Here is a 57,671-nt window from a genome sequence, read left to right on the forward strand (position 1 = left end):
TTACAAATAGCATTTAAGCCGCATCCATTATTAAGAATTAAATTAGAAAATGATCTAAATTGGGGTAAAGAAAAAACGGATAGCTATTATAAAGAATGGATAAATTTACAAAATGGTCAGTTTGAAAATTCGGATTATGCAGATCTGTTCTTAACATCAGATGCGCTTATTCATGATTGTGGCTCATTTATGGCAGAATATCTCATTACAGGGAAACCATCTCTTTTTATGATAAGAAATGAGGCAGTAATGAAAGAATGGAGTGAGTTTGGTAAAAAAGCTGTTGATGCGCATTATCAATCCAGAACAAAAGAAGAGTTAATTGATTTTATTGAAAATATAGTATTGAATGAAAATGACTGGATGAAAGAAAGACGAAATAATTTTGTTCATCAAAATTTAATACAAAAGAATAATTTAACTGCTTCGCAGAATATAATGGATTATTTAGAAAATCAGGTTTTTAAATAATTTTAGTCTTTTTATATTAAAAGAATTGTAAATGAATATAGCTGTCATTTTAGCTGGAGGTATTGGAATTAGATTAGAAAAAACATTGCCTAAGCAATTTTTTAAAGTTGCAGGGAAAATGGTTATAGAACATGCCGTTGATGCATTTGAGAAGAATCAATTCATTGATGAAATTGTTATCGTTATTAATAATCATTATCTTTTTATGGTAGAAGATATGATTATTAAAAATGAATGGAAGAAAGTTAAAAGAACTTTAATAGGAGGTAAAGAACGTTATCAGTCAAGTCTCATTGCGATTAATGCTTACCATGAATTAAAAGATGCTAATTTGATTTTTCACGATGCTGCACGACCTTTAATAAGCCAGCGAATTATTAATGATGTTGTAAAAGCTCTAAAACATTATAAAGCAGTTGATGTTGCTATAAATTCAGCAGATACAATTATTGAAGTTGAAAATGATATCATAACTGATATTCCTGAGAGAATAAAAATGCGGAGAGGACAAACTCCTCAGGGTTTTAGACAGGATATTATCGCTAAAGCATACGAGTTAGCATTAAAAGATGAAAATTTTAAAGCGACTGATGATTGTGGAGTGGTTAAAAAATACTTACCTGGAGAAGACATTTATGTAGTAAATGGAGAAGAGGTTAACATGAAATTAACTTATCCTGAAGATACTTATCTATTAGATAAATTATTTCAATTACGTTCTGTTGAAATTCAAGATATTGAGCTATCGATAAAAACTTTGTCGGATAAAGTTATGGTTGTTTTTGGAGGGGCTTATGGAATAGGAAAAAGCATTGTAGATTTAGGTAAGCAAAACGGAATTCGTGTTTATAGTTTTTCCAGAAGCGAAAATGATATTGATGTTTCTAATATAGATTCAGTTAAGAAAGCTTTAGAAAAGGTATTTAAGGTAGAACATAAAATCGATTTTATTATCAATACAGCTGGAATATTGTATAAAGAACCATTAGAGACAATGAAATATGATGATATTCTGAATTCAATAAGTGTTAATTATACCGGAATGGTTAATATTGCTCTTGCTTCATTACCTTATTTAAAAGAATCAAAAGGACATATTTTGTTTTTTGCTTCTAGTTCATATACCAGAGGTAGAGCATTTTATAGTATTTATTCTTCCAGTAAAGCAGCTACTGTTAATTTTGTGCAGGCAATTTCACAAGAATGGGAAACATTGAAAATTAAGGTAAATTGCATTAATCCAGAGCGTACACAAACACCAATGCGAGTAAAAAACTTTGGAAACGAACCTGAAAATACTTTATTAAAACCCGAAGTGGTCGCTTTAAGATGTATTCAGACTTTGTTATCAGATTATACAGGGCAAGTAATTGATGTACGACTTTAAAGTAAAAAATAAATGCAAGGTACTTCATTAAAAGGAATTGCAACAAAAGGAATTTTCTGGTCTGCGGTTGATAAATTTGCTGTTCAGATTGGACAATTTGTTGTAAGTATTATACTTGCAAGAATTTTGCTGCCAGAAGATTTTGGACTAATAGGAATGTTAGCCATCTTTATTGCCTTGTCACAAACTTTCATTGAAAGTGGTTTAGGAGTAGGTTTAATTCAGCGTCAAGACAGAATTGATACTGATTTTTCGACTGTATTTGTATTTAATTTAGCAGTAAGCAGTTTTTTTTATTTAGTGCTGTTTCTCTCGGCACCCTTAATATCTGTTTTTTTTAATCAGCCACAATTAACAAATCTGATACGAGTATTAAGCTTAAGTTTGTTTTTTAACGCTGCTGCAATAGTTCAGAAAACGAAATTGACAATTGCTGTCGATTTTAAATCTATTGCCAAAAGTAATGTAATGTCGGTATTTGTAGGCGGACTATTCGGCGTTGTTGCAGCGATAAATAACTATGGAGTTTGGTCACTGGTTATTCAAAGCCTTGTTGGAGCTTTTGTGTCATCAGTTTGTTTATGGTTTTTAAGTAGTTGGAATCCTTCGATATTATTTTCAAAAACATCTTTTGATTCATTGTTTAAATATGGATCAAAACTTTTAGTGGCAGGTTTGTATGCTCAGTTGTTAAATAATGTTTATAATATTTGTTTAGGTAAATTTTACCCAACAGCTTCGTTAGGCTATTATACAAGAGCAAAGAGTTTTGCCGATTTATCAGCTGGAACTATAGTTAGCATTCTACAACAGGCCACATTTCCTATTCTTACATCATTACAAAACGATAAAGTAAAATTAGTTTCAGTTTATAGTCGTATGATTAGAATGTCGGCATTTCTAATTATTCCAATCATGACCCTGATTGCTTTGCTGGCAAAACCTATTGTTATATTATTGTTTACAGAGAAATGGAGTTCTTTAATTCCACTCTTACAATGGATGGTTTTTGCACGTATATTTCTTCCTATGAGTGCAATCAATATGAATTTATTAAATGCAGTAGGTCGGTCAGATTTATTCTTAAAAGTAGATTTGTCTAAACTGCCTCTTACCATACTGGCATTGATAATCACAATACCATTAGGGTTAAAAGCAATTATAATTGGTCATGTTATTACATCTGCTCTATCATTTCTCATAAATGCATATTTACCAGGGAAATTTTATGGTTATGGTGCAATTGAGCAATTAAAAGATATGATTCCGGTTTTTATTGCTACAATAGGAATGACTATTCCTGTTTTTGTTACGTTGTTTTTTATTAACAATTTGGTAATTCAGTTGTTTCTAGGATGTATAATTGGAGGTGTTACTTATTTATCTATTTGCAGGGTATTAAAATTAGAGGAACTAGAAGAGGGCTGGAAATTGTTTTTGATTTTAAAAAGAAAGATTCTAAAAAATACAAAATAAATAGCAAAATTTTTTTAGAGTTGAGATCTAAGATTTAAGTAAATCTTAATACTTTTTAAAATTTGTTCTCCAAAATAACCAAATTCTCAAACCTATATTTTTGAATAATAATTTATAAGCCTTTACTTTTAACGTGTGTACTATTTCATGATGTACTCTTTTTTGAATAGAAAAATCTTCTATTCTTGTTAGATTTAGTCTAATAGTTTTTTTTAGAATTAAATAAGTTGATAAATTAATTTTTTTAAAAAAGGTTTTATGACTGTCATAGAAATTAGAAGTTAGAGAATTATCAGATAGTCTTTTTTTAATTAATATTTTATCTATATAGTTAAATTCGTATAAACGGGATGAACGTATCCAAAAATCTAAATCTTCATATGCCAGTGTTTCATCGTAACCATTTAAGGAATCATAAACTTTTTTTTTAGCCATTGAAGAAACAGAACAAATACTATTTCCACCAGATATGACACTCAAATAAATATCACCAATTGGTCTTTTTTCTATAGTTTTGAGATCATGATCAACTGGAAAGAAATAAGAATTAAATTTGCCATTTTCGTTAATCAATTCAGCATTTCCATAAACAACCCCTAGATTTTTAAAAGAGTTTTCTGTAAATTTTTTTATTTGTAATGAAATACAATTAGAAATTAAAATATCATCTGCAGCAAGATCTAATATGTAATCTCCTTTTGCTGATTTAAGAGCCTTGTTAAACGATTTAGTATTTCCTAAATTGGTTTCGTTAAAGATAAATTGAGCTTGAGGATAGTTTAAAAGCCATTTTTCAATTATTTTTTTAGAATTATCAGTACTGCAGTCATCTACAATTATTAATTCAATATTTGGATAGTCCTGATTGATAACCGAAAATAAACTCTCAATGACAAATTTTTCATGATTAAAACATAGACAGATAACTGTAACTAATAATTTATTTTGCATATTGTTTTTAAAGAGTTATATATTTGATACGAAAATAGCAAATCAATAATTATAGTGTCTAATAAAAAAACGTAAAATTTAAATAAGCTTATGAATATAATTATGATTGATTTTCCAAAAATTGAAAATGTATTAGGAAATATTGCAGTAATTGAAAATGGTACTGTTCCTTTTGAAATAAAAAGAATCTACTATTTATACGACATTCCAAGTTCTTCTAAAAGAGGGGGGCATTCTCATAAAAAGCTACAACAGATTTTAATTGCAATTTCAGGAAGTTTTGATGTGGTTTTAAAAGATGGTAAAACTGAAAAAATAGTCACTTTAAACAAACCGGATAAAGGCTTATTGATTAAAAGCAATATATGGCGTGAACTTGAAAATTTTTCATCAGGAGCAGTTTGTCTCGTTTTAGCTTCGGATGTTTTTGATGAGGGGGATTATTTACGAGATTATAATGATTTTTTGAAATCAAAAAAATGAAATTACTCTATATAACGCAAAGAGCAAATGAAGAAGGAGGAGTACAGAGAGTACTTTCAATAAAAACCAATTATTTAATCGAAAAATTTAATTATGAGGTTTGTATTATTACTCAAAATAGAGGAGATGAAAATCTTTTTTTTGAGTTTAATAAGCAAATTAAATTTTATGATATCTCATTAGAAAAAAATAAAATATTTAATCTGTTATTATACAAAAGAGAGCTGGAAGAATATATTAATACAATAAAACCAGACTGTATAATTGTTTGTGATTTTGCTCTAAAATCATTTTCGATTCCCATGCTAGTAAAGACAAATATACCTATAATTTTTGAGGCACACGGCTCTAGATTTAATGAATATAGAGAATCTCTTTTTTTAGGATTTTATAGTAAATTCAAGTATCAATTTAGAAATTATTGCGCTTCAAAATTCTCAATTTTTGTAGCATTATCGAATGAAAGTTTAGATGAATGGTCTGTTAAAAATGGATTTGTAATTTCTAACCCTTTATGGATGGAAACAAAATCCATTTCTGATTTGGAATCAAAAAAAATTATTGCGGTTGCAAGACATTCTTATGAAAAAGGAATTGACAGATTATTGCAAATTTGGAAATTAATTGTAGAAAAACATCCTGACTGGTTGTTGGAAATTTATGGTAAGCAAAACGACGACTTACAATTATTAAACTTAGTAAAAAAGTTAAAAATTGAAAAAAGTATCACTTTTTTAAACCCAGTTAAAGATATTCATCATAAATATAAAACTGCATCAATATTGGTAATGACTTCCAGAAATGAAGCACAACCAATGGTCTTAATTGAAGGTATGGCCTGCGGTTTACCTTCAGTAGCTTATGATTGTCCAGTTGGACCAAGAACAATTATACAAGATAATAAAAACGGATTTTTAATTGAAGATGGAGATAAAGATTCTTTTGTTGCAAAATTAACTCTTTTGATAGAGGATCGTAATTTGAGAATGAAAATGGGGGAGGAAGCAAAAAAAAGTGTTCAAAAATATAATATGGAATTGATAATGCAGCAATGGAAATCATTATTCGAATCTATTATAAAATATTAGTTTGAACTGCAATAATAACCTAACCGATAAATATCAAAAAGAAAAAGAGAGGGATTTTTACTTAATAATTGCTTTACAAGCAGAGGTTTAAAAACTTTGAAAACAAGGGCAGTTAATGTAATAAGATAGCATTTTTTTAGGATTTGAAAATAATGCGAAAGTCTTACATAATCCTGAGAAATTAAATTTGAATTAACCAGATTTTTTAAACCTAAAACAGATTCTTCAGATTTTTTTAAAAAAGTTTTGCTGTCTTCAATTCCTAAATGATAAACAGGGTTTTCAATATGAATAACTTCAATTTTACTTTTCATTAATTCATATGAAAATAAAGTATCTTCATGTCTGAGATTTGGAATTTTATCATTGAATTTTACCTTCGAAAAAACACTTTTTTTGATCAGGAAATTTAAAGTTAAAAACGAAATATAAGGATTTTTGGTTCGTTGTTCAGTAGTTAAAGCTTCGCGTTGTTTACCGTAAACCCAACGTAAAATCTGTTCTGGTTGAGGTTTTGAATTTTCATATAAAATACCTCCATATACTATTTTTTCGTTGTTGTTAATTTGTGAAAGGTATTCAGAAAGAAAATTTCCATGAACAGGGAATGTATCAGCATCCAGAAAAAGTAAATTCTCATAAGATGCTTTTTGAGCTAATAAATTTCGAATAGCACTTCTACCAATATTTTTGTCTAAAATAGTATATGAACTATTTTTGAATTGATTTATTTTTTGATTTTCCCGTAAAAATTTCTGAGAGCCATCATCCAAACAAATAATTTCAAACTCAATATTACATTTCAAAGATTGTCTATGTAAAGTTTCAACTAGCGGAAAAACATTATAATTATAAACCGGAATAAGGATCGAAAGCATTACAAGTTTTTTTATAATATATTTGTAAAGGAAATGTTTTTATTCTAAAAATCGTTACCAAATTAGAATTGATTCCAAATTTCTAAAAAATAAAGTATATACCAAAAACCAAAATGAATTTAAGATCTATTTATTATGCAATTTCTCCAAAATCAAGGTTTTTGGTTAGAAAGATATACTATTTTCCAGTTGATTTTTTAAATTATAGAAATAGATCTAAAAATAGACTTGTCCCTAATAAAGGGGATATTTTTATTGGAGGTGGTGATTTTGCTGAACAAGGAAAACATCTTTTTTCACTTTTAGAACAATATGCTTTTATAAAGCCAGAGCACGCTGTTTTGGATATAGGTTGTGGGATCGGGAGAGTTGCTGTTCCATTAACGCAATATCTGACAAGATCAGGAAAGTACGAAGGTTTTGATGTTGTCAAGAAAGGAATTAGTTGGTGTGAGGAACATATTGCAAAAGATTTTCCAAATTTTAAGTTTCAATACATACCATTAAATAATGATTTGTATCATTTAACGGATGAAAAAGCTGAAAATTTTAAGTTCCCTTACCCGGATAATTCATTTGATACTGTTTTTCTATTTTCGGTTTTTACTCATATGCAACCGCTTGAAGTGCAAAATTATTTCAATGAAATTTACAGAGTCCTAAAACCAAATGGGAAATGTCTTTCTACTTTTTTTCTGTACGATGATGAGATTGAAAGCGAAATTTCAAAAGAAAACAGATCGTTTCGTTTTCCTTTCAATAAAGAAAATTATAGATTGATGAATGAAAAAGTTCCTTCGGCAAACATAGCTTTTCATGAAACTTATCTTAGTCAAATGATTCAAAGAAGCAAACTGACATTAAAAAATAAAATATACGGAAGCTGGGCCAATAGAGGAACTGGCAGTTTATTTGATTTTCAGGATATCTTAGTTTTTGAAAAAAATTAAAATAGAAATCTTTATACACTACGTTGCACCACTTCAAAAATTCTCTCATCTTCACATTTTAATGTTTTAGAAGGGAATTTCATCAATAAAGCATAATCGTGAGTAGCCATGATAATTGTTTTACCATTGGCATTGATTTTTTTCAGTACTTCTAATACCTCAGAACTTGTTTGCGGATCAAGGTTTCCGGTTGGCTCATCGGCAAGGATAAATTCAGGATCGTTTAATAAAGCTCTTGCAATGGCAACACGTTGTTGTTCACCACCGGAAAGCTGATGTGGCATTTTGTTTAAAAAATCTTTCATACCCACTTTGTCCAGAACTTCATCAATTTTATGTTCCATTGCTTCTTTTTCAGACCATCCGGTTGCTTTAAGAACAAAAAGCATATTGTCTTTTACTGAACGATCCGGAAGCAATTTGAAATCCTGAAATACAATTCCGATTTTACGTCTCAAAAACGGAATCTCATTTTCTTTAAGCGTAGCTAAATCAAATTCAACAATATGACCTTCACCTTCAGTTAAAGGTAAATCACCGTACAATGTTTTCATGAAACTACTTTTTCCGGAACCTGTTTTCCCAATTATATAGATAAATTCGCCATGCTGAACATCTAAATTAATATGAGATAAAATTTTTCTTCCTTCCTGATATATAGTTACTTCTTTAAGAGACAGTACGATTTGTGACATAATAAAATTGATTTGATTGGTAAAAGTAATAAGATAACGCTTGGATTCAAAATAAATTTGAATCATTTCTGTGAGAAATTTTTAAAAGTTGCCAGAGATTAAAAAGGATCACATTGATTTTTTATGTTTTTGCAAAAAAAATCTAAAATTACAATTTGGCCAAATATCTGAAATCTGACAGAATATAATGAAACTGATTTTTTATCTTAATAAAAGAATATAACCCGGAAAGTTTGAGAACCAATATTTTGGAGCCTAATATGCTGTTTAATAATACTCATTAAAATATTTGTTCATAATAAATTCAGGAAACGTTTCGTTATAAACGGTATAAAATGATACATTTGAATACTAAATATAATTAAAATGCGTAAACTTTCCTGGTTCTTTTTATTACCAATTATCCTTTTCTCGACCATAGTTTCGGCACAAAAATCAGCTATTTACACTTACGATTTAAAGGATTTTGACAAAGCACTGGCTTTATATAATGACAAACAATATGCTTCGGCACAACTTATTTTCGAACATGTAAAAAACAATGCAACGACCGAAGAAGTTCAGTCAGATTGTGCCTATTACATCGCCAATTGTGCCATTAGAACCAACAAAGCCAATGCAGATGCTTTGATGGAAAAATTCGTAAACGATTATCCAACAAGTACCAAGCAAAATCAGGCTTATATCGAAGTTGCCCAGTTTTTCTTTGAACAGGGAAATTATCCAAAAGCATTGCAATGGTTTGATAAAGTAGATGAAAGCTATATGAGCAAATCCGATTCGGATAAATTTAATTTCCAAAAAGGATACAGTTACTTCAATGCCAAAAAGAAAAAAGAAGCCGTAACTTATTTTAATAAAGTGGTAAATTCTCCAGAATTTGGTTCTCAGGCAAAGTATTATTTAGGATTTATGGCTTACGAAGGTGATGATTACAAAGAAGCAACCAAATATTTTGATGAGGTTTCGGGCGAAGAAAAATACAAGGAAAAGCTTTCGTACTATCAGGCTGATATGAATTTCAAACTTGGAAATTTCCAAAAAGCAATCGATTTGGGGCAAACAGCAATGGCTAAATCAAATGCGCTTGAAAAATCAGAACTAAATAAAATTATTGGAGAAAGCTATTTCAACTTAAAACAATACGGTAAAGCGATTCCGTTTTTAGAGCAATATGCCGGTAAAAAAGGAAAATGGAACAATACTGACTTTTATCAGCTAGGTTATGCGTATTACGAACAAAAAGACTTCGAAAAAGCAATTTCCCAATTTAATAAAATTATTGAAGGAAAAGATTTTGTAGCTCAAAATGCTTATTATCATTTAGGTTTAAGTTATTTAAATACAGGAAAAAAACAAGAAGCTTTGAATGCTTTTAAAAATGCTTCTGAAATGGATTTTAACGCACAGATTCAGGAAGATGCAGCTTTAAATTATGCCAAAGTAAGTTATGATATTGGTAACGCCTATCAAACTGTTCCCGGAGTTTTACTTGATTTCTTAAAAAAATACCCAAATAATTCAAGCCGTTCTGAAATAGAAAAGTTATTGGTTGATTCTTATATTTCAACCAAAAACTACAAAGAAGCACTTTCATTATTAGAAAAAAACAGATCGGCAGAAAACAAAGCAGCATACCAAAAAGTGCTTTTTTACAGAGGAGTTGAATTGTTCAACGAATCGAATTATACAGAAGCGGGAAAAATGTTTAAAAACGCTATAAGCGAACAAAAAACGCCTGAGTTTACAGCACGTGCTACTTTCTGGAAAGCCGAAACAGAATATGTTTCTGATGATTTCTCAAATGCATTATTGACCTACAAGCAATTTGCAGGATTAGCTGCTGCAAAAACAACTGATGAATATAAAAATATCAATTATAATATTGGGTACACTTATTTTAAATTGAAAGAATACGATCAGGCAGGAAATTCTTTTCAGGCGCAAATTGATAATTCGAAAGAAGATAAAGTGCGTTTAAACGATTCATATTTACGTTTGGGAGATTGTCGTTTTGTAAATGCAAAATATAGTGCGGCAAACGAAGCTTATGCTAAAGCAATTGAAGCAAAAGGTGTAGATGCTGATTACGCTCAGTTTCAAAAAGCAATTTCTTATGGTTTCATGTCTAAAAACGACAAGAAAGTAGACGAGTTGAATAATTTCCTTCAGATGTATAAAAAATCATCTTATCGTGATGATGCTTTGTATGAATTAGGAAATACATATGTAGCAGAGAAAAAGAACGATCAGGCAATTAAAACTTACGATCAGTTAATTTCTGAATATAAAAACGGGTCATTTACTTCGAAAGCAATTTTAAAACAAGGTTTGATCTATTACAATTCAGATCGTGATGATCAGGCACTAGTTAAATTTAAAAAGGTAGCGGCAGAATTTCCAAAAACTCCCGAAGCTTTAGAAGCAGTTTCTACTGCAAGATTAATTTATGTTGATTCAGGAAAAGTAGATGAATATGCAACCTGGGTTCGTACATTAGACTTCGTAGCGGTTACAGATGCAGAATTAGATAATGATACTTATGATGCAGCTTACAAACAATACAGTCAAAATAACAGCAAACAAGCCATTACTGGTTTTACAGGTTATATAAATAAATTTCCAAAAGGAATGCATGCACTTGAGGCTAATTTTTATCTGGCACAATTGTCTTATGCAGAAGGTTCAGAAACCAAATCAGTAGCAAATTACCAATATGTAACTGATCAGCCAAGAAATGAGTTTACAGAACAATCTTTAACCAGATTAGGGCAGATTTATTTGAAAGCAAAAGATTGCGATAAGTCGATTCCGGTTTTAACACGTTTAGAAAACGAAGCCGATTTTCCGCAGAACAAAAGTTTTGCACAGGCAAATTTGATGAAATGTTATTATGACAAAAAAGATTATGATAACTCAGTAATTTTTGCAGACAAAGTATTGCAGAACCCAAAAGCAGATGCAAATGTAAAAGCTGATGCCCAAATTATCGTGGCACGTGCAGCAATGCAAACCGGAGATGAAGATAAAGCCAAAGCGGCATACGCCAAATTATCTGCAACATCAAAAGGAGAATTAGCAGCAGAAGCCTTGTATTATGATGCTTATTTTAAAACAAAAGAAGGCAAATTTGATGCATCAAACGTTTCTGTTCAAAAGCTGGCTAAAAATTATTCGGCTTATAAATATTACGGAGCAAAAAGTTTGGTTCTAATGGCTAAAAACTTCTACGGATTAAAAGACAGTTATCAGGCAACTTATATTTTAGATAATGTAATCAACAATTTCACAGATTATCAGGATGTTGTAGAAGAAGCTAAAAAAGAGCTAAGTGCAATAAAATTAGAAGAATCTAAAACGAACTCCTCAATTACAAAATAGTTATAAGTTATAAGTAAGAAGTAAAATGCTTTTGCATTTTACTTCTCACAAAACACATTTTACAAAATATGAATTTACCTTTTTATATAGTTGATGTTTTTGCTGATAAAAAATATGCCGGAAATCAGTTGGCTGTTTTTTTAGAAGCACAAAATTTAAGTTCAGAAGAAATGCAGCAGATTGCGAGAGAGATAAACTTCGCAGAAAGCACATTTATAACAAAACTAGACAGAGAAAACAATAAGGCAGAAATTAGAATATTTACTCCGGCTCATGAAATGCAGTTTGCAGGACATCCAATAATTGGAACTTCGTGGGTTTTGATCAATAAAATATTTGATAATTCACCTGATGAAATTAAACTAGAGGTTCCAATTGGACCAATTCCAATTCATCAGTCAGAAGATTTAATCTGGTTAAAAGCAGCACAACCGAAATTCTGGGATATTTTTTCGAAAGAAGATTTTACAGTATTCAGTAATCTGAAAAAAGAAGATTTCGAAAACCAATTTCCAATTCAGGAAGTCACAACCGGAAGTGCATTTGTAATGGTTGGACTAAGTAACAAAAGAGCTTTAGAAAATCTGGTTTTAGACAAAGATAAAGCAGACGAATGGATGAAAAATAATTGTAAAACCGATCATAGAGGCCTATACTTTTATTATTTAGAAGGTTCAGAATTATTTAGCCGAATGTTGTGTATCGAATACAATCAATTGGTCGAAGATGCAGCAACAGGAAGCGCAAGTACATGTTTACAGGCCTTTCTTTTAAAATATCATTTACCACAATTTGAAATGATTAATTATCAGGGAGATTATATCAATCGTCCGTCCCAAATTTATTTTAAAGGAAAATTAACCGAAAATCAATTTGATATTAAAATAGGGGGAAAAGCTCAGTTTGTAGCAAAAGGAGAGTGGGAAGCTTAGTAATTAGAAAATTGAGAGAATTAAAAAATTAGATAATTGTGAAATGTAAAAAGTAAAATGTGAGATCTATATTGTGCATGCTTTTCACAACTTACATTTGACAGAAGACATTTTACAAAACAAAAGAAATATGAAAATTAATTGCCAGAATAAAATCATTATTTTACTACTATTGTTTGTGGTTCAGCTTTCGTTTTCGCAGAAGAAAAACGAAACAATAGGAACAGAAACCGTAAATGTTGTAAAACCCTATTCGCCAACAATTTCTGATGCGTTTAAAGTAAAAGAAACACCATCACTTGACGATACCGGAAATCAGCCCAAAGAAACCATAAAATATAGTATTTTATCAGTTCCTGTGGCTTCTACTTTTACACCTTCAAAAGGAAAAGCTGAAGGTGTGGAAAAATCAAAAAAAGAAAAATTGTTTAATAATTATGCTACTTTAGGAGTGGGAAATTATGGAACATTAAATGCTGAATTGTTCGTAAATCAGGATTTAGGAAACAATGATTATGTAGCAGGAATGTTTCGTCATCACTCTTCTCAGGGCGGAGTAAAAGGTGTAGAGTTAAACGATGAATTTTACGATACAGCATTCGATGTAGGTTATGGTGTAAACAATCGTGATATGGCGTGGAATGTTGGTTTAGGATATCAAAACCAACTTTACAACTGGTATGGTTTGCCTGCTGATTTTGGAGCAACTCTGGCAGGACAAACCCGTGATGATTTGATTAGAGGCATCAATCCAAATCATTCATACAACACTATTTCATTAGGAGGAAATATTGAATTCAACGAAGGGATTTTCAGTAAAATCTCAACTAAATTCACTCATTTTTCAGATAGTTTCTCCTCTTCAGAAAATCGTTTCTATGTAAAACCTTCTTTCAAAGTAGATGTAATGGGACAATCGATCAATACAAATATTATTGTAGACCATGTTAGCGGATCTTTCGAACATAATTATGAGCGAAATAATACACAGCCGTTAAAATACAGTTTGACTAATTTTGGAATTGAACCAAGTTTTGTGGTTCTTGAAAACGACTGGACATTAGAATTAGGAGCCGGATTATTTTATGGATTAGATTCAGAAAACAGCGGAAACAAATTTTATGTTTATCCAAAAATAAACGCATCTTATAAATTAGTAGGTGATTTAATGATTTTTTATACAGGAGCAAAAGGAGGTTTGGAGCAAAACTCATATGCTGATTTTGTAACAGTTAATCCTTTCTTGTCTCCAACACTAAATATGAGACCAACCAGTAATCAATATACTGTTTTTGCAGGTTTAAAAGGTAAACTGGCAAACAATATTAATTATAACCTGACAGGATCTTATCTAAACGAAAAAAATAAAGCATTATACGTAGCCAATAGTTATACAGAAGATTTCTCAAATCAGAATTATGCTTTTGGGAACTCTTTTGGAGTTGTTTATGATGATGTGAGAACATTTCGTTTCTATGGAGAATTAAAAGCTGATTTTTCAAGAAATGTTTCTTTTGGAATCAACGGGACATTTAACAGTTACAAAACAGATGGATTAGAAGCATGGAATTTACCTTCTATGAAACTGAGTTCTACTCTGGATGTAAATATTACAAAACAATGGTATGCCGGTTTAAATGTTTTCTTTGTAGGTGAACGTAAAGACTCACAAATGAATCCTGATTTAGGTCCGGAACTTAAAATTTATACTTTAAAAAGTTATTTTGATGCCAATGCACATTTAGGATACAAATACAATGAACGTTTAACCTGTTTCTTAAAATTAAATAATATTGGAAATCAAGCCTATGAAAAATGGCTGAATTATCCTGTACAAGGATTTCAGGTATTAGTAGGAGCTAATTATAAATTCGATTTTTAAGTTTTTTAACCGCGAAGCACGCTAAGATTTTACCTAAAGTTACGTTTATAAACACTAAGTCCGCAAAGCTGGTTTAATACACAGCTTTGCGGATTTTGCATTTTATAATTGGTGAAAATTTGTGTAATTCATGGTGAAAAAAATGGCGATCTTTGCATAAAACTTTACTTCCTTTGTGTTGAATCAGGTTTTATTATAAAAATAGTCAAGATGGAAATCAAACTCAGACAAGAAAATGAAAACGATCACAAAAAGGTTTTTCAATTAATCGAAAAGGCTTTTGAAAAAGAAGAATATAGCGATCACAAAGAGCAATTTCTGGTAGAAAGATTAAGAAAATCAGAAGCTTTTATTCCGGAGTTGTCAATTGTTGCAGAAATAGATAATGAGATTGTAGGGCATATTTTATTAACCAGGTTAGAGATCAAAAATAATACAACATCATTTCAGTCTTTAGCCCTGGCGCCTGTTTCAGTATTGCCGGAATTTCAGGGAAAAGGAATCGGGGCAAAACTAATTTTATACAGTCATAAAATTGCAAAAGAACTGGGTTATAAATCGATTATCCTATTAGGGCATCAGCATTATTATCCAAGATTTGGTTATGAGCTTTGTAAAAAATACAATATCGAAATGCCTTTTGATGTTCCTGCTGAAAATTGTATGGTTATTGAGCTTGTAAAAGATGGACTAAAAGATGTAAGTGGTAAAGTAATTTATCCAGATGCATTTTTGGAATAAAAATTTAGACAAAGAAAAAAAAACTTTGCACCTTTGCATCTCAAAACCTCAGTACTTCAAAAAAAATGACTTTCAAACAAAAAATACATTCACATTATTTACTAATGGTTCAGGACCGAATTGATGTTTTTAGAGACATGATTTCGGCTTTGACCGAAGATTCTAAAAACGATGCCAAAGGTTCTGCAGGAGATAAGCACGAAACAGCGCTGTCGATGATGCATATCGAACAGGAAAAGCTTACCAATAAACTAAAAGAATCGATTGCTCAAAAAGCAATTTTAGATAAAATTGACGCTTCAAAAACCACTGAAAATATCATTTCGGGAAGTTTAGTAAAAGCGAACGGAATCTATTTGTATGTAAGTGTTGCGCTTCCGAAAATAGCAATTGATGGCATCAACGTTATTGCGCTTTCACCACAATCTCCTTTGGGTTCTCATTTGATGGGGAATAAAGTAGGATTTCAGTTTGAGATTAATAAGACGCATTATACTGTTGAGAGTGTAGATTAATAAACTGAATTTATTGTTTAGTATTTTAAAGAAAATTATAATTGTATTTTATTGTTGTTTTAGCAATTTGGCAAGATTATGATTTAAATTCTTAATATCTGTATCTAAAACCGAAAAGAATTTTTTATCAAAATCTTCTACAGTTACAATCGCTTTTTTTGCAATTTCTTTTCCAATATCAGTAAGTACGACAATTTTTGCTCTGGTATCTGTAGCGTGTTCTTGTCTTTTAATGAACTTTTTTTGTTGTAAAGTTCTAAGCACTGTAGAAGTTGTCATTGGATCTATTTTTGTATGAGATGATAGTATTATTTGGGTTACTTCCTGTTTGTGAAGTGTAAGCCAGTGTATACTTGCCATAAGTACAAATTGCGAATGCGTTATATTGTATTGTTCTAAGGCTTTTTTGATCTCACGTTGCCAAAGATTAGTTACTTGCCACAACAAAAAACCAGAGCTGTCGTCTGGTTTTTCTACACTAAAAGTGTTATCTGTTGATTTAGTCATTTTAAAATTTTATTTTCGATTTGCGAGTATCGTTTCATCGCAAATCATTTTTGAAGTTATAAAGTTAAAATCATTTTCGTTGATTTCAAAAAAACCGTATCGAAATGGATAACCCCAATGTTTTTTGTCTGTAATAAATTCAAGATTTTCAATCATAGGAAGTATTGAAACTTCATTACATTTCAGGAATTCTATATTTCTTCTGAAAGGCTTGAATTGCTCTGTCATTTGAAAGGAATATACACGATCATCGCTTACTTTTCCTAGCGCAGTAAACATTTGATACTTTTCATTTTCCGTCATTTTTATTTTAGAAGAATATATTAGGATATAATCATCTTGTTTCATTCTTTTCAAAGGAGCTTCTTTTCCATGGCAAACTTGAATGAAGTTGCCATTAATTGCTAGTTGCGCATGTTCTTTTGAAATAGCGGCAATCCAATATCTACTCATTGCTGATTTTTTTTGCATTTTCAATTTGATTTGTAATGTCTGCTGCTAAATGGTCAACAATTCCTTTAGCAACTAATTTTACCCATAAAAATGATAAAATCCCTTTTACAGTCATTGTTACAGAAATTTTAAGCCCATCGCTTGTATCTTCATAAGTATGTTCTCCATACATTTTGGCAAGAGGAAAAACTGTTAAGTCAGTAAATTTTTTGTTTTCCATAACTTCAACTAGTTTTATTTTTACTTTAGGTCCTCCTTTTGGTTTAAGAAGAAAGTAATTACCAACTCTAAACTCTCCTAAAAGTTGAGAGTCTTCTACAGTATCATCCCATTTTTTCCAATTATTAATGTCTGTTGTCAGTTTCCAAATTTGCTCTTTGGTAATTTCTGTTGTAGTTACAGAATACGATCTTGTCCACATAATTTTTTTTAATTTTAATAAGTGCAAATATAGTAAGTGTACTTATTAAATTGATAATATTTGATATTTTTTTTTTAGACAAGTTTTAAAGCTGCTAAAAAAAAACTTTTATACACTCATTTTACTTTTTTTTAAATGAAAAAAAGTGTGTCACTTCAACCGAAGTGAGAAATTATACTAGAAACTCGAAAATGTTTGGAGATTTTCTGCAAGGAATTACTATTGTGATTTCTTTCCATAGAAATGATTAAGATTGAGCATAGGATAATTTTTGAACAGTATTTTTTCTTTTGTTTATGAATTTTTCATGGATATTTAAATATCTCAAGTTTTAATTCAAAGATTTGTTTAAAATCTTGTGTTTTACTCGTATTTCACCTCCGAAATTGAAAATTATAAGTTTCGGGCATTTTTTTATGCTAAAATTTTACATTTTATATGTAAAATTAAAATTATGATTTAAAATTATAACTGAAATTAGTATTTGTGTTTTTCAATTGTAACTATAAATGCATCTTTGCCCTATCAAAATGAAATTTAAAAATAAAAATATAAAATTATGTGTGGAATTGTATGTGCCTTTGATCTAAAACAAAAAGCCGAAACCTTAAGACCTCAAGTATTAGAAATGTCTAAAATCATTCGTCACCGTGGACCAGACTGGAGCGGAATTTACAGCAATGATAAAGCAATTCTGTCTCACGAACGTTTGGCAATTGTAGATCCGGCTTCAGGAAAACAACCTTTATTTACAGAAGATAAAAAACTGGTTCTGGCTGCAAATGGCGAAATTTACAACCACAGAGAATTGCGTAAACAATTTGAAGGAAAATATAACTTTCAGACTGAAAGTGATTGCGAAGTAATCCTGGCACTTTACAAAGAAAAAGGACCTCACTTTGTAGATGAAATGAACGGAATCTTCGGATTTGCCATTTATGATGTGGATAAAGATGAGTATTTTATTGCTCGTGATCATATGGGAATCATTCCGTTATACATTGGATGGGATCAGCATGGAACTTTTTATGTAGCATCAGAATTGAAAGCTTTAGAAGGATATTGCACAAAAATCGAATTATTTCCTCCGGGACATTATATGACCAGTAAAGACGGCGAATTTGTACAATGGTACAAAAGAGACTGGACAGAATATGATGCTGTAAAAGATAATGTAACAAGTATTCCGGAAATCAAAAAAGCATTAGAAGCAGCAGTTCACAGACAATTAATGAGTGATGTTCCTTACGGAGTTTTACTTTCCGGAGGTTTAGATTCTTCTATCACTTCGGCTGTAGCCAAAAAATTTGCACAAAAACGTATCGAGTCAGATGATACAACAGATGCCTGGTATCCGCAATTGCACTCGTTTTCAGTTGGTTTAGAAGGTTCTCCTGATTTAGCAGCGGCAAGAAAAGTAGCAGATCATATCGGAACAATTCACCACGAAATTAAATTTACCATTCAGGAAGGTTTAGATGCTGTTCGTGATGTAATTTATAACCTTGAAACCTATGATGTAACTACTGTTAGAGCTTCAACTCCAATGTGGTTAATGGCGAGAGTTATCAAGTCAATGGGAATCAAAATGGTGTTATCAGGTGAAGGAGCAGATGAGTTGTTTGGAGGATATTTATATTTTCACAAAGCGCCAAACGCCAGAGAATTTCACGAAGAAAACGTTCGTAAATTAGGAAAACTTCATATGTACGATTGTTTACGTGCTAACAAAAGTTTGGCTGCATGGGGAATCGAAGGACGTGTTCCGTTCTTAGACAAAGAATTTATGGATGTTGCGATGCGCATCAACCCGCAGGATAAAATGATCAACAAAGAACATCCTATGGAAAAATGGGTAGTTCGTAAAGCTTTTGAAGATATGTTGCCGGAAAGTGTTGCATGGAGACAAAAAGAACAATTTTCTGATGGAGTAGGATACAGCTGGATTGATACTTTGAAAGAAGTGGTAGCCAGAGAAGTTTCGGATGAACAATTGGCAAATGCAAGATTTAAATTCCCATTGCAGACTCCAACTTCAAAAGAAGAATATTACTATCGTTCTATCTTTGCAGAACATTTTCCAAGCGATGCAGCAGCCTTATGTGTACCTCAGGAAGCCAGCGTAGCTTGTAGTACAAAAATTGCTTTAGAATGGGATGAAGCTTTCAAAAACATGAACGATCCGTCAGGAAGAGCGGTGGCAAGTGTTCATGATGATGCTTACGCAAAAGCATAAATAAGAATTTTTAGAATTAGTATATATTATTTTCGAAAGACGTTCTCAATCCTGAGGACGTTTTTCTTGTCTTAAAATGTTAAAGTGTATTATTTCAGTTACTTAAATTAATTTGTCACCCATTCGTTTGAGTTTCTTTTTTATATTTGACATTTGATCAGAATAAAATCAGATCAGCAATATTTTAATGTCAGAATTGTAGGAAAGCAAAAAATAATATTTAGTTTTGTCTTCAATAGAAAATTTTAATGATTTTTTAATGTTGAACTTATTTTGGATTGGTGGAGAGGAGTAAAAAATAAAAAATAGGATAGTATGTCTGGATTATTAGCTGTTATTGGTAAAGGAAAAGACCCACAACTTGTTAAAGAACTTTCTGCAAGAATGTCTCATCGTGGTCCTGATGAAAGTGATTTGCACATTATGGAAAATGGCAGTATCATTTGCCATGAAAGTTTGTCGATTATCGATTTAAAATCAGGTAAACAACCTATTCAGGGAACCAATAAAGCCTGGATGGTACATGATGGTGAAATCTACAACTATCAGGAATTAAAAGATACCATTTTAAAAGAACATACCTTTAGAACAAAATCAGATTCTGAAGTCATAGTGCATTTATATGAAGAATTTGGTTATAAGTTTTGTAATATGCTCGATGGTGATTTTGCCTTTGTAATTATTGATGGTGATGATTATATAGTAGGAAGAGACCCAATAGGAGTAAAACCTTTGTATTACGGATTAGACGAAAGAGGAAGAATTTATTTTTCTTCTGAAATGAAATCTATTGCAGATCAATGCAAATCATTTTCGACTTTTCCTCCGGGACATTATTATACTGCAAAAACTGGTTTTGTAAAATATTATCAGCCAGAATGCGAAGATCATAAAAAAGCAGTTGAAAGCTTAGACTTAGGCTTAATTCGGGAGAGTTTGATTGAGGCGGTTCGCAAGCGTCTGCTTAGCAACGTTCCTTTAGGAACTATTTTATCTGGAGGTTTGGATACTTCTTTGGTTTCTTCGATTGCTTCAAAGCTTTTGAAGGAAAAAGGCAGAAAATTGCATACATTTTCTATCGGTTTAAATGCGGATGCACCAGATAATATGGCGGCAAGAAAGGCAGCGGCATTTTTAGGAACAGAGCATCATGAAATTCATTTTTCTTTAGAAGAAGGAGTTAAGGTTCTGGAAAAAGTGATTTATTATATAGAAACATACGATATTATTTCTGTTCGTTCTAGTGTTCCAATGTATTTACTGTCAAAAGCAATTGCAGATCAGGGAATAAAAGTTCTTCTTTCAGGTGAAGGTGCGGATGAAATTTTTGGCGGACATTTATATTTTAGAAATGCTCCATCGACAGAAGCATTTCAAGATGAGACTATAGAAAGAGTACAAAAGCTTTTTACTGCCGATTTGTTGCGTGTTGATAAAACAACAATGGCGCATGGTTTAGAAGCTAGGGTTCCGTTTTTAGATACTTCATTTTTAGATGTTGCCATCCGAATCAAACCAGAAGAAAAACAGCCAAAAACTTATGATGGTATTGAAAAATACATTTTAAGAAAAGCATTTGATACACCAGAAGATCCATATTTGCCAGCTGAGATTTTATGGCGTCAAAAAGAACAATTTTCTGATGGAGTTGGGTATAACTGGGTTGATGAATTAATTGAATACTGTGCTGCTCAGGTTTCAGATGAACAATTAGCAGGCGCAAGTGTAGAATTTCCATATAATTCACCAACAACAAAAGAAGCCTATTTGTACAGATCAATCTTTCATAAATATTATCCGCAGGTAAGTGCAGCGCAAACAGTTCGAAAATGGATCCCAAAATGGCAGGATAATCCTGATCCTAGCGGAAGAGCCAATTCTGCTCACGTAAAAGCAGCTGCTGAAATTTCAAAATCAGGAGTAACAGTTTAGAAACATCAAAAATAAATTCCAAAAACCAATTTGGAACCCAATAATAAAAAATCCGAAATGACATTTTAAATGTTGGTTTCGGATTTTTTATTATAAATACTTTTTTTAATTCACTCTGTTTTTGTTATTGAATTTTGCCTTTGTTTTTTGAATTTTAAAAGATTAGAATTTGCTGTTAAGAAAAATACTATATTTGATTTACCAATAATTAACTAACCTTTTTAAATATAATCTATGAGAAACTTATTGCTAAGTGGGATTTTGTATTGCTCACTTGTTTTGACGCCTTCAGTTTATGCACAAAAAAAGATTGAAACGCCCAAATACATTAAAAATATTGAAGGTGTAAAAGAATATTCTTTAAACAACGGACTAAAAGTACTCTTGATTCCAGATGCTTCACAAAGTAATATGATTGTAAATATTGTTTACAATGTAGGTTCCAGAAATGAAGGTTATGGTGAGAAAGGGATGGCGCATTTATTAGAGCATATGTTATTTAAAAGCACTAAAAACCTCGGTGATATAAAAAAAATGCTTTCAGATAAAGGTGGAAATGCCAACGGAACCACCTGGCTTGACCGTACCAATTATTTCGAAGTTTTTCCTTCAAGCGACGAGAATTTAAAATGGAGCATTGAGATGGAAGCTGACAGAATGATCAATGCTACGATTCTGCAAACCGATCTGGATAAAGAATTTTCTGTAGTAAGAAATGAGTTTGAAATAGGCGAAAATAACCCTGATGGAGTTTTGCAGGAAAGAATACTTTCTGCAGCTTATTTGTGGCATAATTACGGAAAAAGTACCATTGGGAGTAAAGAAGATATTGAACGTGTAAAAGCAAACAGATTAAGATTTTTTTATGAGAAATATTATCAGCCCGATAATTCGACCTTAATAATTGCAGGAAAATTTGATGATAAAAAAGCCTTGCAATATGTAGGGCAATATTTTGGTGCGATTTCAAAACCTAAACGAGTTTTAGATAAAACTTACACTATTGAGCCAGCTCAGGATGGTGAAAAATATATAGAGCTAAAAAGAGCAGGAGACAGTAAAAATGTTGGAGCCTTGTATCATACAGCGGCTTATGCAGATAAAGATTATGCTGCCATTGATGCCCTGGGTGAAATTTTAACTGCTGATCCGTCCGGATATTTGTATAAATCATTAGTAGAAACTCACAAAGTATCGAGTATTTACTATTGGCAGCCTACTACAAGAGATGCCAGTTTTGTATATTTTGGAGTAGCAGTTCCTAATGATAAAGATATTAAAGAAACAAAGGATATTGTAAGAGCAGAGTTAGACAAAATAGGAACGACTAAGTATACAGATGAAGATGTCAACAGAGCCAAAGCAAAGATTATTAAACAAATAGAAGGTGTAAAAAATAACACCATTTCGTTTGCTATCAATCTTACTGAAGTTATTGGAGCCGGAGATTACAGATTAGGCTTTTTGTATCGTGATGCTATCGAGAATCTGACTAAAGAAGATATACAAAGAGTTGCTGAAAAATATTTTAGAAGTAATAACAGAACAGTAGGAATATTTATTCCTTCTAAAGACGAGCAAAGAGTAAAATCTGTAGAATATACAGATGAAGAAGTGCTTGCGCTCACAAAAGATTACAAAGGAAAAGCCTTAGAAAAAGAAGCAGCAGCATTTGAAGCTTCGATCAAAAATTTAAAGCAAAATTTTGTCGAAGGAAAACTAAGCAACGGAGCAAAATACGGACTGATTAAAAAAGAAATAAAAGGCGGAAAAGTTCAGGCTAGTTTTAGGTTTCCGGTGAGTAATGAAAAAGACTTAACCGGAAAAACAGATGCCGGCGGTATTCTGGCTCAATTGCTTAAAACAGGTACTAAAACTAAAACCAAAGAACAGATTCAGGACAAATTAGATCAGCTAAAATCCAGCATTAACTTTAATTTTTCAAGACAAACTTTATCTGTAAATATTAGTACCTACAAAGAGAATTTTAAAGAAGTAATGGGGATTTTGGGAGACTTATTGGTGAATTCTACTTTTCCTGAAAATGAATTGGCAAAAACAATCAGTGAGTATAATACCTATCTGGAATCTAATCTTAATGATCCGCAGTCAGTTGCTTTTACAGAAATAGCAAGACAGACTGCAAAATATCCTAAAGAAAGTATTTTTTATACACCAACACTTCAGGAGCAAATTGATGCCTTTAAAAAGATTAAACAAACTGAAATAGTTGATTTCTATCAAAATATTTTAGGCGGAAATAACGGAGTTGGAAGTGTGGTAGGAGATCTGGATGCCAAATCAACAGTAGAAATCCTTGAAAATACTTTTGGCAAATGGAACTCTAAATCAAAATACGAACAGGCGCTGCCAACTTATTTTGAAACAAATAAATTAGATAAAGACATCATTACTCCGGACAAAGAAAATGCCGTTGCTTTAGGGCGAATAAGTTTTAAAATGGATAGAAATAGCCCTGATTATCCTGCATTTATTATGGCAAATGAAATATTAGGAAGCGGCGGATTTTTAAGTGCCAGAATCCCTATGAGACTTAGAGAAAAAGAAGGAATTAGTTACGGTGCAGGTTCGTATATTGATGTGCCAATTGTGAGTAATGTTGCTTCCTGGAGTTATTATGCTTTTTTAAATCCAACCAAGAAAAATGCTGTTGAAACTGCTACAAAAGAAGAAATAGCAAAAGCATTAAAAGATGGGTTTACAGCAGAAGAATTAAAATCAAATTTGGTAAGCTGGCAAAACGAAAGAAAAACAAGACTTGGTGTAGATGATACTTTAATGAATCTCACAAATACTTATTTGCAATACGGAATTCCGCTTGATGATTACGACACGCTGGAAAACAAAGTAAAAGCTTTAAAAGTAGAAGAAGTAAATACTGTTTTGAGAAAATACCTGAGTCTGGATAAAATGACCTCAATTTATGTAGGGGATTTTAATAAAAAACAATGAAAAGGGAAAAATCTAATTTAAAGATTTTAAATTCATTAAAACCGAAATGCATTTTATATGTCATTTCGGTTTTTTTATAGAGACGATAAAGTTTATAATTTCGAATTTCTCAAAATTGAAATTTGATATTATTTTATGTTATTCCTATTTTGGAATTTGGAATTTGAGAAAATTAGAATTTAAAGTTGGCTTTTAGATTTATTTTTTGATAATTTAAGCAATTGTGTTAATAACTTAAGTGCTTTAAGTCGTATTTTAACGGATATATAATTTGCGTTTTTATATATTTGCGTGTTAGACAATAATTACATTTTTTAGAATAAATTATATGAGCGAAGAAATCAAGAAGAACAATTATTCAGCAGATAGTATTCAGGCATTAGAAGGAATGGAGCACGTAAGAATGCGTCCGTCGATGTATATTGGAGATGTAGGAGTTCGAGGGCTGCATCATTTGGTTTATGAAGTTGTTGATAACTCTATTGATGAGGCCATGGGTGGACATTGTGATACAATTGGTGTTGCAATTAACGAAGATGGTTCAGTTACGGTTGAAGATAACGGACGTGGTATTCCGGTTGATTTACATAAAAAAGAAGGAGTTTCTGCACTTGAGGTAGTAATGACTAAAATTGGAGCCGGAGGTAAATTTGATAAAGATTCTTATAAAGTTTCCGGAGGTTTACACGGAGTAGGGGTTTCAGTTGTAAATGCCCTTTCTGTTCATATGAAATCAACTGTTTTTAGAGAAGGAAAAATCTATGAGCAGGAATATGAAAGAGGAAAATCATTATATCCGGTAAAACAAATTGGAGAAACAGATAAAAGAGGTACACGTCAGACATTTTACCCTGATAATACCATTTTTACCCAAACTACAGAGTTCTCCTATGATACTTTATCAGCCCGTATGCGTGAACTTTCGTTCCTAAACAAAGGAATCACGATCACATTTACAGATAAAAGAGAAGTGGATGAAAAAGGCGAATTTAGAAGCGAAGTGTTTCATTCTGATGAAGGTCTTAAAGAATACATTCGTTATTTAGACGGAAACCGTGAGCCAATTATTTCTCACGTAATCAGCATGGATCACGAAAAAGGTGAAATTCCGGTTGAGGTTGCCCTGATTTATAATACAAGTTATACAGAGAATATTTTCTCTTATGTAAATAATATCAACACACACGAAGGAGGAACGCATTTGCAAGGTTTTAGAAGTGGTTTAACAAGAACCCTTAAAAAATATGCCGATGCATCCGGAATGTTAGATAAATTAAAGTTCGAGATTGCAGGAGATGACTTCCGTGAAGGGTTAACGGCAATTATTTCTGTAAAAGTTGCAGAACCACAATTCGAAGGACAAACAAAAACAAAATTAGGAAACAGAGAAGTAGTTTCTCCGGTTTCTCAGGCTGTTGGAGAAATGTTAGAGAATTATTTGGAAGAAAATCCAAATGATGCCCGAATCATTATTCAAAAAGTTATTTTGGCTGCTCAGGCACGTCACGCGGCGAAAAAAGCGCGTGAAATGGTACAACGTAAAACCGTTATGGGCGGCGGCGGATTGCCAGGAAAACTTTCAGATTGTTCTGAGCAGGATCCGGCAAGATGTGAGGTTTACCTGGTCGAGGGAGATTCGGCAGGTGGAACTGCAAAACAAGGACGTGACCGTAATTTTCAGGCGATTTTACCGCTTCGTGGTAAGATTTTGAACGTAGAAAAAGCAATGCACCATAAGGTATTTGAAAACGAAGAGATTCGTAATATTTTTACCGCTTTGGGTGTAACTGTTGGAACTGCAGAAGACAGTAAAGCATTAAACCTTGAAAAACTAAGATATCATAAAGTAATCATCATGTGTGATGCCGATGTCGATGGTAGTCACATTTCTACCTTAATATTAACGTTCTTCTTCCGTTTCATGAAAGAGCTTATCGAAGAAGGTCACGTTTACATCGCAGCACCACCTTTATACTTAGTTAAAAAAGGACAAAAGAAAGAATATGCATGGAATGACGTTCAACGTGATCAGGCGAACGAAAGAATGGGAGGAAGTGCTGCTATTCAACGTTATAAAGGTCTTGGAGAGATGAATGCGGAGCAGTTGTGGGAAACTACAATGGATCCTAACTTCAGAACTTTACGTCAGGTAACTATTGAAAGTCTGGCAGAAGCCGACAGGGTTTTCTCAATGTTAATGGGAGATGAGGTTCCGCCACGTAGAGAGTTCATCGAGAAAAATGCAGTTTATGCAAATATCGATGCATAATAAAAATTAATATTTTCAATTCGTTTAATTGTTTAAATTTACTTAAACGATTAAACGAATTGTCGATTTATAAAACAAACAAATTAATTAATAACCGATAAAGTATAAAATATGAAAGTTACCATTGTAGGAGCAGGAAATGTTGGAGCTACATGTGCAGATGTTATTTCTTATAGAGGAATTGCCAGCGAAGTAGTATTGTTGGATATTAAAGAAGGTTTTGCCGAAGGGAAAGCGTTGGATATTATGCAATGCGCGACAAATACAGGGTTTAATACCAAAGTATCTGGCGTTACCAACGATTATTCTAAAACTGCCGGAAGTGATGTAGTGGTGATTACATCAGGAATTCCGAGAAAACCAGGAATGACACGCGAAGAATTAATTGGTATAAATGCAGGAATTGTAAAAACAGTTGCTGAAAATGTATTGAAATATTCTCCGGATACTATAATAGTGGTAGTTTCAAACCCAATGGATACGATGACTTATTTGGCTTTGAAATCCACAGGATTACCAAAAAACAGAATCATTGGTATGGGAGGCGCATTAGATAGTTCCCGTTTCAGAACTTATTTGTCTCTAGCACTGGATAAACCGGCAAATGATATTTCGGCAATGGTTATTGGAGGTCACGGTGATACTACTATGATTCCTTTAACACGTTTGGCTTCTTATAACGGAATTCCGGTAACAGAATTTCTTTCAGAAGAAGTATTGCAAAAAGTAGCTGCAGATACAATGGTTGGAGGAGCTACTCTTACAGGTTTATTAGGAACATCAGCCTGGTATGCGCCGGGAGCTTCTGTTGCTTTTTTAGTAGACAGTATTTTAAATGATCAGAAAAAAATGATTGCATGTTCTGTTTTTGTTGAAGGAGAATATGGTCAAAATGATATCTGTATAGGAGTACCATGTATAATTGGTAAAAACGGAGTTGAAGAAATTTTAGATATAAAATTAAACGATAACGAAAAAGCGTTATTTGCTAAAAGTGCAGATGCAGTTAGAAGCATGAACGAAGCGTTAAAATCGATTTTAGTATAACGATTTTCGAAAAAAAAGGAAAAGGCTGCACTTTTGCAGTCTTTTTTTTGAGATTAATTAATAAATAAATTGGTTAATCTTTTCGTTAATTATATATTTGCTCGGTTTAAAAAAAATGTTGTAATTCGTGATCTCGATTTTTTAGCTTTAAAAACTCATATCAGGGCTTATTTTATGGGACTTTAAAACAAAAACAAACTTTAAAACATAATTAATTTTTAGTAATAATGCAGAATAAAGGACTTATTAAATTTTTCGCAATTCTATTTGCATTGGTAAGTATTTACCAACTCTCTTTCACTTTTGTGGCAAATAATGTCAAAAGTGAAGCTAAAGCTTTTGCAGGAGATAATCCTGACAAAGAATTAAAATACTTGGATTCTATTGGTAAAGAAAAAGTGTTTAATCTTGGTTTTACGGATTTTACTTATAACGAAGTAAAAAACAAACAACTAAACAAAGGTCTTGACTTAGAAGGAGGAATCAACGTTATTCTTCAAATTTCTATTAAAGACGTGTTAAAAGGATTAGCTAACAATTCTAAAAATCCGGTATTTAATAAATCATTAGCAGATGCAAGTGCAAATTTAGAAGGAAACAAAACCTATTTAAATAAGTTTTTCGAAGCTTTTGAGGCAAATTCAAACGGAACTGTAAAATTAGCTTCTCCGGATATCTTTGCAAACAGAAGTTTACAAGGAGATGGTGGAATCGATTTTCAAATGTCTGATGCACAAGTTCAAAAAGTAATTAAAAGAAAAGTTGATGAGTCTGTTGAAAGTGCTTATAAAGTATTAAGAGAGCGTATCGATAAATTTGGTGTTACACAACCAAACATCCAAAAATTAGGAGAAACAGGAAGAATCTTAGTAGAGCTTCCAGGTGCTAAAGATGTTGACAGAATTAAAAAATTATTAGGTGGTAAAGCTCAATTGGAGTTTTGGGAAACTTTTAAAATTGAAGAAGTTGGAAACTTTTTAGTTGCAACTAACGAAGCTTTAAAAAAGACTGAAATCAAAAAAACAGAAACTAAAACTGTTGCTAAAGATTCATTAAACGCTTTATTAACTGATGCTAAAGATTCAGTTGATACTAAAAAAGGAAACAACCCATTATTTGACAAAATGTTAGGTCAGGGTGGTGGACCAGTTTTAGGTTATTTTGCTCCAAAAGATACTGCTGCTGTAAACGGGTATTTTAAAAGACCAGAAATCAGAATTTTATTGGGTGCTGACCAACACAATGCAAAATTTGTTTGGAGTAAACCAACTACTATAAAAGATACAAAAGGAAAAGAAATTGAAGCAGTAGAATTATACGCTTTAAAAGGTAACAGAGATAACGTACCAGCAATGAGCGGTGGTGTTGTTACAGATGCAAAAGATACTTTTGATCAATTAGGAAAACCAGCTGTTTCTATGCAAATGAACAGCCAGGGAGCTAAAGTTTGGGAAGAATTAACAGGAAGAGCATTTGCTCAAAAAAGTTATATTGCTATTGTTCTTGATAATATTGTTTACTCTGCTCCTGGAGTTACCAGCGGACCAATTGCCGGAGGAAGATCTGAAATTACAGGTTCTTTTGATGTAGCAGAAACTAAAGATTTAGCAAACATATTAAATGCAGGTAAATTACCGGCTTCTGCTGATATTATTCAATCAACTGTTGTAGGACCATCTTTAGGTCAGGCTGCAATTGATGCAGGTACAATTTCATCTGTATTAGGATTTTTATTAGTTTGTTTATGGATGGTATTTTATTATGGTAAAGCAGGTTGGTATGCTAACTTAGCCTTATTATTAAACTTACTTTTCTTATTTGGAATTATGGCAAGTTTTGGTTTTGTATTAACATTACCAGGTATTGCAGGTATCGTATTAACATTAGGTACAGCGGTAGATGCGAACATCATTATATATGAAAGAGCAAAAGAAGAATTACGTGAAGGAAAATCATTGTCAGAAGCTGTTTTAGCGTCTTACGGATGGCACGGAGCAATGCGTTCTATTATTGATGCAAACGTAACTCACGTTTTAACTGGGGCGATCTTATTTATTTTTGGAACAGGACCAATTAAAGGTTTTGCTTTAACATTACTTATTGGTATCGTAACTTCATTGTTTACTTCAATCTTTATTGCAAGAATCTTTATTGATAAAAACATTGCAGGAAAAGCAGATTTAACGTTCTCTACAAACATTACTAAAAACTGGTTTACTAATTTCCACTTTGACTTTATTAAAATCAAAAAATTCACTTACATCTTCTCTTCAATTGTAGTTATTGTAAGTTTAACTTCTATTTTCTTTGTTAATGGATTAGATGAAGGTGTTGATTTTGTTGGAGGAAGAACATTCCAGGTTAAATTTGAAAAACCAGTAGATGCTACTGTAATTTCAGATGAATTATCTGCTGCTTTTGGAACTCCGGTTGAAGCTAAAATTTTAGGTGATGACGATCAGTTGAAAATCACAACTAAATACAAAATCAAAGAAGACGGTGTAGCTGTTGATGAAGAAGTGAACCAAAAATTATACAAAGCATTAGAGAAATATTTCCCTAACGTTACTTATGATAAATTCACGAACACTTTCGACGGTAAAAAAGTTGGAGTTTTACAATCTTCTAAAGTTGGAGCTTCTATCTCTGAAGATATTAAAACAAACTCATACTGGGCAGTACTTGGTGCAATGGCGGCTATTTTCTTATACTTAATGGTTTCTTTCCGTAAATGGCAATATTCATTAGGAGCGATCGCAGCTGTAGCGCATGACGTTATCTTTGTATTAGGAATCTACTCTTTATGTTATAAATTCATGCCTTTCCACATGGAAATGGATCAGCACTTTATTGCTGCGATTCTTACCGTTATTGGTTACTCAATGAACGATACTGTAATTGTATTTGACAGAATCAGAGAGTTTATCATCGGAAACCGTAAAGGAAGTTTCGAAGATATCGTAAACGCTTCTATTAATACTACATTATCAAGAACGTTGAATACTTCATTAATGATGATCATTGTATTATTGACAATGTTTATCTTTGGTGGAGAGTCAATCAGAGGATTTATCTTTGCCATGTTAATTGGTATTGTTGTAGGTACTTACTCTTCATTATTTATCGCGACACCAGTATTGGTTGATTCGATTTCAAGTGATGAAAAACATACAATCGAAGACAAACACAACAAAGCATAATTGCAAGTTTGATGTAATAAAAAAAGATCCAGCGAAAGTTGGATCTTTTTTTTGTGCTATATTCTTGATAAGGAAAAAGTTATTTATGAAATGAAAAATACTATTGTTTTTAGTTTTTTAATCATATTTCATGCTGTGGTACAAAATGAAAAAATGATCTGCTGTAGATTTTAACTACGGTTTTGGAAGCGTATTCAATAATAATACATGTTTACCAGCTATTTTTATTAACTATGATGCTTATGTATTAACAAAATGAATTTAATACTTTAGTTTTTGCAGATGTTTTGACTCTTGGTTTTACAGGTAGAATAGATAAATTTAGGTTTGATATTTGACCAAGTATACGTCATGTTTCTAATGCGGGATTAAATAGTGAAAACGCGGGTTATAACATTAAAAATATAGAATTTGGTATTTTCGTATTGCTTGTAAATAAAAAGCCCAATATCGTCGTTAAGATATTGGGCTTTTTATGTTTTGAATACTATGTTTAAGAATCGGCTAAAGGGTTTCTTTGTGCTCTGATGATAAAGAAAAGCCCAATAATAATAAAAGGTATGCTTAACCATTGTCCTGTTGAGAAAACGCCTAATTCGTTCTCAAAACCACCCTGGCTTTCTTTTACAAATTCTACAATAAAACGTACTACGAATAAAAGAACAAGAAAAGCTCCAAATAATAAACCTGATTTAAGTCTTGCATTTGTTTTCCAGTATAGAAAGAATAAAATTGCAAAAACAAAAATATAAGCAATTCCTTCATATAGTTGGGTTGGATGTCTTGCCGGAACTTCTGCTAAAAGATTTGCAAATTTTGGATCAGTTGCAATGGCAGTATAAGCATCTTTTGGATTTGCAATCTGAGTTCTTTGTACTGCTTCGGCTTTACTAAACTGATCGTGCAAAAAACGAATTCCAAAGGCAGATTTAGTTTCTTGTCCGATAATTTCAGAATTGAAAAAGTTTCCGAGACGAACAAAAATAGCGCCACTGGCAACCGGAATTACGACACGGTCTAAGATCCATAACATCGGGCGTTTTAATATCTTTTTGCTGTAATAATACATCGCAACGATTATAGCAATTGCTGCGCCATGACTTGCTAATCCCTGAAAACCGGTAAATTCGAATTTAGGCTCAAAACGAACAGGTAAAAAGATTTCAAGTAAATGATTTCTAAAATATTCCCAATCGTAAAAAAAGACATGTCCTAAACGTGCTCCAATTAAAGTAGCCAGAACAGTCCATACAAACAAAGAATCTAATTTTTCAAGTGATTCGTTTTCACGTTCGAAAATCTTTTTCATTATAAACCAGCCTAATCCAAAAGCGATTACGAACATTAAACTGTAATAACGAATCATAAAAAATCCCAAATCGATTCCTTCAGAAGGATTCCAGACTACATTTAAGGAGTGTGACATATATTAAATTGTTTTTTGTTTAGTAAAAATAAATATTAAAAGCAGAGATCCTCATTATAAAAAGTTAATGTTTATGTGAACATTTCTTTTCGGGAACAGGATCGTAACCTGTTCTTCCCCACGGATGACAACTCAAAATTCGTTTCATTCCAAGATATCCGCCATAAAATAATCCATGAGTTTGTAAAGCCTGAATCATATAAGTCGAACATGTAGGTTCGAACCTGCAACTTGCCGGTGTAAACGGTGAAATTGCTGTTTGATAAAAGCGTACTAATAAAACAAATGGAGTAATTACTTTCATGATTTATTAGGAAATAAATAGATTAAATAGAGAAACTGGTACCTTCTTTTCCATCTTTTAACTGAATGCCTAAAGCAATCAACTGATCACGGATTTGATCAGAAAGAGCAAAGTTTTTATCAGCTCTCGCCTGATTTCTCATTCCAATAAGCATATTTACAACACCCTCTAATTTATCGTTGTTGCTATCAGCTCCTTTTTCATCACTCAAACCTAAAACATCAAAAACAAAAGCATTGATAGCAGTTGTAAATGATTTTAAGTCTTCGGCAGAAATAGTTTCTTTTCCTTCTTTTAATAAATTGATGTAACGAACAGCTTCAAATAATTGTGCAATTAAAATAGGCGTATTAAAATCGTCATTCATGGCATCATAGCACAATTGTTTCCAAGCATTAACATCAATAGAACTCGTTGTACTGGCTGAAATGCCCGGTAAGGCATCAACAGCTTCCATTAATCTTTTATATCCTTTTTCTGCAGCAACAATGGCATCATCAGAAAAATCTAAAATACTTCTGTAGTGCGCCTGTAACATGAAAAAACGAGTAACAGATGCAGAAAAAGCTTTACTTAGAATATTGTTGTCTCCGCTTAAAATTTCTCCCGGTAAAATATTATTTCCGGTCGATTTTGCCATTTTCTTTCCGTTTAACGTTAGCATATTGGCGTGCATCCAGTAATTTACCGGAGCCTGACCTGTGCATGCTTCGTTTTGTGCTATTTCGCATTCATGATGTGGGAATTTTAAATCCATTCCGCCACCATGAATATCAAAATGATTACCAAGATATTTGGTACTCATAGCTGTACATTCTAAATGCCAGCCCGGAAAACCATCACTCCATGGCGAAGGCCATCTCATAATATGTTCGGGTTCTGCTTTTTTCCAAAGAGCAAAATCCTGTGGGTTTCTTTTGTCTGACTGACCATCAAGATCACGGGTATTGGCAAGCATATCATCGATATTTCGGCCACTTAAAACCCCGTAATTGTTAGTCTCGTTATATTTTACAACATCAAAATAAACAGATCCGTTGGCTTCATAACCAATACCGGTATCGATAATTTTTTTGATAATCTCAATTTGCTCGATAATATGACCTGTAGCTGTTGGCTCAATACTTGGCGGTAAAAAGTTGAAAGCTTTTAGAATATCATGAAAGTCAACAGTGTAGCGTTGCACAACCTCCATAGGTTCCAATTGCTCCAAACGTGCCTTTTTGGCAATTTTATCTTCACCTTCATCAACATCATCTACAATATGACCAACATCAGTAATATTTCGAACATAGCGAACCTTGTAATCCAGATGTAAAAAGTACCTGAATATCACGTCAAAAGACATAAAAGTTCTCACATTTCCTAAGTGTACATTACTATAAACTGTAGGTCCGCAAACATACATTCCAACATTTCCTTCATGGATTGGTTTGAAATTTTCTTTTTCACCCGAAAGTGAATTGTATATTTTTAGGTGTTGAGATGTATATAAAGGCATATTATTATTGTTTAACCGTTTAATCGTTAATTTGTTTAATCGTTCTGAACGGATTTATTCTTGTGAAAGATAATATTTTTTTAGATTATTTATCTGATTACAAATTTTTTCAAGTTTTTCACGGCATTGAACGTATTCATTTTCGGAAATATACTTTAAATCTTTTGAAAGAATTAAATGATTTAATGTTTCCATTGCAGATGAATAAGAAATCGTTAAAAAATGAGCTTTGTCTTTGTTTGAATTTCTTGATGTTCCTTCTGCAATGTTTGTAGCAATTGAAGAAGAACTTCTTTTTATTTGAGAAGTCATCCCAAACAATTCGTTAGTAGGAAATGCAGCAGTTAATTTATAAATTTCCAAAATAAATATCCTTGCGTTTTGCCAAACTTCTAATTTTTCAAACGAAAAACGTACATTCTTTTTTTGTTTAATTGTTGATTTGTTTAATCATTTAATCGGGAATTAACACCTTATGATGAAGCGATTAAACAAATTAACGATTTACCGATTAAACTAAAATTGAGTATCTAATTTAATATAATCCAGAAATTCTCTTTTTGTTTGAGGATCTTTGAATTTTCCACCAAATTCAGATGTAACAGTACTGCTTTCGATGTCTTTGATTCCTCTTGAATTTACGCAAAGATGTTTGGCATCGATAACGCAGGCAACATCTTCAGTACCTAAAGCTTTTTGTAATTCCTGAACAATTTGCATCGTTAAACGCTCCTGAACCTGAGGTCTTTTTGCATAATATTCTACAATACGGTTCATCTTAGACAAACCAATAACTCTTCCGCTTGAAATATAAGCAACATGAGCACGCCCGATAATTGGTAATAAATGATGTTCGCAGGTAGAATAAACCGTAATGTTTTTTTCTACCAACATTTCTCCGTATTTGTAATTATTATCGAAAGTTGAAGCTTTTGGCTGTTTTGAAGGGTTAAGACCACCAAAAATCTCTTTTACAAACATTTTTGCTACTCGGTTTGGAGTACCTTTTATGCTGTCATCTGTCAAATCCATTCCAAGAGTCTGAAGAATGTTTTCAACATCTTTTTTTATTTTTTCTATTTTTTCGTCATCACTTAAGTCAAAAGCATCCTGTCTTACAGGGTTTTTCGCATTGCTGCTAAAATGATTGTCTCCTATTTCGTCTAAAAAATCTTCGTTATTTATCATTAAAAACTACTATTATAATGGGTATATCTTTTTAAGGCGGTAAAGATAATTAATAAAAAGCAAACCTTTTCTATCGTTTTTACTATTTAATTGTCTGTTTTTGGATATAATTTAAATTAAAACAAAACGATCATTTTTTTAAAATACAAAAGACAATAACATAGCGTGTTATTGTCTTTTAAAAGGTTGTGTTTTATTCTGTTTTTATTTTTTGTTGTAAACTAAAAGCGCTTCTTTTAAAATATTTACAGCCGTAATTAAATCTTTTTTGTTTAACACATACGCAATTCGAACCTGATTTAATCCCATTCCCGGAGTCGAATAAAATCCGGCAGCAGGAGCAACCATTACAGTTTCGTTGTTAAGATCGTAGCTTTCTAAAAGCCATTGAGCAAAATCATCAGCATTATCAATAGGCAATTGTGCAATACAGTAAAAAGCTCCTTTTGGTTTGGTAACCACAACGCCTTCAATTTTATTTAATTCTGTAATTAAAGTATCACGACGTTCTTTATATTCTGAAATTACTTCATCAAAATAGCTTTGCGGAGTATCAATAGCTGCTTCGCAGGCAATTTGTTCAATAGTTGGCGGGCTTAAACGCGCCTGGGCAAACTTCATAACTGTTGCTAATACATCCTTGTTTTTAGTGATCAAACAACCAATTCTGGCACCGCACATACTGTAACGTTTTGAAACAGAATCGACCATGATTACATTTTGTTGTACGTCTTCAAGATTCATTACAGAATAATGAACATCATCTCCATCGTACAAAAACTCACGGTATACCTCGTCAGCAATTAAATACAGATCGTGTTTTTTGATCAAACCTGCCAGCTGTTTAATTTCTGCTTCAGAATATAAATATCCGGTTGGATTACCCGGATTACATATTAAAATAGCTTTGGTTTTGGGTGTAATTAATTTCTCTACAGTATCAATGCTTGGTAAGGCAAAGGCACTTTCGATTGTCGAAATAACCGGAACTACAGTCGCACTCGTTGATGAGGCAAACGCATGATAATTAGCATAAAAAGGCTCCGGAATAATAATCTCATCTCCCGGATCTGTAATTGTGGCTAATGCAAACAACAAGGCTTCAGAGCCACCAGTAGTAACAATGATGTCTTCTGTGTTAACGTTTACATTTTGACGTTGGTAAAATTTAGCTAATTTTTTTCTATAACTTTCATATCCGGCTGACGGACTGTACTCTATAATACTCAAATCAATGTTTTTTACCGCCTCGATGGCCACTTCGGGTGTCTTGATATCCGGTTGACCAATGTTTAAGTGATACACTTTTTTTCCTTTTTGCTTTGCAGCATCTGCAAAAGGAGCAAGTTTACGTATCGGTGATTCGGGCATGTTTCTGCCTTTGTGAGAAATTGTTGGCATGAGTTTTAGTATTGAAGTGCAAATTTGCATTTTTTTTTCGAATTTAACGTAAACATTACGAGTACTTATTAAATTGTAACAATTATGAATATTTTTAGTAATTTTATCATAAAATATTGTCAATGAAAAAATATTTTATATTGTTTTTTGGGCTTTTAACAGCTTTTTCACTTAAAGCGCAAAGTGATTTTTTGATCGAACGTCATGCTTCGAAGGTCACAATTCCTTTTAAATTGATTAATAATCTTGTTTTTATTCCTATAAAAGTAAACGGGATAGAACTGAATTTTCTGTTAGATTCAGGAGTCGAAGAAACGATCTTGTTTAGTATGGAAGAAAAACAGGAAGTAAGTTTTAAAAATGTAGAAAAAATAAAACTGAGAGGCTTAGGAAGCGAAGAAGAAATTGAAGGACTAAAATCAACAAATAATATATTAGAAACCCATGGACTAAAGTCAAATAACCATTTGCTTTACATTATTTTAGATCAGAGTTTTAATTTGTCTTCGCACATTGGGATTCCGGTAAATGGTATTATTGGATATAAATTCTTTAAAAATAATTTAGTTGAGATCAATTATCAAAAAAAGAAAATTGTGGTTCATCAAAATAACGAAGAAGTACGTGCGAAACTGAGCAGAAAATTTAAAACAATTCCCATCACAGTTGAAAGATCTAAACCTTATATTTATGCAACAGCCGTTGTTGATACGGTTCCTATACCTGCAAAATTGCTAATTGATATTGGAAATAGTGATGCTTTCTGGATTTTTGAAAACAACAAAATAAAACTGCCTAAAAAGAATTTTCCTGATTTTCTTGGAAAAGGTTTCAGTGGTGATATAGAAGGTCATCGTGCTAAGATTGATAAGTTCTCTATTGACGAATTCAATTTTAAAAAACCAATTGTCTCTTTTCCGGATTCAAATTCGATTCGTAATGTAAAAATGGTTCCCGATCGTATAGGTTCAATTGGTGGTGAAGTCTTGAAGCGATTTACAGTTGTTTTAGATTATGCAGATGAAAAAATGTATCTTAAAAAGAATAACAAATTCTCAGAACCTTTTACATATAACAAAAGCGGAATCACGATTCAGCATAACGGACTGCAATGGGTACAGGAAACAGTACATCTGGAAACAGTAAAAGTTGCTACTTCTATAGAAGAAACAGGCTACAATGATAAAAAAGACGGTAATTTCAGGTATAAATTCTCTTTAAAACCAGTTTATGAAATTGTCAACATTCGTAAAAATTCAGCTGCAGATCGTTGCGGATTATTAAAAGGAGATATCATTGTAAGTATCAATAATACGGTTCCTTATAAATATTCGCTCCAACAAATCAATATGCTTTTAAAATCAGAAGAAGATATCTGGATCAATTTAGAAGTCGAAAGAAATAGTTTGATTTTGAAATTTAGATTCAAACTGGAAGATGAATTGTAGATCGTAATTACATAAAATTTTAAACAAAAAGGTGTATTATAATCAGTTAAATTTTAATTTGATTGAATTTTGTGAAAAAAGAGCTACTAAATTGTATTTTTTGTTTAGCCAATGTTATTATTTTATTATGTTTATATAAAAATAAGACTATATGGTTAAAAATTACGCTGTCTTCTTATATTTCGTATTGTTTTTGGTTGTTTTTTCCTCATTATCTTCGAAAGTTTATGGACAATGTGCGGGAAATGATGCACAAAAAGTAATTTGTGATATTCAGGATCCCATTTATCAGTCCATATCATTATTCTCATTGTTAGGTGGTAGTCCTGTACCCGGAGGAACCTGGACAGATGATAATAACGCCAGAGGATTAGATCGTGCTACAGGAATTTTAAACGGACAACTTATACGCAGTGGAGGTGTTTATCATTTTACTTACACAGCGCCTGCCGTCACTGGTTGTACAAATAATAAAGCGACAGTAACCATTACCATAGGGGCTTATGCCGGAGTGCCTGCTCCTTATGCTACAGAATGTAGTTCTAAAAACACATTTAACCTTTTTACTGCATTTAACAGTACAGTAATGGGGCCACATTCAAACGGAACCTGGACAAATAGTGCAGGGCAAATTGTAGGATCTTCTATTGCAATTACAGGCTTAAACGGGTCATTTGATTTTACCTATACAGTACCGGCGGTAGCTGCTTGTTCTCCCGTTTCTCCTTCATCAAAAGTTACAGTTACTATTTTTAGAGCACCGGAACCAGGAACGCCACAAGATTTAACATTATGCGGAACAACCGGACTGGCAGGTTATACAAATTTAGATCTCTTTACTTTACTTTCGGGAGAAGATAATGGCGGGGAGTGGTACGGAGCCGGATTAACAGCAACAACAGATCATATTGTTAATTTGAAGGAAGTATTTGATACTATGGGCCCCGGAGAATATATTTATACCTATACAGTGCGGTCTTATCCTGATAATAGAATCTGTCCCGATCAGAGCGCTCAAATAAAAATTACACTCGAAAAAAGACTTGATTTTACAGGTGCAAAGTTGGTAATCGATTCAGATATTTGCGAAAATGAAATCCCTACCGCAACATATTTGGCAACAATTACACAAGGTCCTGAAACTATCCCTGATGGAGAATATAAAGTGACTTTTAGTGTTTCCGGCCCCAATGGCGGATTAGAGACAATAAAAGCAAATTTTGTAAACGGTATAATAAGCTTTCCGGTTAAATCCTCTTATTTTAAACAAGTTGGCAAATTTACTATGAACATTATAAGTATAATTGCGACAGCCAGTAAAGAAGCATGTGTAAATGTTATTGATAATCTAAAAGATGATCTGAATGTTTATGCATTACCTCATTTAGACGGAGCTGCATTGACTGCAAGTCCCGTATGTCAGAATAAAAGTGCAACAGTTCAAATTTCAAATGCATCTCAATTGACTGACGGAAATTATAATATTGTTTATAACATAACCGGAGATAATTTCGCAACAGGGCAAACAGCCAATATTAATGCTTTGGGAGGTAATTTTAGTTTTATAATTCCGGCAAGTCTTAATGTAAAAAGCGGTGTTTCTATAATCACGATTATTAAAATTACCAATACAGTTACAGGTTGTACCAATGTTGCCAATACACAGGGAAATTTAATCATTAATCCTTTGCCAAATGCAGCAACTGTAAAAATTCAGGCAGATGATTTTTGCTTTAATGATCCCGTTACTGTTACTGTTTCAGGCTTGGGGAATCTGACTGATGCCACACTTTCATATACACTTTCAGGAGCAAACTCTTCAGCTTTGCAAACCGTTATTTTAACCGTTACCAATGGAAATGCCAGTTTTATAATTCCATCAGGTTTCCTTTTAAATATTGGTTCTGTGACCATTTCAGCTTCAAATTTGAAAAATAATACAACTGCCTGTGATACTAATTTAGTCAATGTAACAGATAACTTTGCAATCAATCCAATTCCGTTAGCACCAGTTGTTGCAAATCAGGAATTCTGTAAAGTTGATGGGGCAACAATTGTCAATTTAGTACCACACGGATCACAATACAAATGGTATAGTTCGTCTACAGCAACAACACCTCTTGCAGATACTTATCTTTTAAAATCAGAAAACCTATATATAAGAGAAACTTCTCCGGCTAGTTGCACATCAGCTCCAACGATGATTTCGGTTTTAATAAACGATACTCCTGCTCCGGTTTTAAATGCGGGAGGAGCAGATTTTTGCGGACTTAAAAACCCGAAGATTTCAGACTTGTCAAATGCAACTAATGTCGCTTCAACTGTTGCCTGGTATGATGCTCCAAACAATGGAAATTTATTAGCTTCAGGAACTTTGCTTACAGACAAAGCAACTTATTATGGATTCGATCTTTCGACAATAACAAATTGTATTTCTGAAAACCATTTAGAAGTTACAGTTTCCTTATTCGATTGTAATCCTGAAGAGTATGCCTTTTTTATTCCTGACGGATTTTCGCCAAACGGAGATGGAGTAAACGATACTTTCACCATTCCGGATATAGAATTTTTATACCCGGATTATACACTTGAAATATTCAACAGATATGGAAATATAATGTTTAAAGGAAATAGAAATAAACCCAATTGGGACGGAAGAAATTCTGAATCAGCCGGTTTTGGTGATGGTGTAGCGCCAAACGGAGTCTATTTTTATATTGTCAATTTTAATAAAGACAATAAAAAGGCGCAACAAGGGCGACTTTATCTAAATAGATAATTCCTTTATTATTTAATAAAATTTTCAAATGAAAAAAATAATACTTTTTATAAGTTTTCTCTTTTACATAACGTCAGTTTCTGCTCAGCAAGATCCGGAATACACTCATTATATGTACAATATGAGTGTAGTAAATCCGGCTTATGCCACAGGAGTTCCGGCGATGTTAAATCTTGGAGGATTGTACAGGACACAATGGGTTGGAGCCGTTGGAGCACCAAAAACATTTAGCTTTTTTGGTCATACAGCCGTGAGTGATAAAGTTGAAGTTGGCTTGTCATTAATCTCAGATGATATTGGAGATGGAGCTAAAAAAGAAAATAATTTTTATGCTGATTTTGCTTATGTCTTAAATTTAGGAGGAAAAAATAAATTGTCATTAGGATTAAAAGCAGGTTTTACATCATTGCAAACCAATTTTAATGGATTTGTTTTTCAGAGTGGTAATACTAGTACAGATTTGGCTTTCTCCGAAAATATAAACGTAACCAAACCCAATATTGGGGTAGGAGCCTATTATTTTAGAGATAACTTTTATGTAGGGTTATCGGCTCCAAATTTATTGAGTTCTAAACATATCGAAGAAAAATCCGGAATTAATGCCTACGGGTCTGAAGTCATTCATACTTTTTTAACAGCCGGATATGTTTTTCAGATCAATGATATGGTGAAGCTGAAACCGGCATTTATGTCAAAATTTGTAGCCGGAGCACCAATTTCTGTAGATGTTACAGCAAATGTTTTGTATAACAATAAGTTTGAATTGGGAGCAGCTTACAGAATAAACGATGCTGTAAGTGCTTTGGTCAATATAAATGTTACATCAACGCTTAGAGTGGGTTATGCTTACGATCATACACTCTCGAATATGGGGCAATTTAATTCAGGAACACACGAAATCATGCTCCTGTTTAATCTGGATTTATTAGGAAAAGGATATGATAAATCACCAAGATTCTTCTAAAATGAAAAATATGAAAAAACTACTCGTTATTATATTCGTATTTTCAATACAATTTATAAAAGCCCAGGATCTCGAATTGGCAAGAGCCAAGCGATTTTTTGACAAAACCTACTATAGTGAATCGATTGTTTTATATGAAAAACTGGTTCAGGAAAAACCTTCACAGGAAGTCATTAAAAATCTGGCCGATTCTTATTTTTATACCAATGACTTAATAAAAGCGCAACGTTATTACCGACTTTTAATTAAAAACTACAACGAAGGTTTAGATCGGAATTATTATTTTAGATATGCCCAAACTCTAAAAGCAACTAATAGTTATGAGGATGCAAATGTTGCTTTAAAAGAATATTATACAAAATCCGGGAATAATGAAGATGTAGTCAATTTTGAAAAAGAACTCAAAACATTAGAAAATGTTTCAGCAATCGGGAAACGATTTGAAATTAAAAATCTGGCTGTTAACACGCCTAATTCTGAATTTGGAGCAGTAAAATACAATGATAATCTGGTGTTTGCCGGAGTAAAACTAAAGCCCGGATTATTCGACAAAAAATTCAAATGGGACAATGAAACGTATTTGAATTTAGTTTCGATTCCATTAAAGAATATCAACTCAGCTGATTCGATTGTACATTATTTTTCTAAAGAATTAAAAACCGGAATGCACGAAGCAAATGCCGTTTTTACAAAAGATGGTAAAACAATTTACTTTACCCGTAACAATTCTAAAAAAGGAACCAGGAAAACAAACGACCAGAAAATCTCCAATCTTCAAATTTTTAAAGCAGAATTAGTTGACGGAAAATGGACAAATATCACATCACTTCCGTTTAACAGCCCAAATTATTCAACTGAACATCCGGCTTTGAGTGCCGATGAAAAAGTATTGTATTTTGCATCGGATATGCCGGGAACATTAGGTTCTTTTGATATTTATGCAGTAAACATTAATAAAGGAGCGTTTGATACCCCAAAAAATTTAGGTCCAATTGTAAATACCGATAAAAAAGAACAATTTCCTTTTGCGTCGACAGATGGTAAGCTTTATTTTTCTTCAGATGGACATTTAGGATATGGGTCACTTGACGTTTTTGTTTCAGAAATCAACGGCAATCAATATTCAAAGCCTGTAAACGTTGGTTTGCCTTTAAATTCAAATCTGGATGATTTTGCATTTAATATTGACTCAAATACCAAAGAAGGTTATTTTGCCTCAAATAGAGAAGGCGGAAAAGGGAGTGACGATATCTATCAATTCAAAGAAATCAAAGACCTTATAGTAGAAGACTGTAAACAATTTATTGCCGGAATTATTACCGATGTTGATACCAGACTGGCTTTAGAAAATGCAACTGTACTATTACAGGATTCAGAAGGAAAGACACTCAATACCATCATAACTTCTGTAGACGGAAAATTTAATTTTACAGTGGCCTGCGAAGCTTCTTATAAAGTCTCTGCGTTTAAGGAAAAATACACAAATGAATCTAAAACGCTGACTTTAAATAAAACCAGAGATGCTGTAAACGATGCATCTTTGGCATTAAAATCTTTGGATGCAATTAAACTCGAAGAAAAAGAAGCTGCAGAAAAGAAACGAAAACAGGAACTTATTATAGAAGAGGAAAATAAGAAAAAAGAAGTACTGGCAGCTATAGCATTAAAACAAAAACAGAAAAAAGCAAAAGAAGCCGCTATTGTTGCTGCCGAAGTCAAAAAAACGGAAAAAGTAAAACAGATTTTAGAACAGGAAAAAGATGTTGTAAAAGATAATAAAGACCGATTAATCATTAAAACAGATCCTATTTATTTTGATTACAACTTATGGTATATCCGAAAAGAATCTAAAGTTGTTTTAGGAAGAGTAGTTGAATTAATGAAGAAATATCCTGAAATGGTTATCGAAATAGGATCGCATACCGATTCTCGCGGAAATGAAAAATTTAATGAAAACCTGTCTCAAAAAAGAGCCAATTCGACCAGAGATTTTATCATAGAATCAGGAATTAATGCAAAAAGAGTTGCAGCAAAAGGATATGGAGAATCTGTACCTATTGTAAAATGTAAAACAGATGATGCCTGTTCTGAAGAAGAACATGAATTAAATAGAAGATCTGAATTTGTAATTAAGAACTTATAGGTTTGATTTTATGTATACTAAGAAACCTAATAGCTTTTTATTAAATGCCTTGGGTTTGATATAAAAAATATAAATTTAATAAGAGAAGCTTTTTTAGCTTCTTTTTTTTAACTTTATAGGTATAAATGACCTTTTAAAAATATCCAATTATGAGAAATCTAGTCTTATCGTGTACGCTTTTGGCCTGTATTGGACTTCAAAGCTGTAAAAATGAAGAAAAACAAAAAGAAGCAGAAGCGGCAAAAGCTGAAGCTGAAACAATTACAAGTGTTCAGTGTTATAAAGCGATATATGAAAAGGATACTATTGATTTAAAACTGAATACTTTAAAAAACGGGAAATTAAGCGGAAACATGATTATGAAAGTTGCACCTTCAACGGTAAGAACCGGAGAGATTACAGGTGAGTTTCATGGAGATACCTTATTTGCAGATTACACTTTTATTGAAGGAGCTGACAAAAATAAAACGTTCAAAAACCCAATGGCATTTCTAAAACGTGATAAACAGCTTATTTTAGGAAACGGAACCATGCAGACCACAATGGGAGTTACTTATATTGTAAAAGATAAACCTATCGATTTTGATCGTGTAAAATATAAATTTGACAGTGTTGAATGCACTGATAAGTAAAAATCAAAATTACAGCAATAAAAAAGCCGTTTCTAAGTAAAGAAACGGCTTTTGGTATTTTTATATTTTTGTTTTTTATAAAACTTCACCTTTAATTTTTAAGGCAACTCTCCCGTCAGGATAGTTTACAGCATTGGTTTCAACCGTAATGGTTTTACGAATAGGTCCTGAAACCATATTGTATTTTACATCAATTTTACCTTTTTTACCAGGCATAACTGCTGCTGCGGGTTTTGTAACAACTATTGAACTTACTGTCGATTCTGCAGCTGTAATTAAAAGAGGCGCATCTCCGGTGTTTGTAAATTCAAAGGAGCGAACTCCATTGTCACTTTTCGAAATTTTTCCATAATCAATAGTATTGTCTTGGGCTGCAAATTCAATTTTTGGGCCATTTTGTGCAAGACCTATTGTACTAAACAATACGATTGCAATAAAAGAGGCAACATTTTTCATTTTGAAATTATTTTTAAGTTGTAAGTAAATATACATTCTTTTAATTAACACACAAATTATTAATTCGCTTTTTATAGTGTACTTAATTATTTACTTTTGCTGTCAATAATAATTACAAAAATTGAACCAATTTTTCTGTTTAGTTGTTTAACCGTTAATTCGTTTAATCGATTGATCATTTGAAAAAGCAAAAATCAATTAAACAGTTAAACAAAAAAACGATTAAACAGTTAAACGAATAAACAACCTAGTAAATGACAATTCCAGCACAATTTGACGCTAAAACGATCGAGAATAAATGGTATGATTACTGGATGAAAAACAACTATTTTCATTCAGAACCGGATCATAGAACACCTTATACAATTGTAATTCCGCCGCCAAACGTCACTGGAGTCCTGCACATGGGGCATATGTTGAATAATACAATTCAGGATGTTTTAATTCGCAGAGCACGTCTTAAAGGTTTCAACGCTTGTTGGGTTCCGGGAACAGATCACGCTTCTATTGCTACCGAAGCAAAAGTAGTGGCAAAATTAAAAGCAGAAGGAATCAATAAAAACGATTTATCCCGCGAAGAATTCCTGGCTCATGCCTGGGAATGGACAGATAAATATGGTGGAACAATCCTGGAACAGCTTAAAAAATTAGGTGCTTCCTGCGATTGGGAAAGAACCAAATTTACTATGGATCCTGACATGTCAGCAGCTGTAATTCGTTCGTTTGTTGATTTATACAACAAAGGGTTAATTTACAGAGGATACCGAATGGTAAACTGGGATCCGGAAGCAAAAACAACTTTGTCTGACGAAGAAGTAATTTACGAAGAACAACAAGGAAAATTATTCTTCTTAAAATATAAAATCGAAGGAACTGAGGAATTTTTGACCATTGCCACAACTCGTCCTGAAACTATTTTTGGAGATACTGCGATCTGTATCAATCCAAACGATGAGCGTTTTACACATTTAAAAGGTAAAAAAGCGATTGTTCCTATTTGTGGAAGAGTGATTCCAATTATTGAAGATGAATATGTAGATGTAGAATTCGGAACCGGATGTTTAAAAGTTACTCCGGCTCACGATATGAATGACAAAACGTTAGGAGAGAAGCACAATCTTGAAATCGTTGATATTTTTAATGAAGATGCTACATTAAATAGTTTTGGATTACACTATCAGGGTAAAGATCGTTTTGTGGTTCGTACTGAAATCGCAAAAGAACTGGAAGAAATTGGAGCTTTGGCAAAAACCGAAATCCATTTAAATAAAGTAGGAACATCTGAAAGAACCAAAGCCGTAATCGAACCAAGATTATCAGATCAGTGGTTTTTGAAAATGGACGAATTGGTGAAGCCTGCAATCAAATCAGTTTTAGAAGACGGTGATATTAAATTACATCCAAAACGTTTTGAAAATACATACGCACATTGGTTAAACAACATTCGTGACTGGAATATTTCACGTCAGTTATGGTGGGGACACAGAATTCCGGCGTATTATTACGGAGACGGAGAAAAAGATTTTGTTGTAGCCGAAAATATCGAAGAGGCGCTAAAATTAGCACAAGAAAGAACATCTAACCATTCACTTACAGCATCTGACTTAAGACAGGATGTTGATGCGTTAGATACCTGGTTCTCTGCATGGTTATGGCCAATGTCTGTTTTTGATGGAATTATTAATCCTGAAAATGAAGATTTCAAATATTATTATCCAACAAATGACTTAGTTACAGGTCCGGATATTTTGTTTTTCTGGGTTGCGAGAATGATTATTGCAGGTTATGAATATACCGGAAAAAAACCATTTACCAATGTATATTTAACCGGTTTAGTTCGTGACAAACAGCGTCGTAAAATGTCTAAATCATTAGGGAACTCTCCTGATCCTTTAGACTTGATCGAAAAATTTGGTGCAGATGGTGTTCGTGTAGGATTGCTTTTAAGTGCTTCTGCAGGAAACGATATTATGTTTGATGAAGAATTATGCCTTCAGGGAAAAGGATTTACAAATAAAATATGGAATGCCTTTAAATTGATAAAAGGATGGGAAGTTTCTGAAACTATTCCACAACCTGAATCATCAAAAGTAGCCATTGAATGGTACGAGGCAAAATTGCAGCAAACCTTAGTTGATATCGAGGATAATTTCGAGAAATACAGAATTTCAGATTCTTTAATGGCAATTTACAAATTGGTTTGGGATGATTTCTGTTCATGGTTTTTAGAAATGATTAAACCGGCATACCAACAGCCAATTGATAAAGCAACGTTTGATAAAGCAATCGAAATGTTAGAAAGTAACCTGAAATTACTTCATCCGTTTATGCCTTTCTTAACGGAGGAAATCTGGCATTTAATTACTGACAGAACTGCCGAAGAAGCTTTGATTGTTTCAACGTGGCCGGAATTAAAACCATTTGATGCAAAATTAATAACTGATTTTGAAAATTCAATCGAAGTGATTTCAGGAATCAGAACCATTCGTAAAGACAAAAATATTCCGTTTAAAGACAGTATTGAACTGAAAGGTATTAATAGCGAAAACGTTTCTGTTTATTTTGATTCTATCATTACGAAGTTAGGAAACATTTCTGCTTTTGATTATGTTTCAGAAAAAGTAGAAGGAGCATTATCTTTCCGTGTAAAATCAAATGAATACTTCATTCCAATTACAGGAAATATTGATGTTGAGGCAGAAATCGCAAAATTAACCGCAGAGTTAGTATATACGCAAGGTTTCTTAAAATCTGTTCAGGCAAAATTATCAAATGAAAAATTTGTAGCCGGAGCACCTGAGAAAGTCCTGGCAAACGAAAAACAAAAAGAAGCTGATGCACTGGCAAAAATTGCTACAATTGAGCAAAGTTTAGCTGGTTTGAAATAAGCCCCCGTTTCTTTTGAACATAAAAATCCCAATACTATTTTTAGTATTGGGATTTTTTTTCAAAGCAATTTGAATACAGGGCAAAAAGAATGATTTTTTACAGATTCAAATTAAAGAATTGGTACTTCAGAAATTAGTTTTTAATAATTTTTCTGGTCGTTACAATTCCATTATCAGATATAAACTGAACAATATAAATTCCGGCAGCTTGTTTGGCGATATTCACATTAAATTCTTTCTGCTTATTTGTTTTTTCTTCAAAAACAATACCATTGTAAACACTCGAAATTTTTAAAGTTCCCTGTTGTTCATTGTTAATACTAATTTTAAAAATACCATTTGTAGGATTAGGATAAATAGTAAATACTCTGGAATCTTCGGCTTCTTTAAGGGCTATATCACCTTCTTTAGTTTGAGGTTTTCCTGCTTTTACAAGAGCAAAACGTTCACCGCCTTCTAATTCCCCTTTAAGAGCATCTTCCTGAATAAGATCTAAAGTAATTTGTTCTTCAGCAGGAAAATCTTTGGTTACTCTAAAATCAAATGTTATTCCAAAAGTCTCCCCAATTTCTATTGGTAAATTGGCAATTGATGCTTCTCTTGAAGAAATCAGAATTTTATTTTTATCGATAATTTTTACGTTTTTCAAACTTCCGTTAGCCTGTGCTTTTTCAAATAATTTTTCATCAAGAGTAGCTTCTATTGTTCCGCCCAATTCGAAGAAATTGTTTTTGAACTGTTCATTAAATCCTTTATCTACAAATCTGATGTTTACAGATTTAGATTTTATTCCTCTGATAAAAACAGCAGTTGGTGAAACAAAATCAGTTGTATTTAAATTATAAACACTTAGATTTTTCCAGGCAATATTATTATTGTTTTTAGTATTTACACCAATCCCAATATTGTTTACTTCATTAAACATAGGATCTCCCAGAGATTCAACTCGTGCGGCCAGACAAAAATGATGCTGATCATAAGTATAATCTGCCGGATTTGGCGGATACCACGGAATCATTACTATTGCGCTGCTTCCTGCAGTTATAGATGGAATGTTTGCCTCGCCAATATAATCACCATGAATTACTGGACCCACACTAAAATTTACAAAATTAGTTGGCCATGTTAATCCTGAAGAAGCTTTGGCAAAGTAAAGTTTTACTTTTGCAGCAGAATTGGTAGCTGTACCTCTGTTATAAACTCTGATATAAACTGCATTTGGTGAGCTGACTTTATATTCCGGATTTTCGTGTACAAGACCTCCATCAGTATTTTGTCTTACCCATATATCATCACTGATCCACATAGGTCCGGAATCCGGATTTGGTTCTGCTCCCGTATCGTATGGTCTGTCTTTGATGTAAAGATCAGCCAGTGGTGCCGTGATTCCGGTAACAATTACAGAATATTTTTGATTTCCGTTTACTAATGCTCCCTTGTGAGAAATGGTTACAGTGTAATTACCGGCAGCTCCTACGATTCTGATTCTTTCAAATGGATCTTTGGTATTATCACCCAAACCATTTGTAGTTGCTGTTAATAATCTGTACGGAAAATTAGTCCCTGCTGAATTGGTTACGCGTATGTCAAGGTCATTAACCAATCTTGAAGTACCAATATTAGGAGTGCTTCCGCTATAAGCTACACCAGCCGGATCTGTCCAGGAAATAGAAGCAATTAATGGATTTACACCATCAGATGTTACAGTAAAGCTGTAACTGCTTCCGTTGTTCAAGGTATTCTCGTCAATAATAGCAAGGGTTCCTTTTTTAGTAATGGTTTCAGCGGCAAATTTTGCATTTAGTAAGCCCCATCCAAATATAGCATCAGGTCCAACTGCTCCGGCATCATCAGAAGTATGCAAAGCCAGCCCTTTTAAGGTTGCAGCACGCATAAATCCTCCGGTTTTGTTTTTATAATGTTGCTGTAGCAAAAGGAGTGTTCCGGTAACATTTGGAGAAGCCATAGAAGTTCCCGTTGCGTTCCCGTAACTCGTATTGGTTAATGGAGTAGGTGTTGCTGTAAGTGTAGCAGTCGAGTAAACAGCAGTTCCGTTTCCTGTTAAGTCCGGTTTAATCCTCAAATCATCTGTAGGTCCCTGACTGCTGGAACTATTAATAGTAACACTTGTGAGTGCTCCTGTGCTGCTTATTACAGCATCATTGGCATTAGCAATAACAAGATTATTTTTTGCAGTAGCATATCCTGTAAGTTTATCATAAGTAGTAAAACCTCCTAACGGACTTGTATTTGCAGTATTGTCGTTACCATCATTACCGGCAGCTTTTACCATTAAATAATAAGGAGCATTGAACATTAGGTTATCCCAATCCCGTGCAACGGTTTCATAGGCTCCAAATCTCCATGCTGCCATGATAACTGCTCCGGAGGCGTTTCTTAATCCCCATCCGTAAGAGTGGTTAGATAGTAACATTCCGTTTGTTGCAGCTGTTGTAGCTTCAGATAAATCAAAATCCCAGTCATTGGTTTTTGCATTTGCCTGATAAGCCATTCCTTTTGCCTGAGCAACCAAACCTGCTGCAACAATAGTACCGGTAACGTGATTGGCATGCTGGCTGTTGTTGCTGGCTGGATTTATAGTAGTAACACCATCTAAGATTGAAACCCTTCCTCCGAACTCATTGTGAGTAGGCAGTGTGGCGCCACCATCCCAAACATAAGCAGTCATGGTTTGTCCGTTGAGTGTAAGACCTAAGCCTCCGCCGGAATTTAAATAATTGGCACGGGTTGATTTTGCTGCATCGGCATTTTCGGGAGTAAAATAAAGCGGATATTTTCCGTCTGCAGATACATCCATTAATTCACTTTGAGTACCATCTTTATTAATAAAAGATAAACTCCAGCCGTTTGCTCTGGCGAGACTTATAGCTCTTTCTTTGTTTTTTGCGGCTTCGGTTTTATATCGAACACTTAAAGATTCCAGTTCTGTAACATTAGAACCTGATCTAATGTTTTCGATATCATTTTGAGTTTGGGAATACATCATTCCACTTACACAAAAGAAAATAATTTTGTAGAGATTTTTCATATAGGTTTGATTTAAGGGGTAATTTTTTTACAAGACATTTTTTCATAAAAAAAAGGCGGACTTTTGTCGCTGATACTACCGTAAAATCCATACGGCAAATTGAATTTCATTTTCATAATTTTGAGTATTAAAAGGTTAATAAAAAATACTTCTGAAAAATTAATTTGATAATTTTATTTACAAACTGTCATGTTTTTGTATGAATTAACTTTAAATCGTAACAAAGCTCGTTAAAGTAAATGAAGTTGAATAGCGTATAAATACCTGATTTTTAATTGATTGGTGTTTTTTGGGATGAACGGGGTATTTGTGAGTAAGATTAAGCTAATATAGTGGTCAAGAAACAGTGCGGTGCCAAATAAAATAGCGTTTCGCAATGATGAAATGAGCTGATTATCAATCTGAAAAAGCCATAAAAAAACCGTATCAATTTACTGTTGAAACGGTTTCTTTTTTGAATTTAGCAGAATATTGTCTAATAATCGACTAGATATTTTGGGATATTTTAGACTAAGTTTATCTTACATTTTTAGTTCGGTTTAAAATCAAAAATAAAGGATAAGAAGCCAGTGTTATGATCACAATAATGATAAAACTTTTAGGATCACTATAAACAAACCCGATTAATAATGCAATTGAAGCCAAAATAGCAATAATAGTAGTCCATGGATACCAAACTGAACGGTATGATCTTGGCAAATCAGGTTCTTTGGTTCTTAATTTGAGTAAAGAACAATAGGCTAGTCCCCAAACGATAATAGAAGTAAAAGCTGCAAATGAAAACAAGACTTCAAATGAACCAATACAGATCAGAAACAAACTAAAGAAAGAAGAAACCAAAAGTGCTACAATTGGTGTTCCGCCTTTATTGACAGCTGTACCTTTTTCGATAAAGAAACCATCACGGCTTAATCCATACAAAATTCGTGGCGGAATCATCATAAAAGCATTCAGTATACTAATCAAAGAAAAAATCGAAATAACGGTAACGATGATCGCTCCGTTTTTACCAAAAATAATATTGGCAACGTCTGCTGCTGCCAGATTTGATTTGGCGATAGTTTCAATAGGTAAAACATGAAAAAAGGCGATATTGAGTAAAACGTAGATTGTCATTACAAGCAATACACCGCTGAACAATGATTTTGGAATGTTTTTACCCGGATCATCATTTTCTTCAGCAAAAAAGCAAACGCTATTCCACCCATTATAAGTCCCGATAATAAGCTGAAGTGATTTAAAAAATCCAAATAACAAACCAATCTGAAAGAAAGAATTATCTTTTGCAATTGGTTCAACTTCTACGCCCGAATACATAAAACAGGCTACAACCAGAGCTACAAAACAAACCACTTTTATAAAACTTGTAATTTGCTGTATGGCGCTTCCGTTTTTAACGCCACTTAAGTGTAATAAAACAAAGGCAATCAATAGCGAAATTGCCATTACAGTAGCATAACTTTTAAGAGAAGGGAATAAAATAGTGATGTACTCGCTAATTACAATACAGAAAAAAGCTGGGGGAATGGCATTGGTAATATAATCAAACCAACCCGAAAGAAATCCGGCATATTCTCCAAAAGCCCTTTTAATATAATTGTAAGATCCTCCGGCTTTAGGGAGCATTGTAGCTAATTCGGCATAGGAATTAGCACCAATTAAAACAAATAATCCGCCAAAAAGCCACGAAGCAATTACAAGCCATTGATTGTTTAACAAAGAGGCAATTGAGCCCGGTGTTCGTAAAATTCCAACTCCAATGGTTCCTCCAATTAATACGGCAATATTAAAACTTAGACCTAAGCTTTTTTGTAATTGATTTTTCCTGGAATCTGACATATTTGGATTTTTTATTTTGAGGATAAAGTATTTGCGGGACAAAAGTACTACAATTAGAACATTTTCTTTTGCGAAAACAAAAAACCTCATTTAGTAGTAAATGAGGTTTTTTATATTGATTTAAAAAGCCAAAACTTCTTCTGCTTTTCAAAAAATGAAAGTTGCAGAAAAAGCTTTGGTAATCTAAATCTAATTCAAATATTTTAGAACTTGTATCTTAAGCTTGTCAGGATTTGACGAGGTGCAATTGGATTCACACTATAATTTTCGTGAACAGTATAATTCAACTCGTTTGTAATGTTTGATAATTTACATAGAATTGAGATTTTTTTCCAAGTGTAACCAGCCGATACATCTATTGTTGTGTATCCCTCAAGTGGAATTTCTCTATCCCAGATTCCGTTTGGTTTAGTAGAATCGTATTGATTGTTCCAGCCTCCAGTTCTTTTTCCAATATAATTTCCAATTGCTCCAACAGAAACTCCTTTAAACAAGCCATCTTGCAAGGTATAAAAGAAACTTAAATTTGCGGTATTAGCCGGAGTTCTTGCTAAACGATCACCTTCTATAAAACTTCCGTTTAATCCAGATGTTTTTGTATAGCGCATATCATTATAACTGTAACCTGCAATAATGTTTAAACCTTCAATTGGTCTGGCCGTAACATCAATTTCTATACCTTTACTTTTAGTTTCTCCACTTAAAACTTTTACGTTAGTATCAACGTTTGGAGTTGTTCCGTCTGCTTTAAATTCAGCTGTTTGTGCTAAATTACTGTTCGTGATTTGATAAACAGTAAAGTTTGCACTAAAAAGTCCACTTAAGAAATCAGTCTTGATTCCTGCTTCATATTGGTCAATAATTGATGGAGCAATTGGTTTTAAATCTGCAGTTGTTCCTGTATTTGGAGTAAATGAACTTGAATAGCTACCAAACAAAGAGATTTGTTTTGTTGGTTGGTAAATTAATCCAAATTTTGGAGAAAAAGCATTATCCAGTTTTTTACTACCAACAACAGGTGTTGCTTTTTCAGGGCTCACAGTTTGAACTCCGTTCGTAAGTATTTCTTTGTAAGTTGTTACTTCAGCTTCTTGCCAGGACCAACGAACACCAGCTAAAACTTTGAATTTATCTGTAATAGAAATCAAGTCTTGAAAATAGGCACCAAAACGATTGGTTTCTGTTTTTGCGATTTGAGTCGCTCTTGCATCCGGAATATCGTTTCTTTGTGTCGAAGGATCGAAATCAAAAAGATAGATAGTATCATAAAGGTTCGGATCAAATTTACCATTTACTTTAACTTGTTTTTCGTTAAAAGCATAAGTATAAGCCGTTGCAAATGAATTTTCCCAATCTGCACCTGTAAAGATTTGATGTTTTACAGATCCGGTATTAAAATTTCCCTGAAGGCTTAATTGATCTCCCAGAATTTGCTCTAAGTTTTTTGCCTGAGTTAGTCCTCTATTCCAGTAACCAGGAATTGGATATGTTTTAATGTCATCTAAATTAGACAATTGAGCTGTTGATTTTTGTCCTCTGTTATAAGTCTGGTATGAACTATTAAAATTAAGTTTCCAGTTTTTATTGAAATCATGATTTAATAATACCGATGCGCTGGCAGATTTTGTATTACCATTAGACCAAAGAGAACCGTAAAAAGCATTACGTGGTAAATCAAGAATTTGTTTTCCTATAATTCCTGTACCAAAATCCGGAGTCCAGTCTGCAGTTAGATAATCTCCCTGAACTGTAATTTGTGTTTTAGGATTGACAATGAAAAGCAAGGAAGGGTTTACATATAAACGCTCATTTTTTACAACATCTCTAAAACTTTCAGAGTTTTCATAAGAACCGTTGATTCTAAAAGCAATAGACTTACTAAGAGGTCCGTAAAAATCAAAAGAAGGTTTGTAGAAAGAGTAACTTCCCATTTGCATCGAAATTTCGCCACCTTTTTTGAATGATGGTGTTTTAGTTACCAAATTTAATACACCACCCGGAGCAACATTTCCAAATAATAAAGCAGAACCACCTTTTAAAAATTCAACTTTTTCTAAACCTGAAACATCAGGGATAGAACCTGAATTATAACGAAAACCATTTTTAAACATATTGTTGGTACTCATATCGTATCCTCGGGAAAAGAAAGATTCCTGAGCTCCACCACGGGCAGAACCTACATAGACCCCATTGGCGTTTTTTATAACTTCGCTTAAACGAATAGCTTGTTGTTGCTCTATTACATCAGAACCAATAACTTGTATACTTTGAGGGTTATCCATTGGTTTTAATCCTGAACGAACCGCAGTTACTGGTTTTGGCTCTTTATTTTTAGTAACAATTACTTCATTAAGGATTTCTCCTTTTTTATTTTTTACAGTATCATTTGTAGTAGAAGTGTTTTCTGCAGCTGCATATTGCTGACTATAAGAAGTAAAGCTTAGAACAGATAAAGCAAATAGTAATTTATATTTCATGTGTTTTATTTAGATTGAATAAAAATAACTTTTTGCAAATATAAGGTCTAAAAAAGGCTTTGACAAAATTTATAAAGGTGTTTTATTGCTTAAATTTGTCTTAGTATTATCTTAAGATCATCTTAATATTTTGGATGTAGTGATTTTATTCTTTAAACAGAAGCATTTAAAAATGGCAGAGCAGTTGTGCGATGCTGCATACAATCTAAACGGATAAAAAAACCTTGCCCAAAAGAACAAGGTTTGTAATATGTAGTGAAAAAAGTTTTATTTAACTGAGATTAAATAAGTAGCCATTTTCCAGATTTCATCGTATTTTTTTCCGTTATGTTCACCGGCAGCTTTTTCAGTATAAGCAAATTCTACCATATAATTACCAGACCAGATTGGTGTAAATGAGATTTCTCCTTTATCATTACTCAACAATTCTTTTTCCCAGCCATTAGGAGCAATTACCTTTATTTTTTGTTTTTTAGCTTCTTTTGCTTCATACAAAGCACTTACGTTTATCGTTGCTTTTTGTTTGGCAATTGTTGCTTCTTTCGAAAATAAACTAATAACATTAGAATTTGCAGCGGCTTCATTTCCTTTTGCAGCATTACCAACAGTTACAGTTGCGCTTGAGTTGTAATCTAATTTCATCGTTCCGTATACATCTTTTACAATATGATGCATTACTACAGTATAAACTCCGTCTTCATCCGGTGTAAAAAAGGCCTGATATTTATTTTCTAAAGCTTTAGCAGTAAGTTTAGTTTCTTTTTTTGACGGACTAATTACGACTAATGAAAAATCTTTTAAATCAGAAAACCATTTGGAAGCAAGTGTAATGTCATTATCTGAATATTCTCCAAAGAAAACAGAAATTTCCTGTGCTTTTCCTTTTGTACCTGTTGCTTTGGTTTCAATCCAAAGGGCATGAGCAAATAATTGTGGACTTGCAACTAACATTAAAAGTAAAAACGCTATCGATTTTAAAGTTTTAGATTTCATAATATGACGTTTAAATTTATTAAGTATGATTATTTTCTACAAACTTAAATTTTATTTAGAATAATTAAAAATAAAATTCAAAAAAACAATCCAATAAAGTAAATTTCCGGCTTTTATTAAAAATCATAAAAAGGGTAGAAGTTACACTTCAAAAGGTTTAATTTTGCAGTCTGAAAATTGACTTCATGATTTTACCTTTCTTCAAAAAAATTCAAAATACACCCAGGGGATTCCGTATTGCTAATACAGTGTTTTTTTTCCTTTCCGGATTTGGATATTCTTCGTGGGTTTCGCGTATTCCGCATATACAGGCACAATTGCACTTGTCCGAAGCTCAGTTTGGAGCTGTTTTATTTGCCTTTCCAATTGGTTTAATGCTAACAATGCCTTTTACAGGAAAGTTATTAAACAAATACAGCAGTCGTTATATCATGCTGCTTGGTGCCATAATGTTTAATATTGTCTTGTCTTTGCCGGGTTTAGTTGCTTTTGTCTGGCAATTGGTCATTGTGCTTTTGATTTTTGGAGCTTCACGTAATATTTTCAATTTGTCTATTAATGCACAATCTTTAGAAGTTCAAAAATTATATCCACATTCTATTATAACCCGTTTTCATGCAGTTTGGAGTATAGCTGTTTTTTCGGGAGCAGGTTTGGGGTATGTAATGGTTACGCAACACATCGCACCATCGCATCATTTATTGGGAGTAAGTGTTTTTATGCTGGCGCTTACTGCTTGTTTTTATCCGTTGAGTATTCACAATGAACCTGTACCGGTTAAAAAGAAGTTTTTCTCTATGCCCGAAAAGAATCTGGTGAAGTTTGCCCTGATTTGTTTTGTTTCTATGGCTTGCGAAAACACAATGTACGACTGGAGCGGTATTTATTTTGAAAATATATTAAAAGCTTCTCCAAAACTAACCAGCGCAGCATTTGTATTTTTTGCCACAGCGGTAACTTTAGGACGTTTATTTGGAGATTATGGTGTAATGAAATTTGGCATGAAGCGAATCTTACTTTACAGTGGAATTTTAATCACAGTAGGATTCGGAATCTGTTTTGTGCTGCCATATGCATATCCTACAATCTTTGGCTATGTTTTAATCGGATTTGGGGTTTCCTGTGTAGTTCCGTTAGTGTTTAGCATTGCCGGAAGATCTTCAAAATTAAGCAGCGGTTCTGCTTTAACATCTATTTCTACTATTGGTTATCTTGGGTTTTTATTGGTTCCGCCAATGGTTGGTTTTATCTCTGAATATTTAAGTATGAAATGGGCGTTTTTGGTAATGGCGGTTTTAGGTATATTGATGATTTT

Annotated in this window: 41 protein-coding genes (2 of these 41 running past the window's edge); 24 read left to right on the plus strand and 17 right to left on the minus strand. The window is 32.8% G+C overall.

Features of this window, described 5'->3' with window-relative positions:
- The 3 genes in view from A4F88_RS15975 to A4F88_RS15985 are tightly spaced (at most 31 nt apart) and all read left to right on the plus strand, a layout consistent with a single transcriptional unit that may run on beyond the window.
- Positions 1 to 471: the end of a CDP-glycerol glycerophosphotransferase family protein gene (locus tag A4F88_RS15975; protein WP_068843707.1), read on the plus strand. The gene continues 846 nt to the left of window position 1, outside the view; only the last 471 of its 1,317 coding nucleotides appear in the window; the start codon falls outside the window, past its left edge; it ends in the stop codon at positions 469 to 471.
- 31 nt (positions 472 to 502) lie between these two features.
- Complete coding sequence (locus A4F88_RS15980) at positions 503 to 1,858, plus strand: bifunctional cytidylyltransferase/SDR family oxidoreductase (protein WP_068843633.1); 1,356 nt, start codon at positions 503 to 505, stop codon at positions 1,856 to 1,858.
- Between the two features lie 12 nt (positions 1,859 to 1,870).
- Positions 1,871 to 3,334 carry a lipopolysaccharide biosynthesis protein gene (locus A4F88_RS15985; RefSeq protein WP_068843634.1) on the plus strand — a complete coding sequence of 488 codons (1,464 nt, stop codon included), beginning with the start codon at positions 1,871 to 1,873 and terminating at the stop codon, positions 3,332 to 3,334.
- A 45-nt stretch (positions 3,335 to 3,379) separates the two neighbouring features.
- On the opposite strand, the gene A4F88_RS15990 is transcribed toward A4F88_RS15985, so the two are convergent.
- Positions 3,380 to 4,285 carry a glycosyltransferase gene (locus A4F88_RS15990; protein WP_068843635.1) on the minus strand — a complete coding sequence of 302 codons (906 nt, stop codon included), beginning with the start codon at positions 4,283 to 4,285 and terminating at the stop codon, positions 3,380 to 3,382.
- Positions 4,286 to 4,375: 90 nt separating this feature from the next.
- Between A4F88_RS15990 and A4F88_RS15995 the strand changes: the two genes are divergently transcribed.
- Both A4F88_RS15995 and A4F88_RS16000 read left to right on the plus strand, forming a co-directional pair.
- Entirely contained in the window at positions 4,376 to 4,768 is a 393-nt protein-coding gene (locus tag A4F88_RS15995) for a sugar 3,4-ketoisomerase (RefSeq protein WP_068843636.1), read from the plus strand.
- Positions 4,765 to 5,856: a glycosyltransferase family 4 protein gene (locus A4F88_RS16000; protein ID WP_068843637.1), complete on the plus strand. Its 1,092-nt coding sequence runs from the start codon at positions 4,765 to 4,767 to the stop codon at positions 5,854 to 5,856. Before A4F88_RS15995 ends, A4F88_RS16000 begins: the two co-directional genes overlap by 4 nt.
- Here A4F88_RS16000 and A4F88_RS16005 read toward each other — a convergent pair.
- The gene (locus tag A4F88_RS16005) at positions 5,853 to 6,734 is read right to left on the minus strand and encodes a glycosyltransferase family 2 protein (RefSeq protein ID WP_068843638.1); all 882 of its coding nucleotides are present in this window, start codon (positions 6,732 to 6,734) and stop codon (positions 5,853 to 5,855) included. The two genes, A4F88_RS16000 and A4F88_RS16005, sit on opposite strands and share 4 nt — an antisense overlap.
- A 113-nt stretch (positions 6,735 to 6,847) precedes the next feature.
- Between A4F88_RS16005 and A4F88_RS16010 the strand changes: the two genes are divergently transcribed.
- On the plus strand, positions 6,848 to 7,684 hold the full coding sequence (locus A4F88_RS16010; RefSeq protein WP_068843639.1) for a class I SAM-dependent methyltransferase: 837 nt from the start codon (positions 6,848 to 6,850) through the stop codon (positions 7,682 to 7,684).
- 11 nt (positions 7,685 to 7,695) lie between these two features.
- Here the strand turns inward: A4F88_RS16010 and A4F88_RS16015 are convergent, their stop codons facing one another.
- On the minus strand, positions 7,696 to 8,379 hold the full coding sequence (locus tag A4F88_RS16015) for a cell division ATP-binding protein FtsE (protein ID WP_068843708.1): 684 nt from the start codon (positions 8,377 to 8,379) through the stop codon (positions 7,696 to 7,698).
- A gap of 366 nt (positions 8,380 to 8,745) precedes the next feature.
- Here A4F88_RS16015 and A4F88_RS16020 point away from each other — a divergent pair, with 366 nt between their 5' ends.
- From A4F88_RS16020 to A4F88_RS16040, 5 genes are all read left to right on the plus strand, one after another.
- Positions 8,746 to 11,760 carry a tetratricopeptide repeat protein gene (locus A4F88_RS16020; RefSeq protein ID WP_068843640.1) on the plus strand — a complete coding sequence of 1,005 codons (3,015 nt, stop codon included), beginning with the start codon at positions 8,746 to 8,748 and terminating at the stop codon, positions 11,758 to 11,760.
- Positions 11,761 to 11,828: 68 nt separating this feature from the next.
- The gene (locus tag A4F88_RS16025) at positions 11,829 to 12,692 is read left to right on the plus strand and encodes a PhzF family phenazine biosynthesis protein (RefSeq protein WP_068843641.1); all 864 of its coding nucleotides are present in this window, start codon (positions 11,829 to 11,831) and stop codon (positions 12,690 to 12,692) included.
- 130 nt (positions 12,693 to 12,822) lie between these two features.
- Entirely contained in the window at positions 12,823 to 14,574 is a 1,752-nt protein-coding gene (locus A4F88_RS16030) for a porin family protein (protein ID WP_068843709.1), read from the plus strand.
- A gap of 210 nt (positions 14,575 to 14,784) precedes the next feature.
- Positions 14,785 to 15,315 (plus strand): GNAT family N-acetyltransferase, encoded by a 531-nt coding sequence (locus tag A4F88_RS16035; protein WP_068843642.1) that lies wholly within the window; start codon positions 14,785 to 14,787, stop codon positions 15,313 to 15,315.
- A gap of 65 nt (positions 15,316 to 15,380) precedes the next feature.
- Positions 15,381 to 15,830 carry a hypothetical protein gene (locus A4F88_RS16040; protein ID WP_068843643.1) on the plus strand — a complete coding sequence of 150 codons (450 nt, stop codon included), beginning with the start codon at positions 15,381 to 15,383 and terminating at the stop codon, positions 15,828 to 15,830.
- Between the two features lie 48 nt (positions 15,831 to 15,878).
- Here A4F88_RS16040 and A4F88_RS25480 read toward each other — a convergent pair whose 3' ends face one another.
- The 3 genes from A4F88_RS25480 to A4F88_RS16055 are packed head-to-tail and all read right to left on the minus strand — an operon-like array spanning position 15,879 to position 17,211.
- On the minus strand, positions 15,879 to 16,337 hold the full coding sequence (locus tag A4F88_RS25480) for a MarR family winged helix-turn-helix transcriptional regulator (protein ID WP_068843644.1): 459 nt from the start codon (positions 16,335 to 16,337) through the stop codon (positions 15,879 to 15,881).
- A gap of 9 nt (positions 16,338 to 16,346) precedes the next feature.
- Positions 16,347 to 16,808: an EVE domain-containing protein gene (locus A4F88_RS25485; protein ID WP_073075402.1), complete on the minus strand. Its 462-nt coding sequence runs from the start codon at positions 16,806 to 16,808 to the stop codon at positions 16,347 to 16,349.
- Positions 16,783 to 17,211 (minus strand): SRPBCC family protein, encoded by a 429-nt coding sequence (locus A4F88_RS16055; protein ID WP_068843645.1) that lies wholly within the window; start codon positions 17,209 to 17,211, stop codon positions 16,783 to 16,785. The genes A4F88_RS25485 and A4F88_RS16055 overlap by 26 nt, the downstream gene beginning before the upstream one ends.
- 559 nt (positions 17,212 to 17,770) lie before the next feature.
- Here A4F88_RS16055 and asnB (A4F88_RS16060) point away from each other — a divergent pair.
- The 6 genes from asnB (A4F88_RS16060) (at position 17,771) to secDF (ending at position 30,868) form a co-directional block, all read left to right on the plus strand.
- Positions 17,771 to 19,447, plus strand: coding sequence for an asparagine synthase B (asnB, locus tag A4F88_RS16060; protein WP_068843646.1), 1,677 nt, complete (start codon positions 17,771 to 17,773; stop codon positions 19,445 to 19,447).
- A gap of 315 nt (positions 19,448 to 19,762) precedes the next feature.
- Positions 19,763 to 21,379: an asparagine synthase B gene (gene asnB, locus A4F88_RS16065; RefSeq protein ID WP_068843647.1), complete on the plus strand. Its 1,617-nt coding sequence runs from the start codon at positions 19,763 to 19,765 to the stop codon at positions 21,377 to 21,379.
- Positions 21,380 to 21,613: 234 nt separating this feature from the next.
- Positions 21,614 to 24,352, plus strand: coding sequence for a M16 family metallopeptidase (locus A4F88_RS16070; RefSeq protein ID WP_068843648.1), 2,739 nt, complete (start codon positions 21,614 to 21,616; stop codon positions 24,350 to 24,352).
- Positions 24,353 to 24,680: 328 nt separating this feature from the next.
- Positions 24,681 to 26,621, plus strand: a complete 1,941-nt coding sequence (gene gyrB / locus A4F88_RS16075) for a DNA topoisomerase (ATP-hydrolyzing) subunit B (protein ID WP_068843649.1) — start codon at positions 24,681 to 24,683, stop codon at positions 26,619 to 26,621.
- A 111-nt stretch (positions 26,622 to 26,732) separates the two neighbouring features.
- The gene (gene mdh / locus A4F88_RS16080; RefSeq protein WP_068843650.1) at positions 26,733 to 27,668 is read left to right on the plus strand and encodes a malate dehydrogenase; all 936 of its coding nucleotides are present in this window, start codon (positions 26,733 to 26,735) and stop codon (positions 27,666 to 27,668) included.
- A gap of 227 nt (positions 27,669 to 27,895) precedes the next feature.
- Positions 27,896 to 30,868: a protein translocase subunit SecDF gene (gene secDF, locus A4F88_RS16085; protein WP_068843651.1), complete on the plus strand. Its 2,973-nt coding sequence runs from the start codon at positions 27,896 to 27,898 to the stop codon at positions 30,866 to 30,868.
- 493 nt (positions 30,869 to 31,361) lie between these two features.
- Here secDF and lgt read toward each other — a convergent pair whose 3' ends face one another.
- The 6 genes from lgt to A4F88_RS16115 form a co-directional block, all read right to left on the minus strand.
- A complete protein-coding gene (gene lgt / locus A4F88_RS16090; protein WP_068843652.1) occupies positions 31,362 to 32,294 on the minus strand; it encodes a prolipoprotein diacylglyceryl transferase in 933 nt (310 codons plus the stop codon).
- Positions 32,295 to 32,358: 64 nt separating this feature from the next.
- Entirely contained in the window at positions 32,359 to 32,598 is a 240-nt protein-coding gene (yidD, locus tag A4F88_RS16095; RefSeq protein ID WP_068843653.1) for a membrane protein insertion efficiency factor YidD, read from the minus strand.
- A gap of 22 nt (positions 32,599 to 32,620) precedes the next feature.
- Positions 32,621 to 34,099, minus strand: coding sequence for a cysteine--tRNA ligase (gene cysS, locus A4F88_RS16100; RefSeq protein ID WP_068843654.1), 1,479 nt, complete (start codon positions 34,097 to 34,099; stop codon positions 32,621 to 32,623).
- 54 nt (positions 34,100 to 34,153) lie between these two features.
- The gene (locus A4F88_RS16105) at positions 34,154 to 34,534 is read right to left on the minus strand and encodes a four helix bundle protein (RefSeq protein ID WP_068843655.1); all 381 of its coding nucleotides are present in this window, start codon (positions 34,532 to 34,534) and stop codon (positions 34,154 to 34,156) included.
- Between the two features lie 81 nt (positions 34,535 to 34,615).
- Positions 34,616 to 35,287 (minus strand): GTP cyclohydrolase I FolE, encoded by a 672-nt coding sequence (gene folE / locus A4F88_RS16110; RefSeq protein ID WP_068843656.1) that lies wholly within the window; start codon positions 35,285 to 35,287, stop codon positions 34,616 to 34,618.
- A 204-nt stretch (positions 35,288 to 35,491) separates the two neighbouring features.
- Positions 35,492 to 36,688: a pyridoxal phosphate-dependent aminotransferase gene (locus A4F88_RS16115; RefSeq protein ID WP_068843657.1), complete on the minus strand. Its 1,197-nt coding sequence runs from the start codon at positions 36,686 to 36,688 to the stop codon at positions 35,492 to 35,494.
- 122 nt (positions 36,689 to 36,810) lie between these two features.
- Here A4F88_RS16115 and A4F88_RS16120 point away from each other — a divergent pair, with 122 nt between their 5' ends.
- The 5 genes from A4F88_RS16120 to A4F88_RS16140 all read left to right on the plus strand — a co-directional run bounded on the left by A4F88_RS16120 (position 36,811) and on the right by A4F88_RS16140 (position 44,654).
- Entirely contained in the window at positions 36,811 to 38,136 is a 1,326-nt protein-coding gene (locus A4F88_RS16120; RefSeq protein ID WP_068843658.1) for a PDZ domain-containing protein, read from the plus strand.
- Positions 38,137 to 38,287: 151 nt separating this feature from the next.
- A complete protein-coding gene (locus tag A4F88_RS16125) occupies positions 38,288 to 40,915 on the plus strand; it encodes a T9SS type B sorting domain-containing protein (RefSeq protein ID WP_068843659.1) in 2,628 nt (875 codons plus the stop codon).
- Positions 40,916 to 40,943: 28 nt separating this feature from the next.
- The gene (locus A4F88_RS16130; protein ID WP_068843660.1) at positions 40,944 to 41,879 is read left to right on the plus strand and encodes a PorP/SprF family type IX secretion system membrane protein; all 936 of its coding nucleotides are present in this window, start codon (positions 40,944 to 40,946) and stop codon (positions 41,877 to 41,879) included.
- Positions 41,880 to 41,889: 10 nt separating this feature from the next.
- A complete protein-coding gene (locus A4F88_RS16135) occupies positions 41,890 to 44,022 on the plus strand; it encodes an OmpA family protein (protein ID WP_068843711.1) in 2,133 nt (710 codons plus the stop codon).
- A 149-nt stretch (positions 44,023 to 44,171) separates the two neighbouring features.
- The gene (locus tag A4F88_RS16140) at positions 44,172 to 44,654 is read left to right on the plus strand and encodes a hypothetical protein (protein ID WP_068843661.1); all 483 of its coding nucleotides are present in this window, start codon (positions 44,172 to 44,174) and stop codon (positions 44,652 to 44,654) included.
- A gap of 75 nt (positions 44,655 to 44,729) precedes the next feature.
- On the opposite strand, the gene A4F88_RS16145 is transcribed toward A4F88_RS16140, so the two are convergent.
- Positions 44,730 to 45,110, minus strand: a complete 381-nt coding sequence (locus tag A4F88_RS16145; protein WP_068843712.1) for a DUF1573 domain-containing protein — start codon at positions 45,108 to 45,110, stop codon at positions 44,730 to 44,732.
- A 254-nt stretch (positions 45,111 to 45,364) separates the two neighbouring features.
- On the opposite strand from A4F88_RS16145, the gene A4F88_RS16150 reads away from it, so the two are divergent.
- The gene (locus tag A4F88_RS16150; RefSeq protein ID WP_068843662.1) at positions 45,365 to 47,998 is read left to right on the plus strand and encodes a valine--tRNA ligase; all 2,634 of its coding nucleotides are present in this window, start codon (positions 45,365 to 45,367) and stop codon (positions 47,996 to 47,998) included.
- Between the two features lie 133 nt (positions 47,999 to 48,131).
- Here A4F88_RS16150 and A4F88_RS16155 read toward each other — a convergent pair whose 3' ends face one another.
- The 4 genes from A4F88_RS16155 to A4F88_RS16170 all read right to left on the minus strand — a co-directional run bounded on the left by A4F88_RS16155 (position 48,132) and on the right by A4F88_RS16170 (position 56,356).
- On the minus strand, positions 48,132 to 51,047 hold the full coding sequence (locus tag A4F88_RS16155) for a S8 family serine peptidase (protein ID WP_082815787.1): 2,916 nt from the start codon (positions 51,045 to 51,047) through the stop codon (positions 48,132 to 48,134).
- A 516-nt stretch (positions 51,048 to 51,563) separates the two neighbouring features.
- Positions 51,564 to 52,886 carry an APC family permease gene (locus tag A4F88_RS16160; RefSeq protein ID WP_068843713.1) on the minus strand — a complete coding sequence of 441 codons (1,323 nt, stop codon included), beginning with the start codon at positions 52,884 to 52,886 and terminating at the stop codon, positions 51,564 to 51,566.
- Positions 52,887 to 53,089: 203 nt separating this feature from the next.
- Positions 53,090 to 55,363 (minus strand): TonB-dependent siderophore receptor, encoded by a 2,274-nt coding sequence (locus A4F88_RS16165; protein WP_068843664.1) that lies wholly within the window; start codon positions 55,361 to 55,363, stop codon positions 53,090 to 53,092.
- 267 nt (positions 55,364 to 55,630) lie between these two features.
- Positions 55,631 to 56,356 carry a hypothetical protein gene (locus A4F88_RS16170; RefSeq protein ID WP_068843665.1) on the minus strand — a complete coding sequence of 242 codons (726 nt, stop codon included), beginning with the start codon at positions 56,354 to 56,356 and terminating at the stop codon, positions 55,631 to 55,633.
- 185 nt (positions 56,357 to 56,541) lie between these two features.
- Between A4F88_RS16170 and A4F88_RS16175 the strand changes: the two genes are divergently transcribed.
- Positions 56,542 to 57,671: the 5' portion of an MFS transporter gene (locus A4F88_RS16175; protein WP_068843666.1), read on the plus strand. The gene runs 31 nt beyond the window's last position; only the first 1,130 of its 1,161 coding nucleotides appear in the window; it begins with the start codon at positions 56,542 to 56,544; its stop codon lies beyond the right edge, outside the window.

The organism is Flavobacterium chilense (genome assembly GCF_001602525.1).
In the GTDB taxonomy this organism is placed as follows: Bacteria; Bacteroidota; Bacteroidia; order Flavobacteriales; family Flavobacteriaceae; genus Flavobacterium; species Flavobacterium chilense.

Bases quoted from the DNA above. Each gene is read 5' to 3' on its own strand.
- A4F88_RS15980 (WP_068843633.1), top strand. From the start codon at position 503: ATGAATATAGCTGTCATTTTAGCTGGAGGTATTGGAATTAGATTAGAA.
- A4F88_RS15985 (WP_068843634.1), top strand. From the start codon at position 1,871: ATGCAAGGTACTTCATTAAAAGGAATTGCAACAAAAGGAATTTTCTGG.
- A4F88_RS15990 (WP_068843635.1), bottom strand. From the start codon at position 4,285: ATGCAAAATAAATTATTAGTTACAGTTATCTGTCTATGTTTTAATCAT.
- A4F88_RS15995 (WP_068843636.1), top strand. From the start codon at position 4,376: ATGAATATAATTATGATTGATTTTCCAAAAATTGAAAATGTATTAGGA.
- A4F88_RS16000 (WP_068843637.1), top strand. From the start codon at position 4,765: ATGAAATTACTCTATATAACGCAAAGAGCAAATGAAGAAGGAGGAGTA.
- A4F88_RS16005 (WP_068843638.1), bottom strand. From the start codon at position 6,734: ATGCTTTCGATCCTTATTCCGGTTTATAATTATAATGTTTTTCCGCTA.
- A4F88_RS16010 (WP_068843639.1), top strand. From the start codon at position 6,848: ATGAATTTAAGATCTATTTATTATGCAATTTCTCCAAAATCAAGGTTT.
- A4F88_RS16015 (WP_068843708.1), bottom strand. From the start codon at position 8,379: ATGTCACAAATCGTACTGTCTCTTAAAGAAGTAACTATATATCAGGAA.
- A4F88_RS16020 (WP_068843640.1), top strand. From the start codon at position 8,746: ATGCGTAAACTTTCCTGGTTCTTTTTATTACCAATTATCCTTTTCTCG.
- A4F88_RS16025 (WP_068843641.1), top strand. From the start codon at position 11,829: ATGAATTTACCTTTTTATATAGTTGATGTTTTTGCTGATAAAAAATAT.
- A4F88_RS16030 (WP_068843709.1), top strand. From the start codon at position 12,823: ATGAAAATTAATTGCCAGAATAAAATCATTATTTTACTACTATTGTTT.
- A4F88_RS16035 (WP_068843642.1), top strand. From the start codon at position 14,785: ATGGAAATCAAACTCAGACAAGAAAATGAAAACGATCACAAAAAGGTT.
- A4F88_RS16040 (WP_068843643.1), top strand. From the start codon at position 15,381: ATGACTTTCAAACAAAAAATACATTCACATTATTTACTAATGGTTCAG.
- A4F88_RS25480 (WP_068843644.1), bottom strand. From the start codon at position 16,337: ATGACTAAATCAACAGATAACACTTTTAGTGTAGAAAAACCAGACGAC.
- A4F88_RS25485 (WP_073075402.1), bottom strand. From the start codon at position 16,808: ATGCAAAAAAAATCAGCAATGAGTAGATATTGGATTGCCGCTATTTCA.
- A4F88_RS16055 (WP_068843645.1), bottom strand. From the start codon at position 17,211: ATGTGGACAAGATCGTATTCTGTAACTACAACAGAAATTACCAAAGAG.
- asnB (WP_068843646.1), top strand. From the start codon at position 17,771: ATGTGTGGAATTGTATGTGCCTTTGATCTAAAACAAAAAGCCGAAACC.
- asnB (WP_068843647.1), top strand. From the start codon at position 19,763: ATGTCTGGATTATTAGCTGTTATTGGTAAAGGAAAAGACCCACAACTT.
- A4F88_RS16070 (WP_068843648.1), top strand. From the start codon at position 21,614: ATGAGAAACTTATTGCTAAGTGGGATTTTGTATTGCTCACTTGTTTTG.
- gyrB (WP_068843649.1), top strand. From the start codon at position 24,681: ATGAGCGAAGAAATCAAGAAGAACAATTATTCAGCAGATAGTATTCAG.
- mdh (WP_068843650.1), top strand. From the start codon at position 26,733: ATGAAAGTTACCATTGTAGGAGCAGGAAATGTTGGAGCTACATGTGCA.
- secDF (WP_068843651.1), top strand. From the start codon at position 27,896: ATGCAGAATAAAGGACTTATTAAATTTTTCGCAATTCTATTTGCATTG.
- lgt (WP_068843652.1), bottom strand. From the start codon at position 32,294: ATGTCACACTCCTTAAATGTAGTCTGGAATCCTTCTGAAGGAATCGAT.
- yidD (WP_068843653.1), bottom strand. From the start codon at position 32,598: ATGAAAGTAATTACTCCATTTGTTTTATTAGTACGCTTTTATCAAACA.
- cysS (WP_068843654.1), bottom strand. From the start codon at position 34,099: ATGCCTTTATATACATCTCAACACCTAAAAATATACAATTCACTTTCG.
- folE (WP_068843656.1), bottom strand. From the start codon at position 35,287: ATGATAAATAACGAAGATTTTTTAGACGAAATAGGAGACAATCATTTT.
- A4F88_RS16115 (WP_068843657.1), bottom strand. From the start codon at position 36,688: ATGCCAACAATTTCTCACAAAGGCAGAAACATGCCCGAATCACCGATA.
- A4F88_RS16120 (WP_068843658.1), top strand. From the start codon at position 36,811: ATGAAAAAATATTTTATATTGTTTTTTGGGCTTTTAACAGCTTTTTCA.
- A4F88_RS16125 (WP_068843659.1), top strand. From the start codon at position 38,288: ATGGTTAAAAATTACGCTGTCTTCTTATATTTCGTATTGTTTTTGGTT.
- A4F88_RS16130 (WP_068843660.1), top strand. From the start codon at position 40,944: ATGAAAAAAATAATACTTTTTATAAGTTTTCTCTTTTACATAACGTCA.
- A4F88_RS16135 (WP_068843711.1), top strand. From the start codon at position 41,890: ATGAAAAAACTACTCGTTATTATATTCGTATTTTCAATACAATTTATA.
- A4F88_RS16140 (WP_068843661.1), top strand. From the start codon at position 44,172: ATGAGAAATCTAGTCTTATCGTGTACGCTTTTGGCCTGTATTGGACTT.
- A4F88_RS16145 (WP_068843712.1), bottom strand. From the start codon at position 45,110: ATGAAAAATGTTGCCTCTTTTATTGCAATCGTATTGTTTAGTACAATA.
- A4F88_RS16150 (WP_068843662.1), top strand. From the start codon at position 45,365: ATGACAATTCCAGCACAATTTGACGCTAAAACGATCGAGAATAAATGG.
- A4F88_RS16155 (WP_082815787.1), bottom strand. From the start codon at position 51,047: ATGAAAAATCTCTACAAAATTATTTTCTTTTGTGTAAGTGGAATGATG.
- A4F88_RS16160 (WP_068843713.1), bottom strand. From the start codon at position 52,886: ATGTCAGATTCCAGGAAAAATCAATTACAAAAAAGCTTAGGTCTAAGT.
- A4F88_RS16165 (WP_068843664.1), bottom strand. From the start codon at position 55,363: ATGAAATATAAATTACTATTTGCTTTATCTGTTCTAAGCTTTACTTCT.
- A4F88_RS16170 (WP_068843665.1), bottom strand. From the start codon at position 56,356: ATGAAATCTAAAACTTTAAAATCGATAGCGTTTTTACTTTTAATGTTA.